The sequence below is a fragment of the Streptomyces sp. NPDC058086 genome (assembly GCF_042885015.1).
Taxonomy (GTDB): Bacteria; Actinomycetota; Actinomycetes; order Streptomycetales; family Streptomycetaceae; genus Streptomyces.
Genome location: NZ_JBHVST010000102.1, coordinates 1 through 40,659 on the forward strand (window position 1 = coordinate 1; position 40,659 = coordinate 40,659).

The window sequence follows — 40,659 nt, forward strand, 5'->3', positions numbered from 1 at the left end:
GTGCCCCGGCCTTCAGGCCGGGGCACTCTCGCAAGATCAGAGGTAGAGGCCTTCCCGCTCCCTTCGGCTGCTTCAGGAGGACTGCGGTTCCCGCGAGCGTCACTGAAGCACGCATTCGAGCGTTCCGGATTTCTGGCCATACGCACTGACCCGGACGGGGCGTTGACGAGACAGATGCACAGCTCAGGCACGCCGACTCCTGGCTGTCCTCCTCCCCTGGCTTGCCGCTGCCGTCTCGCAAACGATGGCAGCGGTTGCTGCGAGATCACCTCCGTCACCGTCCACCGACGGCTTGACCTGAGAGTCACTCAGCGCAGGCGGGCGATTTCTATTGAACAACGGCCCCGGTTCTTTCGTCGTAGCAAGCACAAGAGCGTGTGGCCGCAGCAGGACGAGTTAGAGAATCGGAGTCTCCTCGCATGTTCCCCAAGCGACGGTTTCGTCTGACCGCGGTGTTCATGGCCGCCCTCGTGGCGCTGCCCGCGTGCGGGCTGACCGATTCCGCACCTGGATCGGGGGAACATGCTGATCAGGCACCGGGGAATCGGTCGGCCGACGGGCGGAAGGACTGGGCTCCCTCCCAATGGTTGCGGGATGCCGGGGACTTCATCAATCCGGTGGTCAAAGGCCTTTGGAATGCAGACCGGATGTCGCACTCCCGGAACCCCGACACTCCGGTGGCGAACGGCCTCGGCGATGCCGGCGTGTCGGATCCCGAGCCCGCCCCCATCAAGGCGCAGCCGGAACCCATGCCCTACCACGCGAGTGCCGCCGTGGTCGGCAAGGTGTTCTTCGACACCCCTGAAGGTAGCAACGTGTGCTCCGGCACGGCCGTCCGGGACCCAGCCCGCCCGGGACAATCCAACTTGGTCTGGACGGCCGGGCATTGTGTGCACGCAGGCGCTCGGGGCGGCTGGTACCGCAACATCGTCTTCGTCCCGTCGTACAACAACGATGGGCTGTCCGGCCGCGCCCGGCAATACGCCTCCTTGGACCGCATCGCACCGTTCGGCACCTGGTGGGCGGACTGGGCCCAGACCTCCTCCGAGTGGATATCCGAGGGAGCTGCGACTGGTGGTGCGGGCGCGCCGTTCGACTTCGCCGTCCTGCATGTTCGGCCGCCGACCGGTCTTGCGTCCTTGGAGGAGGCGATCGGACAGGCCGCGCCCGTCCGCTTCGGCGTGCCCACGCGGACCGCTGTCTCGGCAACGTCCGCGTGGGGTTACCCCGCGGCCCCGCCCTTCGACGGGGAGCACATGTTCTCCTGCCTGAACCGGCCCGGACGGCTCTCCATCCGGGCGGACCAGCCGACGATGTACCGGATCGGTTGCACGATGACAGGCGGCTCTTCGGGCGGAGGCTGGTTCGCCCGCGACGCCGACGGGTCGCTCGCTCTCATCAGCAACACGTCCATCGGTTCCGTCTCCGCCACGTGGCTGGCCGGGCCTCAGCTCGGCTCAGTGGCGAAGGACGTCTACGGTGCGGTGAGCGCGAAATTCGCCCATGCACCTGGCACGACGTGAAGTCCGCCCACCTGTGCGTTGCGGCCAGGCCACGATGTCGTCGTCGCACGGACCACGTAGCCACATCGGAGCCCCGATCCCCGGCAGCCTTCGGAGCACCACGCGGTCACCCGCGGACCTGGCACGAGCGCAGTCCGCTCTCGCTGCCCGCAGCCGATCCTGTGCGAACCCAGCTTGTGCGGGGTACAAGGTCAATGAGTCACTGGCTCCGCAGCACCTCATGCAAGCGCTGGGCGTTTACACGACCGAATGAGTCGAAGAGCAGCCCCAACAGGGGGCTTTCCGCCCTACCCAGCCGGAAGCCAGCCATAAAACAGGCATAACATCCGGTGTGCTCACGTCAATCATTCATCAATCAGATGTAGCACAGGGCCCCTCAGCATTTGTGCCGGGGCCGTAGGCGCCGATCCGGCCTCGCTACCCGTTAGCACGAACGGGCATCACGAGGAGTCAGCGATGAGCTGGAACGTCATTGGATCCATGGGCACCGAAGAGCGGGAGCAGGCTCTGTTCGCCAAATGCAGCGAGCACGTGCCGGCACTGTTGGCTTATGTATCCCGGATGTTGGGCGGCGACCGCCACAAAGCCGAGGACATCGTGCAGGAAACCCTGCTGCGCTGTTGGCGCAAATACCGCTCGGGCGATGAGATGCTGCGCCCTTGGCTGTTCACCGTCGCACGCAACCTGGTCATCGACGGACACCGCAAGAAGCTGGTCCGCCCCCAGGAGGTGGACGGCGCCGTCTGGCTCGGACAGGAGGCCTGCCAACTCGACCACATCGAAAGAATGTTGTCCGCAGTGGTAGTCAGTGAGGCTCTCAAGGCCCTGTCTCCGATCCACCAAGGCGTGCTGTACCAGACGTACTACCTCGGCAAGACCGTCGAGGAGGCGGCCGAGACACTTGGCATCCCTGTGGGCACGGTGAAATCACGGATTTTCTACGCTCTTCGTATCCTTCGTCTCGCGCTCCAGGAGCGCCGTGCCATTCCGGTCGGGAGCGACACCGATACCCCAAACATCCTGCGCCACCGGTCAAGTTCCGCCGCCTGATCGGCACAGCGAAGAATCCGCATGGTTCGCCGACAGCACGCTGGTCGAGCGGACCACCCGGTTCACCATGCTGGTCCACCTGCCCCGCGAGGAGGGATACGGCACGATCCCACGGACAAAGAACGGACCCGCTCTCGCCGGCTATGGCGCACTGTCGATGAACAAAGCACTCACACCAGTGATCACGACGCTACCCGAGCAGCTCCGGCGATCGCTGACCTGGGACCGGGGCAAGGAGCTCTCCCAGCACGCCCAGTTCAGACTCGAGACCGGCGTCGCGGTCTACTTCGCCGACCCGCACAGCCCCTGGCAGCGCGGGACGAACGAGAACACAAACGGGCTTCTCCGCCAGTACTTTCCCAAGGGCACCGACCTGTCCAGGTGGTCGCCCGACGAACTCCAGGCAGTGGCTCACTCCCTCAACAGCCTGGCCCCGCAAAACACTCGGATGGAAGACCCCGGCCGAGGCACTCAACGAACACCTAGACTCGGCCCAGAAGAACGGTGTTGCGACGACCGGTTGAATCCGCCTTGACAGCCGTGATCCGCGTGATGAATGAGCTGTCCGGGCTCAACCTCGCGGGAAGCGAGGGCGTACTCGAGCGTGGACAGCACCAGGTCGGCGTCCGCACGGGCGGAGGTCTCCCAGGCCACCACCCGGCGGGAGAACGCGTCCCGGATCGCGGAGAGCCACAACGGGCCCTCGCCGGTCGCGATCATCGTCAGATCGGTGACCCACAGCCGGTTCGGCGCACTCGCGGTGAGTCGCGCTGGACCAGGTCCGGGGCCAGGGTGGCCTTGGGGTCCCGGCGTGTGAAGCCACCCCGGCGCGGGCTGATCCCCGCGATGTCGGCCTCGCGCATCAGGCGCTCGACCCGCTTGCGGCCCACGTGGACGCCCTCACGCTTGAGCACAGCATGCACGCGCGGCGAGCCGTAGATCCCGCCCGAGTCGGCGTGGATCTCCTTGATCTGCTCGGTGAGTTCCGCGTCCCGGCGCACGCGTTCACATGGCTCGCGCTCAGCACGGCGCCAGCGGTAGTACGTCGAGGAAGGGACGGACAGTTCCCGCAGGACGGGCTCGACCCCCAGGTGCGGGTGCTCGTCGATGAGCGCTGTCACCTGGGCCGGGTCGGGTCGAGCTGGGCCGCGAAAAAAGCCGAGGCTGTCCGCAGGACCTCGTTCGCCCGCTTGAGCTGGGCGTTCTCCTTGCGCAGCGCCGCGAGCTCGGCCCGCTCGTCGGTGGTGAGCCGGTCGTCGCGCTCGCTGGCGTCCGCCTCGGCCTGGCGGATCCAGCCGCGCAGGGCCTCCGGGTGCACGCCCAGGTCAACGGCGAGCTTCTTGATCTGGGGCTTCGGATCGGAGGTGCGGTACATCCGCACCACACGCTCACGCAACTCCAGCGAGTACTTTCTGGGGGGAGCCATGGTCGATGTTCCTCTCATGAGAACCATCTGACCCTCTGTCACCATCCTCCGCATCTCGGGGGAACCTCAACCATCGACACGTCAAGGCCCAGGTCGTATGCTGCCCCAAGATTCCAAGTTGGCCCGAAAGGATCGAACAGCAGGCCCGGCACGGAAGTCCACGCGTGATACGCGCGGTGCACAGGTGCCGACTCGAAGGCCAGGCGGGGAAGGACTTTAGTTTGGTGCGGTTCGCGGTACTGGGACCGATCAGCGCGTGGCGTAGCACGGAAGAGATCGAGCTCGGCCCGCCGCAACAGCGGACGGTGCTTGCCGCGTTGCTGCTGGCAGAGGGCGCCCAGGTGTCCGTCGGCGCACTGGTCGACGCCGTATGGGGGACCGCCTCACCCGCCTCCGCGGTGTCCACGCTGCGCGTCTACGTCCACCGGCTGCGGCAGTTGCTGGAGCCGGGTGTCGACAAGGCGTCGTCGGTGATTCAGTCCGTCGGCGACGGCTACCGTGTGCGCACGACGCCGGACGAACTGGACCTGGGAGCCTTCCGGCGCTTTCTCGCGCAGGCTGAGCAAGCCCGCAGAGCCGGGAACATCGAGGGCATGGCGGGGCACCTCCGTGAAGCGCTCGCGCTCTGGCGGGGACCGGCGCTGGCCGGCCTCCGGGGCGAGTACGCCGAGATCCAGCGACAGCGGCTCAGCGAGTTGCAGCTGTCCGCGATGGCGGCGCGTCTGACGGCCGAACTGGAGCTGGGTGCCCACGCGGAGATCACCGGGGAGCTGACGGATCAGGTCACCGATCACCCCCTGGACGAGCGGTTCCGGAATATGCTGATGCTCGCCCTGTACCGGTCCGGCAGGCAGGCAGCGGCTCTCGACACCTACCGGGAGGCGCAGGCACTGCTCGCGGACGAACTCGGCGTCGATCCGGGCCCGGAGCTCCAGGCCATGTACGAGCGGGTGCTGCGAGCCGACCCGGGACTTTTGGGCCCTGCCGCCCTGGCCGAGCCCGCTGCCGTATCCCTCCTCCCTCCTGAGGATAAACTTGCCGTCCCGGCACAACTGCCCGCGGACCTGGCCGTGTTTGTCGGCCGGGAGACCCAACTGGCTGAGGCGACCCGCCTGGTCCCGGGCGGTACGGTAGTGATCAGCGCCATCGCGGGCATGGCCGGCGTCGGGAAGACGGCCTTCGCGGTCCACTGGGCGCGGCAGATCGCCCACCTCTTTCCCGACGGTCAGATCTGTCTCGATCTGCGCGGCTTCGATCCCGACGGAGCCCCGGTCCCGCCGGACCGTGCGCTGCGCACGGTCCTCGAGGCGCTCGGTGTCCCGCCGCAGAGCCTTCCGCAGGACCCGTCCGTGCTGGCGGCCCACTATCGCACTCTGATCGCTGACCGGCAGATCCTGCTGTTGCTGGACAACGCCCGCGACGCCGAACAGGTACGACCGCTGCTACCCGGGGCGCCCGGCTCAATGGTTATCGTCACCAGCCGGAACCGGCTGGCCGGGCTGATCGCCAAGGACGGTGCGTTGCCTCTCCACCTCGACGTGCTCTCCCCGGCCGAGGCCCGTGACCTGCTCGCCCGCCGCTTGGGGCACCGGCGCGTCGCGGCGGAGCCGGAGGCGGTAGACGAGATCATCGAGCTGTGCGCCCGGCTGCCGCTGGCACTGGCGGTCACAGCGGCCCGTGCCGCCATCCAGCCAGCGTTTCCCCTCGCGGCCGTGGTCGACGAACTGTGCGACAGCCGGGGCAGACTGGACGCCTTCGGCGACTTGGACGCCGCCGTCGACGTACGGGCCGTTTTCTCCTGGTCGTACCACGCGCTGACCCCGGCCGCCGCCCGGCTGTTCCGCCTGCTTGCCGTGCATCCCGGGCCCGACATCTCCCTCCGCGCCGCCGCAAGCCTGGTCGGGCTCTCCGTCCCGCAAGTCCGGCAGCTGCTCGCCGAGCTGACTCAGGCACACCTGGTGGACGAGCGCACCCCGGGCCGCTTCGCCTCCCACGACCTGCTGCGCGCGTACGCCGGCGAGCTGACCGAGACTGTCGACGATCCGGAGGAACTGCGGGCGACCCGTCACCGGATATACGACCATTATCTGTACAGTGCGGTCGCGGCGGGGGAGCCAGCGTTCTTCATCAGGCACCGGATCGCACTCACCCCACTGTCCCCGGAAGTGTGCCCCGAGGAGTTCACCGGCTCCAAACAGCGAGCCTCGGCCTGGTTCGCCGCCGAACAACCGGTACTGCTCGCGGTCGTACATCAGGCCGAAGCCACCAGGTTCGACCAACACACCTGGCAACTCGCTTGGGCCATCGAGCACTACCTCGGCAGGCACGGCCAATGGCGCGAACTTGACAGCGCCCTCCGCATGGCAATGGCAGCGGCCCGACGGCTCGCCGACCCAACCGCCGAGGCCCACGTCCTGCGCGGTCTCGCGCAGGCCGAAAAATATGCCGGGGAGACCACGTATGCGCGGACGCGCCTCGAGCGGGCCATTGAGCTGTTCGGCAGAACCGGGGAGAAGACCGCCCTCGCCGAGACCCACCGTCAGCTCAGCGTCGCACTGGAGCAACAAGGTGATCTCGAAGCAGCCCTGCACCACTCCAAGCTGTGCCTGCAACTACTCCCCAACACCCCAGACAATGACAAGCTGCGAGCCTGGGCGCTTACCGGGGTCGGCTGGCACAACGCTTTGCTGGGCCGCTACGAGGAGGCAATCCACCACTGCCAGACCGCACTGGCCTTCGCCCAAAAACAAGGTGACGACTACGGTGCGGTCTACATTTTCGACACCATCGGCTACGCCCAGCACCACCTAGGCCAGTACGCCGAGGCTGCCGACTCCTTCGAGCACGCCCTGGAACTCATCCGAAGGGTGGGCGGCATTCCCTGGACAGAAGCCACGACCCTCAAGCACCTGGGCGACACCTGGCTGAGTCTCGGCCACCCGGACGCGGCGCGCACCGCATGGACAAACGGCCTTCACATCCTGGAAAAGCTCAGGCATTCCGACGCCGAACTCCTCCACGCGAGGTTGCGTGAGCTCGACAAGCCGAGCGGTCCCGCCAGAAGCCATGCTCACGGCGTATAGCCAGGGGCTGTCAAACGATTGGCAGGGACTGGTCCGAAAATGAAGGATGAGCCCGGGTCGGTGGCGTGATTGGTGGAGTGCGTTCATGCGGCTTCGATGGGGTCGAAACGGACGGTGTATCCGAGTGCGTTGGCTTGCCGGGCCAGACGGCGCATGGCGCGTTCGGGATCGAGGTGGGTGAAGTAGTCGCCGCCGAGGTCGTGGTAGTTGACGTCATCGGTGATCATGTGCCAGACCGCGATGAGGATCGAATGCTCGAGGGCGACGAGAGCCTTCTTCTTGCCCAGACGGGGCATGAGGCGGTGGTAGCGGGCGCCGAGGTACGTGGTGTTCCTGGTGCGGGAGGCGGCCATCGCAGCGGTGCCCAGAGCGGCCCCCAGCCACCGGTTGCCGTGGCGTCGTCTGCCGGAGCGGTGCTTTCCGGCGGATTCGTGGTGGCCGGGACAGAGGCCGGCCCACGAGGCGAGGTGGCCAGCGGTGCGGAAGCGGGCCATGTCGCCGCCGGTCTCCGCCACGATCACCTCGGCCGTGGCCCGGCCGACGCCGGGGATCGTGGCCAGCAGTTCAAGCTGGCGGGAGAAAGGGAGGATCTCCTCCTCGATCCGCGCTGACAACTCAGCGACCGCCTCGGTGAGATGGTCGATACGCTCCAGATGGATCCTGCAGAGGAAGGCATGGTGCTCGCCGAAGTTCCCGGTCAGCGCCTCCACCAGGGCCGGAATATTCGGCCGCATGCGGGCCTTGGCCATGCCGGCCAGGACGTGGACGTCGCGTTCGCCGTCGATGAGCGCGGCCAGCATGGCCCGTCCGGAGACTCCCATGATGTCGGTGGCCACACTGGAGAGTTTGATGCCCGCATCCTCCAGTTCCTTCTCCAGGCGCTGGACTTCGCGGGACCGCTCCATGGTCAGGCTGGCGCGGTAGCGGGTCAGGTCGCGCAGGTGTCGGATTGGTTCCGGCGGTACGAAGGAGGCTTTGAACAGGCCGCACTCGCCCATCTGGCACAGCCACTGGCTGTCGGCGACATCCGTCTTGCGGCCGGGTAGCCCCTTGGCATGCGCGGCGTTGACCAGGATCACGTTCAGGCAGTCCTCCAGCAAGTAGAACGCCCCGCGCCAGTAGTCGCCGGTAGCTTCCATCACCCCGAGGGTGACCTTCTCGGCCACGAGCCAATCCCGCATCTCCAACAGGGCGTTGGTTGTGGTGACGAAGGTACGGATCTCCTGCTTGCGCGAGCGTCGGCGTCCCGGGTTCGGCGTGCGGACGCACGCCTTGAGGTCCCTCTTGCCGATGTCCAGTGCGGCACATCGCTGGTGCAGTACGTCCATCAGGCCTCCCGGAACGACGCCAACTGCGCGCGCCGTCCGGGAAGACCACGGACACAGGCCCGAAGGCAGCATGGACGAGATCTACCCCGACAAGCGCCCCAACAGCGCCCCCGCACTCCCCAACACGACCACCGATTGATCGGCTACACCATCACGCGGGACACGATCGGCGTTTCTGCCCCATCTTCGAACCAGACGGACTTCGAGCCCGAGAAGTGGAGTAAACAGGCAGCCAGGTTGATGTCTCGACGAGTGCGAAGATGAACCTATAGTGCAGAAGCCGCGAAAACTACCGGCCCCAAAGCTCACTTAACGACACAGTCCTTCTCTAAACGCCCATTGAGTGGGAATTTAGAAATGGTCTATGCCGGTAAGTGACTTTCATAGCTGTCAGGCTTGAGGTGTTTGCCCTATACGCGCACTCTCGCGTCCATCGAGCTGCGAACTTGGCCGCCCGTTTACTCCGGTTCTCAGTACGAAGTCCGTCTGGTTTGAAGATCAGGCAGAAACGCCCAGCGGCAGCGGAACAGCGCCGTCCGCCGCATCCATGATCACGCTACGGCGTGAGCCAGCGGAAGCCGTACCCCAGCGACCTGTCCGACGCCCGATGGGCCTTAATCGAGCCGACGTTGACGGCCTGGAGAAAGGCTCGGCTCGACCGCAGGCCCACCGGGCAGCCGGCCAAGGTCGACCTGCGCGACGTATTCAACGCACTCCTCTACATCAACCGCACGGGAATCCCCTGGAAATACCTCCCGCACGACTTCCCCAACCACGGCACTGTCTACGCCTATTACGCCGCCTGGCGCGACGAGGGAATCCTCGCCCAGCTCAACTACGACCTGACCGGCCTGGCCCGCGTGAAAGAGGGCCGCAAGCCCCAGCCGACCGCTTCCGTGATCGACACCCAGAGCGTGAAGACCTCCACCAACGTGCCCCTGACCAGCCAGGGAACCGACGCCGCCAAGAAGATCGTCGGCAGAAAACGAGGCATCCTCACCGACACGATCGGACTCATCCTCGCCGTGACCGTCACCGCCGCGAGCCTGTCCGAGAATGCCGTCGGAATCCAGCTCCTCGACCAGGCCAAGAAGACCTACCCGACCATATCCAAGAGCTGGGTCGACACCGGCTTCAAGAACGCCGTCATCGAGCACGGCGCCAGCCTCGGAATCGACGTCGAAGTCGTCAACAGAAACCCAGGAGTTCGCGGCTTCCACGTTGTCAAAAGGCGCTGGGTTGTCGAACGAAGTATTGGTTGGATCATGCTGCACCGGCGCCTCGCCCGAGACTACGAGACCCTGCCCGCCAGCTCCGAAGCCATGATCCACATCGCCTCGATCGACAACCTAACCAAGCGCATAAAGGACGAGACGACACCCACCTGGCGGGGAACTTACTAGGAGATAAAGGGCAATTCACCTAGATCAAACGCCCCCTGAGAGAGTGGTACGAGTATGATGTCCGTTTCGCCCTTTCGGGAGGGGTAAGCGGGCTGGCCGCGGCGTCGCCGGGCGGTTACGGCCGCGGCGGGGTGAACAAGCCCTGCTCGGTCTCGACCAGGATTCCGCGCTCGGTCAGCCGCTTGAGCTTCAGGCGGGTGTTGTTGATGTTGTTGGGCGCAATCTCTATGTCCATCGCCTCGCACGCCTGCCGCGCCCGCAGCGGCGTGTCGGCCGCGGCGAACACCGCCATGATCTGCTGGTAGGCCGGATGGTCCGGCAGCTTCGGGGCCGGCGGCTCGGGCGGCTGCGGATCGGGCAGCGCCAGCAGGTCTTGCGGGTGGTCCGGACCTCCTCGGCGGCCCGGCCGAGCTCGTCCAGCCGTGCGGTCAGGTGCGCGATCTGCTCCCTCGTCGCCTCGGCCTGCTCGGCGATCTCCCGTTCCCGCTCATCCAGTCGCGCCAGCACCGCCCCGAGGGTCAGCTCCCCGCCGGTCATGCGCTGCGCCAGGCCGTAGCTGTGGCCCCGGTCAGCCGGCGCAATATCACCGCGGTCATTGCCCAGTACACCCGCGATTCCGAACTGCGTGGCATGTGCTCGCAGTCGCGCACCAGCCTGCGGTGCAGCATCAAGATCTCGTAGGCGCGCTCCACGATCCACCGTTTGGGGATCGGCACGAACCCGGTCTGGGCCGGGTTGCGCTCGACGATCTCCACCGCGATGCCCACCTTCGACCGTGCGCGACGACGGCGTTCTTGAAGCCCTGGTCGACCAGGGCCTTCTCCGCGGTGTCGGTATGGGTGCAGCGGCGGACCCACAGGCGCAACCGGACCAGGTCCATCCCGACCGCAGCACACAACATCGCATTCCGCTATGGTGCCAAGTCCTTGTTCGAGCGCGGCCACGCCCCCTGCACGACCTGCCCTGAAGCCGGCCCTGCCGCCGACTTAACACCACACCGATCCGGTCGTTGGAGGCGGCGGTCTCGCATGGCGCCGCTCCTTGCCTCCTGGCGCAGATCGAGCTCGTCGAGTACCCACCCTCCCGCCACGTCCGCACCCTGGAGCCCCGCCCGCGACAAGCCGGACGACGAGCCGAAGCTGTCGGGGAACTGCGCGGACACTGACAACCGCACCCAACGACCGAAGGAAGTACATCGTGGACCGGGTCACCGTCCGCGAACAGATCATCGAGACGAATACCAGGAAAGGCAGTAACTTGCCCCACATGCAGTCTCTGGTTGATCCGCTGTCCGATGTTCTCGCTTCGTTGAACGTCAGGGCCGGGTCGTTGTCGGGCCTTGAGGCGTGGGGCAGCTGGGCGCTCCGCTTCGGTGTTCACGAGCACATCAAGATCGGCGCCGTACTCGACGGATTCTGCTGGCTCACGGTCGACGGTGCCGAGCCGGTGCGCCTCGAGGCCGGTGACTGCTTCCTGCTGGCCGCGCACGAGTGGTTCGCCGTCTGCGGGGACCTGGATGCGCCGTACCGCAGCGCCGAAGAGGTTTACCGAGCCTCCTCCAGCCGCATCGTGCAGATCGGGGAGGCGGACCACGCCGCCGACCAGGAGCGGACGCTCATCCTCGGCGGCAGTGTCGACTTTCTCGACGCCACGGTCGCCCTGCTGCTCAGCGGCCTGCCCCCTGTGGTCGCCATCCGCGCCACAACCGCTCAGGCCAAGGCGATCCAGCCGCTGCTGGCACTGTTCGTCGACGAGGTGAGCGCCGTACGCCTGGGCACCTCCGTGGTGTCGGAGCGGCTCATCGAAATCCTGTTCATCCAGGCGCTGCGGGCTGTCGTGGCGGGAGCGGACGCACCACACAAAACGGCCCTGCCGGGCTGGCTCGGTGCGCTCGGCGAGCCACGCATCGGCCGTGCACTGTTGATCATGCACCAGCAAGCGGCCCGCCCATGGACCGTCGCCACGCTCGGCGCCCACGTGGGCATGTCCCGGGCGAGCTTCGCCGCCCGCTTCAAGGAACTCGTCGGACTGCCACCACTCGTCTACCTCCAGCGCTGGCGGATCCTGGCCGCCAGCCGGGAACTGCGCTGCACCAAACGGACCGTAGCCTCAATGGCCGCCGAATGGGGCTATTCGTCGGAGGCCGCATTCAGCACCGCGTTCAAACGGGTCACCGGCATCTCGCCGACGCAGTACCGCAGCGCCCCGCTCGCAGCGGTGCCCGCGAGGCTGAACGGCTGGCCCGCGCTCCCCTTCCGCGTCCCGGCCCCCGTGGACGGACACGCAGATTCCTCAGACGCCTGATCATCTGCCTGTTCGGAGGATCAGCCGTGCCGACGGTCGTGGTAGCACGTCCACGGCGCCAACACGGATCAGTGGAAGGCTGAACAGGCGCTACGAGAAGCTGGGCGTCACGGGAGTCTTCGTATCCCGGATCGCTTTGCGTGCGATGACGTTCGGCGGGGCGGGGACGCCGCCGTGGAGCCGCATCGATGGTGTGGACGAGAAGGCTGCGGACGAGCTTGTGGGCGTGGCTCTCGACGCCGATGTCAACCTGGGAGCCCGATCGCCGGCGGGTTCCTGTCCGGCATGTTCGACCGCAACGGCACCACGCGCCGCGCCCTCGCCCCGCTCCCGCTTCACCCCGACCTCTTCGACGGAGCAGGGCCCACCCCCGTGCCGTCGCGCACGCCAGTGACACTGATCTGCGTCCGTCAGATCGTGCACTCGCGGTGGCGCACCCGGATGAGCGGGCTCTCCCCCGGCTCCGAACCTTCGCGTGGAGCCGAACGCTGTGGGCCGACGCGGGCGTCTGGTGGCGGCCGCCGAATCGGTTCTCGCTGATCTCGCCGAGCAGCTCGGCGACACAGGGTTCCTCGTGCTGCTCGCCGAGCGTGAGGCGCGGATCACGGACGTGCAGGGCCCCGTCTCCTGGTCGGTGTCGAGGCGATGAAGGTGGATCGGCAGCTGACCTCGGCCTGCTTGACCTGGGGCAACACCGGTTTCAACGCGCACGCCCTTCATTGGACATGGCGTTGGACATCGCGTCCAAATCAAAGTAATCTCCGTGTTGCCCGACGCTGCTGCGGACCGTGGGCAGTTATCGGTAGGTGCTGCATCCGGCAGCCGGTACTCCCCCCGTCCCGGCTGCCGGATGTACATCCGCCACCACCGAACGGGGAGATCTCGCGGGGCCGAGACACCGGAGGAATACGACACTGCTGCGTAATGTCTCGGCCTCTCGTCAGCAGCTGATGTCCTGCGCGTGCTTGCGAGGCGGCGGACAGCGTGCCGCTTGTCACGCGCGCCACCACGTCGACTGCGCCGTTCGGCGCGCCCCTGCACTGCTTCATCTGAGCAGTATCGCCAGCCGTTCTTGGCGATCCGCTGCCCTCTGGAGCGACTGGATTTCAGGAACACCTAGGAGATTCGGCTTGGCTACGACCGAAGTATCCCGTCCCACTCTGCTCCTTGTGCATGGCGCATGGCACGGACTCTGGTGCTGGGAAAAGCTGGAGCTCCAGCTCATTGCCGACGGTTGGGCGACTCGAACGGTCGGGCTGCCCAGCGCTGCGAGGTCAGGCCTCCCGACCGCCGAACCGCTCGCCGGCATTCACACGGACGCGCAGACCGTCCTCAAAGCCCTTGAAGACATCAAGGGTCCAGTGGTGGTCGTGGGGCACTCCTACGGCGGCATTCCGGTCACACAAGCCATCGCCGACGCCAGCAACGTCTGCCATGTGATCTACCTGGCGGCATATCAACTCGACGTGGACGAAAGCCTGTACGGGTTCCACGGCGCGCCAGAACCGGAGTTCGCGACAGGAGTCATCCAGCCTGCGGAAGAGAGTGTTGCGGTGGCGGCGTTCTACGCTGATGTACCCGAGGAGGAGGCCGCGCGAGCGGTCCAGAAGCTCGTGCCGCAAAGCGTGAGGTCGTTCAGCGAGCGGGTGACGCAAGCGGGGTGGCGAACCATTCCGTCCACCTACATCATCTGCGAGCAGGACAAGGCTCTGCCGTCCCAGGAACAGGAGAAGCTCGCCGCCCGGGCAAATGCCGTTCACCGTCTGCAAAGCAGCCACTCGCCATTCCTGTCGATGCCCTCGAAACTTGCCGCCCTTCTCGCATGCATAGCCCATGGAAGCCGACCCGCGTACTGAGCGCGACCGCCTCGGTCACGTACCGGCCGGCGGTCGCGGCGGAGACGCCGAACCCCGCGGCGACCTCGGCCAGGGTCTCGTCCTTGCGTAGGTGAACCGGAACGAGCAGGGCCTGCCGGAAGCAACCCAGCTTGCGCCAGAGGGAACTCAGCGCACACCTTCTGGCGCAGACAAGCCAAGGAACCGTACTCGGCGACCTCATGCCGGACTTCGAGCATGGCTCGATACGGGACCAACAGGGCTCCTGTATCCAGACGTTGACGAGTGAGATCACCAGCGCAACGAGCGGAAGCCCTGCCGCGTCACGGCCCCGACCGCCAACCGCCTTCACTCAAGAACCCACACGACGAGAAGCGTTCAATGAGACGCGCCTCGAGCCGGCTCCCGCCGCCCCGAGTCCTGCCCGCTCGTAGGATGGACACATGGCATCGACCACTCGCCGCGCCTCCACCGCCTCCGGCCGGCGAGCGGCAGTGGAGGCGCGGATCTTATCCGCGATCGGAGAATTACTGCGCGACGGCAAGACCTACACCGAACTGAGAGTGGAGCAGATCGCGGTTGCCGGCGGCATCTCCCGATCGGGGTTCTACCTCTACTTCCGCGACAAGGTGGATGTTCTCCTGAGGCTGAGCTCTTTGCTCAAGTCGGACAGCTTCGAGATCGTACGGCACTGGCAGCCTTGCGGTCCGGCCGGCGGACTTGACGGGCTCGCCCGGACATACGAGCAGCTGTTCAGGCACTACTGCAAGCACGGGTCCCTCCTTGCAGCGATCAACGAAGTGGCTGGTTACGACGCGTCTGTTCTCGAGTCGAGGACATCCACTCAAGACCAATTCATCGACCGCACGATGAAGCTGCTGATCGAGGAACAGCTGGCCGGTCGCACACCTGCTGATGTCGATCCGCTGTGCGCCGCCAAAGTGATGGTGCAAGGCGGTCTCCAGGTCATCGCCCAGCACATAGCCACAAGCGATGGGCATGACGATGCCGGGGTCGCCCTCGAGATGGCTTGCGCGGCTATTGGTATGGCATCTTCCGGCGCCCTGTGAGGTCGTAGCACGATAGGTGGCCACGGCCCGCGCGGCGGCCGAGCGTGAGACGTATGCCCGGGTGGCGCACCTGTTGACCGACGAGACGACGCCTGGCCTGGACGGCTGTTGGTGATCGAGCCGGAGCTGCGCTCGACGCGGCTTGACTGACTGGTCACGGGGCCGGTGGAGGCGTCGCCGCAGAGTGTGAAGGGCGAGGTCGAGAAGCTGCTGTTCCTGCGTGGCCTGGGAGCCGACGCCTTGGACCTATCGCCGCTGCCCGCCAAGCGGCGCCGCCATCTGGCCCAGATCGGCCGCCGGCTCACGGCGCAGGCCCTCGTGCGGCGCGAGCCCAACCGCCGCCACCCCATCCTGCTGACCGTTCTGGCCCAGTCCGCCGTCGACGTGCTCGACCCCGTGGTGCAGCTGTTCGAGAACTGAAACCGCGGCGACATGGGCGCCGGGCTGCAGGCGGACCCTCCAGCACCGCCGTCCACGACGTTCGCCGGTCTCCAGCGCGGCCAAGAGCCCCAGCCGGGAAACACCGTTCGACGGTCACGAAGATGTCCCGGAAGTACAAGAGCACCATCGAGACACCAGACAGACCACGCCGTTGCATCCAGGTCACCATTCCCCGCGACGAGGGGAAGAAGCCACTGGTCGCCCGCTTCGGCGGGATCCCGCAAGGGGCCCTCGGAAAAGGACCTCAGCCGGAGGCACCTCGTCGGCGGCCTACTTCACTCGGCGAGAGGTCCGGAGACACGGACCGGGAGTAATCCCGGCACTGCGCTCCGGGCCTACTCAGCGACGGGGCGGGTCAGGGGGTGAGGAGTATGCCTTTGAGGAGGAAGTCGAGGTTGGCTCATCCGAATCCTCGCCATTTGAGTAGTTTCGCCCGTGTCGCGTGTCGCTCGACCTGGCCTGAGCTCCAGAGGGTGGAGAGCCCGGCGGTGACGGTGTCGAAGTCGCGGCGTAGTCCGTTCACGAGGGAGTGCAGGGCAGGGAGGTCGTCGGCGAGGACGCGGTCCATCCCGGCCGGGGGCCCCGCACCGACGGTGGTACCCAGCTCCACCTGGTCGCCCCGGTGACCGGACCGACGCGGTCACCGTCCAGCGCGAGCTGGACGGCAAGACCCAACGAGATCGCCAACGCTTCTACGGTGTCACCGACTTGACGGCAGGCCCATTCACACCAGTGACACCAGCCGCCCGCTCAACACCCTCGACATCACACGATCACCCCGGACGCATCACCTGAACGCCGCCGTCCTGCCACGGCTGCACCGCCACCACGCGGCACCCCCTCGGTCCGCCACTCTGCGGGCCTTCCCGCGCCCTCGGCGGCCCACCCGAGCCTCCCCTGAACTTACGGCCGACTGTCTCCGTAGTGCTAGTGAGACGCTGCATGTATCCCTGCAACACCACCCCATATCCAGGAGAAACCGCATGCCCAGGCAGTCCGACACGGAGATCGCCAGCCCGCACTTCAGGCCGCGAAGCCGACGTTGACCTCGATTCGCGGCGGCCGTGATTGCTTGACCGAGCGGTCGGCTCGCACCGACTGCTCCACGTGATCGCGGGAACGGGGCCTTCGCGTATCGCTCCACTGCGGAGGTCTTCAAGGCTTCCACGTGCTCCACAGCCCGCGGCAGGCCCCGGCCCCGTCCCACCCGCACAAGGGATCTACGCAGCCGAAGAGCCGGGGACTGCGCGAGGGCGCCAGTGAGCACGCGGATCCGGTCGGCCACCGCATGTGCTCGGGCGCGACCCGGCCGCAGCAGCATGATCAAAGACTCGGTGGTATTCGCGCACCACACGGCCAGCGGATGAAACCCGAACGTCTCCATGAGGGTGACCGCCGCCCGGCACGCTTCGACACCGAAGTCGTGATGACGGTATCAAGGTCGATGAGGTTCCAGCCGCACACCCGCCTGCCCGCCATCGCACCGCCCACGGCCACTCAACACTACGACAACAAGTGGAGTGAAATGCCCATCAAAGAAGTTCAGCGGAAATTGCTCAAAGCTCTCGCAGATCTCGAAGCTCAGCAGCATCGTGAACAAGGTTTCACAGTACTCGAGATATCCGGTCAGGCAGCTGTCAAAAGAACGACTGCCCGTTACAACTTGAATAACCTAAAACGGGATGGAGCGGTAAAGGGTGCGGGCGCTATTCGTGCTACCCAAAGGCCCAGCCCTACACTCCGCCTTACCGCGGTTGGCCGCCGATTGCTCGGATCAGGCGATTCGGAGCCAGTAGCATCCACTTCGCAGGCGGATGTACAGCAGCAGGCTCCCGTCCGCGCAGACAGTTCCACATCCTCAGACGCCCGAGAAGCCACAGCCGATCTCGCGGCTACTGAACAGCGACGCCGTTTTCTATTCAACCCAAATACCCCGCCGCTCTTGGAGGGATTTGAGCATCGTAGCGCGGCGCGGGAAGGGGTTGCTCCGCAGGCCGTGAATGCCTACCTGTACGACAACGCGCAGGCAGCTGTTGCAGATGCGGCGAAGTCTTCACCCCAGACACCGCCTCAAGTGTCTGGTTCTACTGCCGACAGCGTGATTCGTCCTCAAACCTCTGCTGCTCCGCGACGGCCTCGGCGCCGCTGAGGAGCGTTGCCGGAGAAGATCGCACGGCTCGTCAGGTCACAGTGGGCGATCGAGAACCGGCTGCACTTCCTCCGTGACACCACCTTCGACGAGGACCGATCCCAAGTCCGCACCGGTCGCGGACGCGAAAACGGCCACACCAACATCGCCGCCGGCATCAGGGAGATGTCCTACCAACCCTTCACCCGCCCACTCGACCTCCTGGGCCTGACCCCCTGGCCCAGCAACTACACCAAGATCGAAAGACTTTGCAACAACCCTGGGCACCGGCATGCCTGGGACACGGAGCGAAACAACGATGCGGAGTGGAACTTAAAATGACTGCGATTTCTGTGGGAATGCCGTCCGTTCCGGCCAAGCTGGCCGAACGCAGGGCCAGCCGCAAGGTCATGGTCGGCTCGGTCGCGGTCGGTGGTGACGCACCGGTATCGGTGCAGTCGATGACGACGACCCGTACGTCCGACGTCGGGGCAACCCTGCAGCAGATCGCCGAACTCACCGCGGCCGGCTGCCAGATCGTCCGCGTGGCCGTGCCCACACAGGACGACGCCGACGCACTCTCGCAGATCGCGAAGCAGTCTCAGATCCCGGTAATTGCGGACATCCACTTCCAGCCGAAGTACGTCTTCGCCGCCATCGACGCGGGCTGCGCCGCGGTCCGAGTGAACCCGGGCAACATCAAGCAGTTCGACGACAAGGTCAAGGAGATCGCCCAGGCGGCCAAGAACGCCGGAACCACTCTGCGCATCGGCGTCAACGCGGGCTCCCTGGACAAGCGGCTGCTGCAGAAGTACGGCAAGGCGACAGCCGAAGCGCTGGTGGAGTCCGCACTGTGGGAAGCATCCCTGTTCGAGGAGCACGACTTCCGCGACTTCAAGATCGCAGTCAAGCACCATGACCCCGTAGTGATGGTCAACGCCTACCGGCAACTGGCCGCGCAGTGCGACTACCCGCTGCACCTCGGCGTGACCGAGGCCGGCCCGGCGTTCCAGGGCACCGTCAAGTCCGCCGTCGCCTTCGGCGCTCTGCTCAGCGAGGGCATCGGCGACACGCTCCGGGTGTCACTGTCGGCTCCGCCGGTGGAGGAGGTCAAGGTCGGCATCCAGATCCTGGAGTCGCTGAACCTGCGCCAGCGCCGTCTGGAGATCGTCTCCTGCCCGTCCTGCGGCCGGGCCCAGGTCGACGTGTACAAGCTGGCCGAACAGGTGACCGCGGGCCTGGAGGGCATGGACGTGCCGCTGCGGGTCGCGGTCATGGGCTGCGTCGTCAACGGCCCGGGCGAGGCCCGCGAGGCGGACCTCGGTGTGGCCTCCGGCAACGGCAAGGGCCAGATCTTCGTGAAGGGTGAGGTCATCAAGACCGTGCCGGAGTCGAAGATCGTGGAGACGCTCATCGAGGAGGCGATGAAGATCGCCGAGGAGATGGAGAAGAACGGCACCTCCTCGGGCGAGCCCGAGGTCTCCGTCAGCTGACATATCTTCTCCACCCGCGACCAGCATCCCGAAGCCCAAGAAGACGCCCTCCGTGCGGCCGGCTGCGAGAAGGTCTTCATGGACAAGGCGTGCGGCAAGCTCGCCCGGCGCCCCGAACTCGACAAGGCCCTCCTCGTCGCCCGCGACGGCGATAGCTCGTGATCACCAAGCTCGGTCGCTCCCGGGATGCGTCATCGAACTATCCAACGACCTCCAAGCCCGAGGCGGCCTCGTCGTTCTCGATCAGGGCATCGACACCTCCACCTCCATCGGCCGCTAGTTCTTCCAGATCCTTGGCGCCGTCGCGGAGTTCGAACACGTGCTGATGTCCGAGCGAACACGGACGGCCTGGAAGCCACCCGCGCCCGCGGCCGCACCGGCGGCCAGAAACCCAAACTCGGCCTCCTCCAGGCCAAACTCGCCCGCGAGATGTACGACTCCGGCGACTACACCGTCCAACAGATCGCCGGCGAGTTCGGCTCCCACCCCACCATCTACCGCCACCTCAGCAACGTCCCCATCCAGACCAAAGGACCCGCATAGTCCACATCACCGCAGCTCAGGGGCTACTCCGTTGGTCTCTCGGCGGAAGCCACCGGGACCCCTACTACGACCGATGCCGAGCCGCGGAAGACCCACAGGCAGGCCCTCCTCGGCCTTTGCCCGCCACCGCATCAGCGTGCTGTTCGCGATGCTCAGCGACGGCACCCTCTGCGAACCCAGGGCCCCACGCCTCGCTCGACGAAAGACATAGAGGCACCCCCCGGCAGCCACCTGTCGCAGAAGCCGTCCATGAGGTCGGACAGTTGGACGGGCTCGACCAGCGCACGGGCCGACCGCAAATCGGCCGTCGTCGACCAGGGCGCCGGATCGAGCACGGAACAGATGGACGTCGGCCGGCTCCCAGCGCGTTGCGCACCACGACGACGTACTGAAAACGCCTTGCGGTGCGTCCCTGCGGGAGCCGAGCGGTGATGGGCGAGATGCGAATGCGGGAAGGTGCTGACGCGACGCGGACTCGAGACCCCGGTCCCTTGGCATGGGCTGACCGACGCCGCACCGGATGCAGTGAGCCGTCAGGTCGCACTTGCCCGGCCCCGCATCGACTCCGTCCACCCGGGCTCTTCCATTCAGAACCATGGCATAGAACCGATCCGTGCGGCTGTCCGTTGTGGGGGGGAGAGGCCCCCGCCGCTTTCGCACGGCGAGCCGAACAGGGGCGGGGAAGACATGTGCACAAGCGGACAATTGGCACGCCTGGCGGGCACGCCTGTGGCCGTGCCTGATCCGCTCTGAGACCTTGAGTCGCTTCGGTCGCTGAGAGGAGAAGAGATGCCCTCTGAACTGGGGAGTTCTCGCAGCGACCCAGCGCCGTGTGCAGCGACCGACGGTACATCGGCCGCTCAAGTTGGGCTGCGGACGGCTCTGTGGTGCGCGGCTCAGGGCTGGCCGGTGCACCAACTGGCACCGGGCCGGAAGACTCCGGCAGCGAGGTGCCGCCGCTGTCAGCAGCGGCGCCACCGGCTCAGCGACTGTCCCTGCATTGCTGCGGGGCGCTGGTGCCACGGTCTCCACGCCGCGACCACCGATGTGATCCGGATCCGTAACTGGTGGACCGCCCAGCCCCGTTTCGGGGTCGGTGTGGTGTGCGGCCCGGCCGGGCTGATAGTGATCGACGTGGACGCACACGCGGCTGCGCTGCCTGCGCGGGATCGGCTACTGCCGGGCGTCAGCGTCCCCGAGTCGGTGTCGCTGGCGGGACTGAGGCAAGGGTTCCACTCGCTGGCGCTGCTGGCGGCGCTACACGGCGCGAAGGGCCCGGCTGCGGACAGCACGACGCTGCGGGTGCGTACACCGTCAGGTGGCTTGCACATCTGGTACGCGACCACTCCCGAGCTGGGGAGGCGGTCTTCGTCCGGCTCCGGCTTGAGGCAGACGCTGGCATGGCAGGTCGATGTCCGCGCACACGGCAGTTACCTCTTCGCTCCCGGCACGAAGACCGCAGCACGCGCTGACCGTGCCGCACGGCGTCCGGCAGCGCTGCCGATGTGGCTTGCGGCGCAGCTGACCCGGACAGGGCACCGGCTCTCGACCGCACCTCCCCGGCAGGCCAGTGTGCCGTGGCGAGGCCGCCAGGTTGTGGGAGACCCACCGTGAGGCGCTCTGCCGGCCCCGATGACGAGGCGCTGTTCGATCCGGCGGAAGTCACACAACAGATCCTGCGCACGCATTCGACCGCCCTGCCCCGCCAGGCCACCGGCGAGCCGTCGAAGCATGCGGCGGGGGCCGCGCCCGAGCACGGCCTGATCCCGGACACCCTCACCGACCGCGGCAACGCCAAACTGTTCGTCTCCCTCTACGGCCGTGACTTCCGGCACGTGCCAGGCCTGGGCTGGTACCGGTGGCGCAGCTACCGGTGGGAGATCGACGACGACGACACCGTGCTGTGGGCGGCCGGGGAACTGGCCGAGTCGCTCGCCGAGGTCGCCGCCGCCGGCCGCCATACCACCACCGCGCTGCGCCGGCACCGCCACAGGGCCCTGTCCACGATCGGGATAAAGGCCATGCTGACGCAGGCCAAAGCAGCCCCCGGCATGATCCTCAACGCCGCCCTGCTGGATGCCGACCCCTATGCGCTGTGCACCCCGGCCGGAGTGGTCGACTTGCACACCGGCACACTGGCATCGCCGGACCCTGAAAGGCACTACCACGCCCGTTCCACCACGGTCGCGCCCCAGCCCATGCCCATCCCGCGCTGGCGGCGGTTTCTGACCGATAGCTTCGGCGAGGACGCTGAGGGTGCGGAAATGATCTCATTCCTGCACGAACTGCTCGGTTACTCCATCACCGGTGACGTCGGCGCGCAGATCATGCCGTTCCTGTACGGGGTGGGAAAGAACGGCAAGAGCGTGCTGCTGGACGTCATGGTCAAGCTCCTCGGTGACTACGCCGACGCGGCTCCGCCCGGATTCCTCATGGCTCGGCCCTTCGAAGGCCACCCCACCGATCTCGCGGAACTTCATGGCCGGCGCATCATCGTCTGTTCCGAACTCAAGCCGGGCGACCGCTTCGACGAGGCGCGGGTCAAGCTGCTCACCGGCGGCGACCGTATCAAGGCGCGTCGCATGCGGCAGGACTTCTTCAGCTTCCACCCCACCCACAAGCTTTGGCTGCTGGGCAACCACTGTCCCGAAGTGGGCTTGGGCGGCTACGCGTTCTGGCGGCGGATGAAGCTCATCCCGTTCGACCGCATCGTCGCGGACGACCGCCAGGTGGACAACCTCGCTGATGTCCTCGTCACCGAGGAAGGGCCCGGCATCCTGAACTGGCTGATCGACGGGGCCCGGCGCTACCTCAGCGGGTCGCGCGACCTCACCGGCCCCAGGCGCGTGCAGACCGCGACGAATGCCTACGTCGAAACCGAGGACCATACCGGCCGCTTCATCAGCGAGTGCTGCACCCTTGGCCCCGCCAAGCGAGCCGAACAAGCCCAACTGTATGCCGCGTACGAGGAGTGGTGCCGCTTGGAGGACGCTACGCCGCTCTCATCCCGTGCCTTCGCCACGCTGGTCCGCGAGTCAGTCGGCATAGCGAGCCCGAAAGAGATGATCCGGTCGAACCAGCGCAGGTTCTATCCCGGTATTGGACTATTGGCTGAGGTCAGAGCAGACGAATGAGCGCCCTCATTGAACCTTCCCAGCTCGCCCACGAGACCGGCCTGGTGTGGCTCGAGGACATCACCGACCTGGAGTACGTCCGCCAGAGCTTGGACCGCCTGCCCACGCGCGGCTGCCTTCCGTCCTATCACCGCGACGGCCGGATGGTCGGCTACGCCGTCCTCGGCCCCACCGCCCGCGCCTCCCGTGCCTCCGGCACGTTCCTGCGCCGCGTCTTCTGGCTTCTGCCCCATGACCGGGACGGGCAGCCCCAGGGCCTGTACGCATCCGGCGCACCCTCCGAGGCCATCGACCCCCGCACCCTTGCTCCCGGCGTCAAGGGCTACAAGACCCAGCGCTCCAAGGGCGGCCCTCCCTCTGATGCCATGCGCGAACTCGGGAAGACCCTCCCCATGATCTGACCGAAGCGGTACAACCCCCAGAACTGACTGACTATCAGAAAGCAACATGACTTCCATCGCGGGCGAGCAGCATGCGAGACGTTCTCGGGGGCCTCCCGACGCGGTGTTCCGTTCTCGGGGACTTTCCAGTCGTCACCCGTGCGCCATCCCGCAGTTTGGGCCTCGGCGTGCACCGAAAGGCTCGGTGGATCCCTCATGCACACCACGTCGTCCTCGATCTCTGCGAAGAAAGACGAGAACCCGTCCGAGGGTGCCTCCTCATACAGCAGCACTTCGCAGCACGCTGCGGTCTCCGGGGTGACAGTCGCGCACAAAAGTCAAGCCTTCATGCAAGCGATCAGTGCGGCCGAGGAAGTTCACCTGCTGCGCTTCGCCACTAGGCTCACCTTGGGTGACGTCCACAGTGCTGAGGACCTTGTCCAGGAGGCATTACTGCGGGCATGGCGGCGTGCGGACATGCTCGTCTCCACTGAAGGATTGGCGCGTCCGTGGCTCTTCACCGTCGTTCGGCGGCTGGCCATCGACGCGCTCCGGGCCCGTCGTGCGCGTCCAGTCGAGGTCTCCCCGTCGGTCCTGGACACCGAGGTGGTGGCCGACCCCGGCGAGGGCACACTCACCACGCACGTACTGAAGCAGGCGATGTGGGAGCTGACCCCGCACCACCGGGAGGTACTGGTTCACCGGTACTACCTCGACCGGAGTGTCGAGGATACAGCGGCAGCATTGGCGCTGCCGATCGGCACGGTGAAGTCCCGCACAAGCCACGCGCTGAACGCCCTGCGCCAAGCCTTGACGTCCCAAGGAGTTCAGGCATACCGGTGAGGAACCCGCAGGTGCTCATTACGTCGACGACGTCCGGTCGTCATCCGGTGGCCCCATACATCTCCGGGCTTCGTCGGCGTCGGCTCGATAGGCCCCCGGCTCGCACCTTCGGGTTCATCTTCATCCAGGAGCTTCGATGGGTGCGGATCCTCTGAAGTGACGGTCGGGATCAAGCAGTGAGGCTGTAGTTCTGCTGGTCGGGGCTGGGGTAGAGGCGTTGATGTTCACGGGCCGCGTGGAAGACCCAGTAGTCCTCGAAGTCGCCGTTCGTGATCAGTGCGCGGAGTTGGAGGACGGCTTCGGCGCCGTCGAGGCCCCAGCGGGCGCCGGTGATGTCGAGGCGGTCGGCGATCAGGTGGCGGCCAGCCGGCTGCGAGGGCGGTGTCGTAGTGGAGCTGATGGGGGTGCCGGCGAGGTAGCGGTGGCAGGTGGTGACTGCCTCGCGGCGGGCGGCAGGGAGCCGTTCGGCTGCAGCCTGGGCAGTCATCTCGGTGGCGGCGCGGTCGGCGTGTCCGGCGAGGATCGCGGTGAGTTTGTCCGCGGCCCACGTCTCGGCCGCACGGCTGCCGGGTGGATGGAAGGCATGCGCTGCCGTCCAGCAATACTCGGCGACGTGGACGAAGTCGAGCAGGACGTTGACGGTGATGCAGCGGCGGGCGGCTTCGGCGTGGATCAGGTCGAGTTGGTGGCGGGCGCCGTCGAGGAGCACGATCCAGTCCCGCAGATGCTGCGGGTCGCGGGCCTCGGCCTGGTCGAAGGCGTCGGCGACGACCTGCTCCGGGGGACGGATCACTGAGGCGGTGCACCATTTGTGCTGCGCTGTCGGGCCCGGCCTCGGCGGCCGGGCCTGGCTGCGGCCGCCGGGCGGATGAACGATGTCGTGCGGCCGGCGTGGGGCGGGAGAGGTGTCGAAGATGCAGGCCACGGTCGCCATGCGTTTGCGGTTGGGTTTCTCCCCCGGAGCCAGGCGTCCGCGCCGTCCGGCCGCCGCGCTCTTGGCCGCGGCCCGGCGGGTGGCTTCGCGCAGGGCTTCGGGGCGCATCACCACGCCTTTGCCGTCGACCTGGATGACCAGCGGCATCTCGCGGGTGCACGGGGTGGGGATCTTCGCCGTGTAGTAGGCGGCGGTGTCGACGGCGGCGGCGACCACCAGCTCTTTGAGGCGGCGCTTGCCCAGCACTCTTCCGCACCGCCGCTCGATCGCGGCCTGGGCCTGGTCGAACGAGCCGCGGACCGCCTCCAGGACCGCGAGCCGGGCAAGGCCGCGGGAGTGGCGGCCGGCGGGCAGCGACAGGTCCGCATCCGCTGGGTGCACGTTGGACACGCCCCGGCCGCGATAGGCGATCCTGGTCACCCGCACCGACCCGAACACGCAGGTCAGCCAGCGGGGATGGTTGCTCTCCCGCCAGGTCCGCGCCCGTCCTTCCGGCCCGCGCACCACCACCTGCCCTCCGCTGATGCGGGCCGCCGCTTCTTCCGTCCTCGCCCGCAGGTCGAGGTGATCCTGCATCAACTGCCGCAGCAGCTCGCGCCCTTGCTGTTCGAGCAGCCCCTCCAGCTCGTCGTGGGCCATACCCCGCGCCGGGGCGCCGGCCAGCGTCGAGACAAGGCGTTCGAAGGCATCACGGGAGGCGACATACCAATCAGGCTCGGATAAGGCGTCGTAGGGTTCCATCTGGGGCTCTTCTTCAGCTCTTCTGCGTTCGTTTGGTTGGCACCTTCGAATCTACGGAGAAGAGCCCCTTGGTCACCGGGAGTTGACCCGGCCGGCGCCCCGCGCATGGCGGGCGAGGGTGGACCGTCCCAGCCCGTCCTCGTCCAGCCAGCCCCGCTCCACCAGACGCTTCAGCTTCCCCCGGGTCCCCTCGATCTTCGCCGTCGTTGCCTCCAGCCCGATCCGCGGCACGATCTGCTTGGCCTGCAGCGGACCCGGAGCATCAGCGACGATCTCCACGATGTCCCGGTACACGTCCGGCAACACCTGAACGACCAGGCCCTCCCGCCACGGCGGCACCGCCATCACCCCGATGCCGTGAGGCGCCGACGCCCCCTCGGGCTCCGGCGCTGTATGCACCTCTGCCTCCGGCGCCGCCTCCGCGGCCGACAACTCAGCCAGCACCTGCGCGACGGTCTCCCGCGTGATCTCCAACCGCGACAGATCCTCCCGGGCCTTCTCCAGCCGGACGGCCAACTCCGCTGCCTCAGCCTGGAGTTCCTCCACCCACTGTCGGGCCGCGGCCTCCCGCGCCTGAAGCTCTTCCGGCAACGAGACCATGGCGCCCCACCTCCACCCTGCCACGGTAGAAGTACGACAGCACCGACCACATGCCAATCAGCGTCTTCCCAGCTCAGCTATCCCTCGAAAGGAACTACACCCAGCTTCGATTGTCCGAGATCTCAAGGGGCCTACGGCGCATGCGTGGCGCCCAGCGCCGCGTAGTGGGTGGTGTCGGTCACCGGGGTGACGGACGGGACCGGCTGAGTGGCCGCAACCTCGAACGCGAACTCCGCCCCGCGCTTGGGCTTGCGCCCGCGTTTGCCCGCCGGCTGCGGCGGGGGCGGGAAGTACAGGACGCGGTCCGAACGCATCCGGCCCAGCAGCTCAACGGGCAGGTCCGCGAGCAGGAAAGCGAGGCGGGTCACGTCATAGCCGGCATCGACGACGACCAGGACGAGCGGGTCACCGATCTGCCACTGGCCTGCCACATACAGCCGCTGGAACACGTCCCGGACCTGGGCGGCGGTGACGGCAATCGCGTCGTCCCACGGACACAGCCGGACCACGTCCAGCATGGCAGTCCACGACGTCCGACCCGGCTCCAGAGCGGCAACGAAGGCGTAGGGCCATCCGGGGATCATCTGGGCCGAGCCCCTGCCCCGACCGTACGTGTGACAGAACAGCCGCTCCGGGCTGGTATTCGCATCCGCCCGCAGTCAGTTGCTGACATCGACCGCCAGGACCAGCCGCCCCTCCGCCGTCCGGGGAAGCGGCAGCCCCGCCAGCGCCCTGCGCAGCCGAGCCAGATCCAGATGCCCGCGGTTCAGCCCGCCGTACAACGCACCATGCCCACGCTGATGCTCAGGCGCCAGGGACAGCTCGACCAACGTCCTCACCGGGCCGTCCGCACACAGCAAGGCGTCACACAGCTCGAACAATGCATCGGGCCTCTGGGTCAGGCAGGCATAGAACTCCGTCCGGAAGCATGACAGTTCGGCAAACGCATCCCGCGGGACATCCCGCTGCGGCAGACTCATTGCTACGGCCTTCGTACTGGTCAAGTGCCTCTGTGACGGAGCACATGATCAGGCGAAGGCCGCCCTCACGTCAGGCACTCAGCCGAAAGCGTCAGCAAGTTCGAGGCCATGTGCGACCGCAGACGATAAACGCCAAGCTTAGAACAGGTCGAATACCCTGAAGAGTCGGAGCACGCCCCTGGCGTGCGCCCGCCGAGCCGCCTTGCGGGCGGAGTTTACGAGTCCGTCGATCACCTCCACCGATTCGCGGTCGGGAGGCTGTTCCGCCCAGCCCAGCCAGCAGTCGTCGGCGATTGGCCGCGTCCCCGGGTGCTCGGGGCGAGGTGCGGACCGCATCCGGAGGCCGGAATCCCCGACGTCATTCTCGGTGCCCACGGATTCGAGGCTCGCGGTCCGCTCTATCCGGTCACTGATTCTCTTGAGCAGCTCGTTCACCTCAGCGCGTTGTCGTCTGGGTCTACAAAGGCGCGGACGACGGAGGACAGGAACTGGCTGACGCCCTCCAGGCCCTGAATAGCGTCCCTGGTTCCCGTGTTGTACTCGTTCCAGTACGGCCCGAACCTGGTCTCCGAGCCGGGCGTGCTATACGCGGCGGCGATAACGCTTGCCATCTTGGTGTCGGCCTCCTGGAGCCCCTGCTGAAGCGTCTCTCTCTGGTTCCGCAGCCAGTTCGCCGCTTCCTCGATGTCCTCTTGGTCGATCTTGATCGGAGCGGCCATTGGGGGTTCCTTCCGCGTTGGGCTCGCGACGCCGTTCACCGTCGTCACACCCCTGACTACGCCGCGGAATAATGACGGGTTCTCTACACCTCTGGAAGAGGCGGTCCAGGGCGCGAAACTGGTCACGGCTGTGTCTCGGATTCATGTACTGAGAACCCGTCAGGAAGCGGATCCGTAGCAGGGGCTGACTGCTTCGGAACGTCCGGAGCGGAACGATCAGCAGCATTCGGGGGTTCTCTCGATGTTCCGTACACGAGCCACAGCGCTGGCCTCTTTCGCGGCGGTGGGTGTTTTTCTGCTTTCCGCTTGCAGCGGAAGTGACGCCACCGACGCGGGCGCATCCGCATCTGCGGCAGGCGAGCTGTCCTTCCAGAACGGCACGGCGCAGCAGAACAATGCGCCTGCGCAGACGGGCGACTTGGCGCCCGACGCGGCACCCGCAGTGGCGGCGAAGAAGCCGGTGGCCCGCAAGTGGGTACAGTTGTCGGCAGGCCGCGCTGGACAACTGGATCCGGTCGTGGTCAATGGGGCCGGCTTCACGCTGTACCGGTTCGACAAGGACACAGCAGACCCGTCGAAGTCCAACTGCAGCGGTGCGTGTGCAACCACTTGGCCGCCGTATCTGGTCGCACGTGGCGGGAAGGTCTTCCTTGACGGGATCGACAAATCGTCTATTGGCTTCATCGAGCGCGACGGTGCCTTCCAGGTTACCGTTGGCGGCTGGCCCGTGTACCTCTTCAACAAGGACACGAAGGCCGGGGACACTAACGGCCAGGGCGTGGGAGGCACCTGGTTCGGCGTCCAGCCGGACGGCGAGAAGGCCGGTGGCGGTCAGTCCGGTGCCGGTGTTGATCCTGATCCCAAGGCTTCGCCCGCGAGCAGCGCGACCTTCTTCCAAAACCCGAACTTCGGAGACCCTTCCCAGGGAGTGGCAGGGCCCGGCTGCAGGAACGTCAGCTTCTCCGGCTCGCTCCGGGCCAGCGGCGGCCTCAAGATCTGGGACGGACCCAACTGCACCGGCAACGCAAAGGTTGTCAATGGGAACGTCCAGGATCTGTCCGCCATCGGATTCGGCAAGGTGAGGTCCGTTCGCTTCTTCGGCTGAAACGCTCGGCGCCTGACACGCGGCTGCTGCTGACGCAGACAAAAGGCGGCCCGGCTCGCGGCGTCGAGCTCGCTCACACACCGCGCACCGGGCGACCCACCTCTTGCAGGCCTCCTCTGCTGGTCGAGGTACGACCTTCAGTGGTTGCCCGAGCCTGATCCGGAGCCCGTTGACCGTCTCCACCTACGCTCCGCTCCACCCAAATCCCGTCTTGGTATGCGGGTGGGGTGGGGCAGGCGGTGTCGGTCGCAGGAGAGAGCGGCGGATGGTCGTAGTACCGCTATCGAGGTCGAGGTAGTTCGCACAGCGTTCCCCGCGAGCCGACGACCGAGGCGACGACCAACGGCCTGCCCCGCCAGTCCTCCACCTGCCCGTCCAGCAGCTGGACCAGCGTGGAACATAAGCCATTCGTAGGTCTGCACTACCGACTTCCATGTCGATGCCGAGGCGGGCGGCGTGCTCGACGAGGTGCTGGCGGTGGCCGCCGTCAACCGAGACCTTGCGGACTGAAGGGTGGGTGGCGGCCAAGCACGCCTCTCACACGTGGGGCACGCCGGTCGCGGGTATCTGTTCACACCAGATCGTCTTGCCCATGGTGGTGTGCCGGGTACCCCACTTCTCAGTGAGCTGGGCGACCAGCAACAGGCCGCGTCCGCCCTCGTCGAATACGCGGGCGTGCCGCAGATGGGGTGCGGTGCTTGATCCGTCGGAGACTTCACAGGTGAGAGTACGGTCGCGGATGAGGCGCAGCTGGATCGGTGGGGCGCCGTACCGGATGGCATTGGTGACCAGTTCGCTCACCACGAGTTCGGTGACGAACTCCTCCTCCGTCAGGCCCCATTCCTTCAGCTGCTGACCTACCCACTTCCGGGCGCGTTGGACCATGCTGGGATCTGGTGGGATGTCGCAGGTGGCGACCTGCCCCGGGGACAGTACGTGAGTGCGAGCGATCAGCAGCGCGACGTCATCGGCGGGCCGTCCGCCCACATGCGCTCCGATAACGGCGTCGCAGAGGGCTTCCAGGTTCTCCATCGGTTGTGCGAGAACGTGGCACAGATCCTTCATCCCGTGATCAATGTCGTGGTGGCGGGACTCGATCAGACCGTCACTGAACAGGGCCAGGGTGCTCCCTTTGGGCAGTTCCAGCTCGGTGGCTTCGAAGGGCAGGTACCCGATGCCGAGGGGTGGTCCGATGGCCCCCGAGACGGGTGTCACGGTGCCACCAGGTGTGACGAGGATGGGCAGCGGATGGCCGGCAGTGGCGCCATCGCGCAGTGGCTGGTGACGGGGTCGTAGACGGCGTACAGGCAGGTCGCTCCCAGGTCTGCGACATTGCTCCGGTCGACGTCGGTGGTGCCCTCCCCCGCACTGTGGGTGATCTGGATGACGAGATCGTCGAGGTGGGTGAGCAGTTCGTCGGGTGGCAGGTCAACGGCGGCCAGGGTACGCACCGCGATGCGCAGTCGGCCCATGGAGGCTGCCGCGTGGATACCGTGTCCGACCACGTCTCCGACCACCAGGGCGACCCGGCTACCGGAGAGGGGAATCACGTCGAACCAGTCGCCGCCAACGCCGGTTTGGCTCGCGGGCAGGTAGCGGGTGGCCACCTCGACGGCGGCCTGCTCGGGCAGGGCCTGCGGCAGCAGGCTGCGTTGCAGGGTGAGTGCGGTGGCCCTTTCCCGTGTGTAGCGGCGCGAGTTGTCGATGGCGATGGCGGCATTGGCAGCCACGTCCGTCGCCAGGACGAGATCGTCGGCAGTGAACGGCTCGGGAATGGCCGCGCGGGAGAACTGCGCGACGCCCAACAGCGCGCCGCGGGCCTGCAGCGGAACAACGATCTGGGAGTGAATCCCTTCCTCTTCCCGGATCTGGGCGCTGATGACGGGCAGGCCGGGCGGCCAGCATGCCCGCTCCGTAGCCAGTTGTGGTCCTGCAGCGTATCTGTGTCGAGGGCCCGTGTCGCTGGCCAGGTGCACCTGGGGCTCCCCGCTGGCAAGGCAGGCCTCCACAGCAGATCCGGGAGCAATGGTCGTGACGTCGGCGGCCTCGAGGGCGGCGCCTGTCGGTCGGGTGCCCGTGACTGGGGCCTGCGCTGCGCGGCGCAGCCGGACCGTCCCCGAGGCGGGAACCGGCGGGGGCTCCTCACCGCTGAAGACGCCGGCGAATAGATCCACAGCGGCAGAGTCGGCGAATCCCGGCACGAGCGCTTCGGCCAGTTCCCGCGCTGTGTCCTCCACGTCCAGGGTGCGGCCGATGGCGCTGGTGCCCTCGCTGAGCAGCAGCAGCCGCTGACGGGCCTCGTACTCGGCTGTTACGTCGACACCCCAGTACGCAATCGCGCACAGGTCTCCGTCGTCGTCCCTGACCGGCCAGAATCTGACGGCCCACGGGTGGGCCTGTTCCTCGGCCTGAAGACGTTCGGTAATGAAGAGGTACGACGGCTCGCCGGTGCGCCGCACCTCGCGCATCCGGGCGTTCAGACTTTCGATCATCGCCCGGGACAGCGGGGCGTCGTCGAGCGGATGGCCGCGCAGCTCGTCCACCTGCTTCAAGTTGCCTGACTCGGCAGTGACGGTGTTGGTCCACAAGCCCAGCAGATCAAGATCGAAGATCACGCAGAGGAAAGGGGCCTGCTCCATCGCACGTCTTACGATCTCCGAGTCCGCCTGGTCCTGACGGGATCCGACCCCCTCAGCCGCGGTCAGGAAGGCGCCCAGCGGACGCCCGCCGCGGTCCTCGCACGGGTGAGCGGTCAACTCGGCATTCACCACCGTGCCGTTCTTGGCATGCACGGTCAGTCGGACGGGGTTGAGCTCCTTGCCGAGAACCCAGCCGAGTGCCCGTGAGAAACCCACGCCGAACAGCTCGTCCGCCGAACGACTGACAGCCTCGTCAGCGGTCCATCCCAGCAGGCTCTGGGCGCCCTGGCTCCAGCCCGCAACAGTGCCACTCGGGGTGATGAGAACTGTGGCGGTGGCCCCGCTCGCATTCACGGAGTCAGTCTAGTGCTGGGTTCCTCTTTCTCTGGGTATATGTCCTGGTGGCGGGGTAGTTGACGGTGCTCGGGGGCGGGTGCTGGACGATGGTTTTACGGGCGCGACCGGGGCGTGACGAGGACGAACGGGCCGTCGTTCGCCCATTGTCGCGGGCGCGGAAGGCTCCGCGGGATGCAGTGATGCGATCCCGGATGATCGAGCTGAGCTGGTCGGGGCTCCGGGTGCCGGCGATCGCCGTGGAACTGGACTGCAGCCAGAAAACGGTCCGGTGCTGGCTGCACCGCTTCAACCGCTCAGGCCTGCAAGGGCTGGATGACCTGGGCGGGCAGGGCCGCAAGCGACGGATCACCGAGGAGGAACGCTCGAGGATCATCGCCCTGGTCAAGACCGTGCCGCCGGGGCGGCTGAGGTGGGAGCCCGTCGGGGAGCTGTGGGCCTTCGACGAGTCCGGGCCACCCGAGTGGACTCTGGATTCTCTGGCCGCGGCAGCGCGGGCCGAGGGGATCGAGGTGGGTCGCTCGCAGGTCCGCCGCATCCTGCTCGCCGACGGCGTGCGCTGGCGCCGCACCCGGTCCTGGACGCGATCGAAGGACCCGGACTTCGTCCCAAAAGGACACGGACCATCGGCCTCTACACCCACCCGCCCGACGACGCGACGGTGATCTGCGCCGACGAGCTGGGGCCAGTGATCCCGCGCACCTTGGGGTGCTGGTAAGAACCGTGTCACCAGCCGCAAACGGCGGTGATCTTGGGAGGGTGTCACCCGTGTGGGTGAGTCCTGGGCTGTACGGCTGCGGTGGGTGAGGCTCTGCGGGGACGATCGTCGGTCGTGGCTCGTACTCCGTTGGACCTGGATGAACTCGTCGAGCACTGGACGCTGTTGAAGGACGAGCAGGCGCTTGTGTCCGGCAAGCGTGGTGCGACGAGACTGGGCTTCGCCGTGCTGCTGAAGTTCTATACGCAGTACGGCAGGTTTCCCCGGAACCGGGCAGAGTTGCCCGGTGAGGCGGTGGAGTTCGTCGCCCGGCAGGTGCAGGTTCCTTCCTCGGAGCTGGGTTTCTACGACTGGACGGGCCGTACGGTCGAGTACCACCGTGCGCAGGTCCGGGAGCACCTTGGCTTCCGTGAGTGCAGCGTTGCGGACGCGGAGAAGCTGACGGCGTATCTGGCTGAGCACGTCGCGCGCAAGGAGCGCAGGCCCGAGCAGGTGCGGGTGGAACTGCTGGTGCGCTGTCGCGCGGAGAGTATTGAGCCGCCCACGTCAGGCCGGTGCGACCGGATCGTGGCGGCTGCCCTGCGGGCGGCCGAGGAGTCGCTGACGGCCTTGATCTCCTCCCGGATGACGGTGGAGAGCATCGAGCGGATCGTGGCTCTGGTGGCTGGCGCCGATCAGGATGACGCCGGACCCGCGGGCGGCGGTACGGAGGGCGAGGACGCGCCGCCGGTACTGGCGAAGGTCAAGGAAGCGCCGGGCAACGTGAGCCTGGAGACGATGCTCACCGAGATCGACAAGCTCCTGGCGGTGCGGGCGATCGGCCTGCCACCGGATCTGTTCGTCGACGTCGCGCCGAAGGTCGTGGCTGGCTGGAGGGCGCGGGCCGCGGTGGAATCGCCTTCCCACCTGCGGACGCACCCGGTACCGCTGCGGGTGACCTTGCTGGCCGCCTTGCTGCACGAGCGGGAGCGGGAGATCACCGACACGCTGGTGGAGCTGCTGATCTCCACGGTGCACCGGATCGGTGCGCGGGCGGAGAAGAAGGTCACCGAGCAGCTGATCAACGCGTTCAAGAAGGTGTCGGGCAAGGAGAACATCCTGTTCAAGCTCGCGGAGGCGTCGCTCGGCGCCCCGGAGGGGACGGTCCGCCAGGTCGTGTTCCCGGCGGTGTCCGGGGGCGAAGCGACGCTGCGGGAGCTGGTACACGAGTTCAAGACCCGCGGTCCGGTCTACCGGCGGACGGTGCAGACCACATTGAAGGCGTCGTACACCAACCACTACCGGCGCGGGCTGATCAAGCTGCTGGACGTGCTGGAGTTCCGTTCCTCCAACCACGCGCACCGGCCGGTGATCGAGGCCCTGGCGCTGGTGGCCCGGTATGCGAACGCAGGGAACACGACGTACTACCCGCTGGGCGAGACGGTGCCGGTCCACAAGGCGATGGGCGGGGACTGGGCGGAGGTCGTGCACCGCACCGACAAGCGGGGCCGGCGCCGGGTGGTGCGCATGGTCTACGAGGTCGTCGCCTTCCAGGCCCTGCGCGATCAGCTCAAGTGCAAGGAAATCTGGGTGGTCGGCGCCGACAAGTGGCGCAACCCGGACGAGGACCTGCCGCAGGACTTCGAGGCGCGGCGGGTAGAGAACTACCAGGAGCTGCGCAAGCCGCTGGATGCCGCGGTGTTCGTCGACGAGCTGCGCGAGCAGATGACGGCCGAGCTGACCCTGCTCAACGACAAGATGCCCAAGCTGTCCTGGCTGGACATCGCCGAGCGCAAGTCCGGGGCGATCCGGCTCACGGCGGCCGAGGCCCAGCCCGAGCCGCGCAACCTGCGCAGGATCAAGGCCGAGGTACAGAGGCGATGGGGCATCGTGCCGCTCGTCGACATGCTCAAGGAAGCCGTGCTGCGCACCGGATGCCTGGACGCGGTCACCTCCGTCTCCGGCGGCGGCAGCCTCTCGCCGGAGGTACTGGCCGAACGGCTGCTGCTGGTCATCTACGCGTACGGCACGAACACCGGGATCAAGGCCGTGGCGTCCGGCGGCCACGGCCACACCGAGGACGAGCTGCGCTACGTACGCCGCCGCTACCTGTCCGTGGAGGCCGCTCGCGCCATCGCCATCCAGATCGCGAACGCCACCTTCGCCGCCCGCAGCACCGAGTTGTGGGGCCAGGGCTCGACCGCGGTCGCCTCCGACTCCACCCACGTCCGTGCCTACGACCAGAACCTCTTCACGGAGTGGCACTCGCGCTACGGAGGCCGCGGGGTGCTCATCTACTGGCACGTGGAGAAGAAGTCGCTGGCCATCCACTCCCAGCTGATCAACTGCACCGCGTCAGAGGTCGCCGCGATGATCGAGGGCGCGATGCGGCACGGCACCACCATGGACGTCGAGGCCAACTACACGGACTCGCATGGCCAGTCGGAAATCGGGTTTGGCATCACTAGGCTGCTGAACTTCGACCTGCTGCCGCGTATCAAGCGGATCAACAAAGTGAAGCTGTACCGGCCGGTGGCCGGCGAGCCGGACGCCTACCCGCAGCTGGCCCCGGCGCTGACCCGCCCGATCCGCTGGGAGCTCATCGCCCAGCAGTACGACCAGATGATCAAGTACGCGACCGCGATCCGGACCCGTACCGCGTCCACCGAGGCGATCCTGCGCCGCTTCACCCGCAACGCCTCCCACCCCACCTACGCAGCGATGCTGGAGGTTGGCCGGGCGCAGAAGACCATCTTCGTCGCCCGCTACCTGCGGCTTCGGGACCTTCAGCGGGAGGTCGAGGAGGGCCTGAACGTGATGGAGTCCTCCAACGGCGCGAACTCCGTGATTGCCTACGGCAAGGGCGGGGAGATCGCCTCGAACCGGCGCGACGAGCAGGAGATGTTCGTCCTCTGTCTCAGAATCTTGCAGTCGGCCCTGGTCTTCGTGAACACCCTGATGCTCCAGGACATCCTCGGCGAACCAGAGTGGGCCGACCTCCTCACGCCCGCCGACCGGCGCGGCCTGACCCCGCTCTTCTGGTCCCACGTCCGCCCGTACGGCGAGGTGAACCTCGACATGGGCGCACGCCTGAACCTGCCCGTACCCGCCGTGCCGGGCCCTCGCCTGCCGACGGACCGTGCCGCGCGATCCGCGACGGACAACGAATAAAACCTTTCCGCACGGCGCGAGTTCACGCTGGGCGCCTCAGCCGCCTCTTAACTATGAAGAGTCCGCGTCCAGGGGGCTCCTTAGTGGAGGGTGCGCGGATGGATCCGCTTGTCACTTCGGCGCTCATGGCCGCTTCAGGCCTGGGAGTGCAGATGACCGCTGCTGTGAACCAGTACCTGCGGCTACGGTGGCGGGAACGTCAGGAGCATGCGCGCCGGCAGACCCTGGAAGCTCTCGCCCGGTCCCTGCCGAGGGGGAGCCGGCTGGAAGAGGTCTCCAGTGACGGCAGCACGCTGCGTCTGACGATCCCGCAGCAACCCGACCGGCCAGGGGAACACAGGTGAGCGACCAGGAGCCGCTGGAGGCAGACGCCTCCACGCGTTTACCTCCAGCGGTACCGCCCCGCTCAGACGGATCGCAGGAGCCCGCTTGCGCCACGGGAGCGGCACAGGCCGAGTTCCCCGCGTTCTACCGGCGGTTCCTGCCCACGCTGGTCGCCTTCCTGATGTGGCAGGGCGCCCCCGGCGACCGCGCGACCGACCTGGCTCAGGAAACAATGATCAAGGCTTATAACAAGTGGCACGACATCCGGTCCCCGCAAGCATGGACACGCAGGGTCGCTTCCCGGGAACTGGTGCGCTATTTCAGCCGGGTCGAGGAGGAGCCGGTCGACCAGGTACCCGACACGGCGGCCTCGCTGCTGCCGCGCCCGGATGAGCTGGCCGAATGGGAATGCAAGCACGAACTCCTGAACCTGCTGAAGCTTCTACCTCCGCGTCAGCGTCAGGTCCTGGCCTGGAGCATGACGGGTTACACCCCGTCCCAGATCGCCGAGGAGCTGGGGCTGACTCCCGAAACCGTGCGCGGGAATCTGAGAAAGGTCCGCCTCAGTGTCGCCTCGCACATGAAGGCCTGGGAGGAGGACCAGTGACCAACACGCCCGCATCCGTGCCCGAGGACGAAGCGGTCGACCAGTGGCTCGCCGCACAGCAAAAGGACCTCGTTGACGGCCTCGCTCCCTTCCTGGACGTGGAGGCGGGCCTGCGCGAGGTGGAGATCTACGCACGCCACAACGACCTGGTCCACGGCCTTGGACAGGTACTGAACGTGGAGGCAGGTCTGGCTGCGATCCTGCCGCCCGCTTTCCACGCTGACAGCGCGACCAGCAACGACCGGGACACCGCTCGGCAACGGCTCGACCAAGCGATCAAAGCTCTTCCCCCCAAGACACGGCTGACCCTGCGTAAGCATCCCTCCGTCATGATCAGCATCTTCGGAGGTCTCCTGGCACGCGCCGTAGAGCTCACCGCCGACCTCGCCTGCGACCGCGATGTCGCCCGCGACCTCGCCCGTGACCTCGACCTCGCCCGTGACCTCGCCCGCGACCTCGACCGCGCCCGCGACCTCGCCCGCAACCTCGACAACGACCGCGAGCTCCACCTCTACCTTGACCGTGCCCGTGACTACGCCCGCAACCTCGACAACGACCGCGAGCTCCACCTCTACCTTGACCGCGACAGCTACCTCGCCCGCGGCCTCGACCGCGACAGCGCCCTTGACCTCGCCCGCGACCGCGCCCGTGTCCTCGCCCTCGCAGTCCCCCTCAACCTCGACCATGCCCTCGACCTCGCCCTCGCCCGCGACCGCGACCTCGCCCTCTACCTCGGCCGCGAGGGCGCCCTCGCCCGCTTCCGCGACCTCGCCCTTGGCCGCGCCCGCGACCTCGCCCGCTTCTGCGACCGCGCCCTCGACGTCGACCTCGCTCGCGCCCTCGACCTCGCCCGCGGCCTCGCCCTCGACCTCGCTAACTGCCTGGATCAGGCAGTGGGCCGCGGCCTGGGGTTGGAGGGAGCGGAGGGACTCTCTGGAGCGCTGCTGGACGGTGTTCTGGATGATTTCACCCAGACTGACCTGCGCGGTCTCGACCTAGCCGGCATCGACCTGGTAGGCGTGCGCTGGTCATTGGCCACTCGGTGGCCGCAAGAGATCGACCGCGAATGGCTCAGGAACAGGTCGGAGGAGGTTCCTCCGGGCTCAGGCATCTTCGCGGTGCGACCAGGTCCCGGCACAGCAGTACAGGGCAAGTCCATCGTTCCGTCGCGGTAAATGCCGGATTTACTGCGGCGGCCCCTCTACCGTGATCACCGCGACCTGCGGCCGATTCGTCCGACCGCCGGGGCGAGGTGTACGCATTTACTGCGGCAGTACCGGAAGGGTGGGGCGGCGTGACGATCGAACCGGTGACCGAACTCGGGAGCGGGGGCGCACTTCGGTTGCCGCGCGCTCGGGTCGTACCTCTGTCCGCCCCGCCCGCGTCGTACACCACGGCGGTTGAGCGCTACCTCACCGGCGCGGGCATCGCGAAGTCCTCCGCCCGGATCTACCGGATCTCCCTCACAACATGGGGATGGATGCTCACCGGCGAACCGGCGCCGACCGGACCCGCCCGCCGAGGCGCGAAGCCACCCGTCTTCCCCGTCGCCGCGATCGACGACCCGGCACTGCCGGAGGTCTTGGCCGAGCTGGCGGCGGCGCGGGCGGACGAGATGGACGCCGACACCGTCAACCGGGAGCTGTCCATCGCGCGCAAGGCGATCGGCTGGTGGCAGCGCCAGGGCTGGATCGAAGGCGATCCCACGATCGGCATCGAGCGGCGGCCGGCACCGCCCGACCGCACCAAGGCCCTCGCCGAGAACCAGATCGCCGCCCTGTGGCGCCTCGACGTCGCCCTGCGGGAGAAGACGCAGTGGAAGATGCTCTACGAGTCCGCCGCACGGGCCGACGAGGTGCTGTGCCTCAACGTGGAAGACCTGTACCCGCAGGACAAGCGCGGCAGGATCACCGCCAAGGGCGGGGCGACCGAGTGGATTCACTGGCAGTCCGGCACCGCCCAGCTACTGCCCCGCCTCATCGCCCGCCGTACCCGCGGCCCGCTGTTCCTCACCGACCGCAAGGCCCCGGCCGGAACACCGACGCTCGACGTGTGCCCGGAGACCGGCCGGGCCCGGCTCTCCTACCGCCGCGCTGAGGAGATCTTCGAGGAGAACACCCGCTGCTGGCCAACCCCCCTCGCCTCACCCGAGGACATCGAGGACCTGGACGGCTGGACGCTCCACCGGCTCCGCCACAGTGCCCTGACACACGACGCTGAGGACGGCACCTCCACCCCGATGCTGCTGGCCCGCTCCCGCCACGCCTCCGTCCGCTCCCTGGAGCGATACGCCCGCCCCGGCGTCGACTCGGTCGCCCGGCACGTCGCCGAACGCGACCCCGCCGCACGTCGCAGGACGTGACCTCCGCCGTTTGCGGCTGGTGACAGCATTCTTACCGGCACCCCACCTTCCCGCCCGCACCCACCTGGTCACCCGATGGGCACCGGATCAAAGCGGAACTCGACTACAGCCGCGGACCGGAGAAAACCTGGGTATACGGGGCCTTACGCGTCCGGGACGGCCAGCAGATCACCATGGCCGCTTCCTCCCGCAACAGCGTCTTCTACCAGCAGTTCCTGCAACAGATCGAAGACGCCAACCCGACCGGCGAGCTCTGGATCGTCACCGCCAACCTGTCCAGTCACAACAGCCTGTCCACCCGGACCTGGCTCGAAGACCATCCCCGCATCCACCACGCGTTCATCCCCGTCGGCGCGTGCTGGCTCAACCTGCAGGAAGGCTGGTGGCGCATCTTCCGCAAAGCCGCCCTCGCCGGCCGGTCATTCGCCAACCGCGACGACATCGAGCACGCCACCACCCTTGCAACCAGCCAGCTCAACTCCCGTGCAAACCCCTGGGTCTGGGGCAGACCCGCGCCGCCAACCCGCCGACTACGGCGCCGATATGTGTACACCGTTTGAGGAACCCAGCACTAAGGACTCCGTTAAGTTGCCCTGGCTCTTGGGTTCTGGCTGGTGGTGGACGTTCTGGGCAGGGGACGGTGGCAGGTGGTGCAGGTGCCGGTCCAGCAGTTCAGCAGGTCTTGGATGGCGTCGAGGATCTGGTAGAGGGTGAGTCCGCTGTATCGGCTTTTGGGGCCAGGCGCTGTTCGGTGAGGAACGCGTGAGCGGCGGTGACCAGGGTGACGTGGTGATGCCACCCGGCCCAGGAACGTCCCTCGAAGTGGTCCAGGCCGAGGCCGTGCTTGAGTTCCCGGTAGTCGTGCTCGATGCGCCAGCGGATCTTGGCCAGGCGGACCAGTTCGGCCAGCGGGGTGTCCGCGGGCAGACTTGTGAGCCAGTAGTCGGTGGGTTGTTGGGCGTCTTCGGGCCATTCGACCAGCAGCGTCACTTCGGGCAGGACACCGTCCCAGTGGCCGTGTTCGGCGGTGGCGGCGGCCTGGGCCAGACGGCGGGCCCTGACCCCGGCCGGCCGCACCCGCAGTGCCACAAAGCGCGAGCGCATCGGCCCGCGGGAGCCTTCCCGCCAGGTGACCTCGGCGAACGCCTGCCGTCCGTGGCCGGCGGCCAAAACGGCCACCGAGGACGGCCTGTGCCGGTAGCGGGGCCCGGCGAGCCTGCAGCCGGGGGCCTGCCAACGCGAGTACCCCGGCCGCATGCGCGTGCGCGTCAGGACTTCAGGGGCAGGTGGTCGTCGGGCCGGCCCTGACCCCAGTCGGGATAGGGGTCCGGTACTGCGCTGACCGCATCCAGGTCCGCCAGGTCCTCCTGGGTGAGGACCAGGTCGACGGCGGCGAGGTTCTCGGTGAGCTGGTCGGGACGCTTCGCGCCGACGATCACGCT

34 protein-coding genes and 9 pseudogenes are annotated in these 40,659 nt (G+C 67.2%); 25 read left to right on the forward strand and 18 right to left on the reverse strand.

Going from position 1 to position 40,659, the window contains the following annotated elements:
* The first annotated feature begins 647 nt into the window (after positions 1-647).
* From ACFVWD_RS45870 to ACFVWD_RS45880, 3 genes and pseudogenes are all read left to right on the forward strand, one after another.
* Positions 648-1,523, forward strand: coding sequence for a trypsin-like serine peptidase (locus ACFVWD_RS45870; RefSeq protein WP_389604164.1), 876 nt, complete (start codon positions 648-650; stop codon positions 1,521-1,523).
* A 456-nt stretch (positions 1,524-1,979) separates the two neighbouring features.
* A complete protein-coding gene (locus ACFVWD_RS45875; protein WP_389604165.1) occupies positions 1,980-2,573 on the forward strand; it encodes a sigma-70 family RNA polymerase sigma factor in 594 nt (197 codons plus the stop codon).
* 28 nt (positions 2,574-2,601) lie between these two features.
* Positions 2,602-3,097, forward strand: a pseudogene (locus ACFVWD_RS45880) (IS30 family transposase); the annotation flags it as partial.
* Here the strand turns inward: ACFVWD_RS45880 and ACFVWD_RS45885 are convergent.
* The 3 genes from ACFVWD_RS45885 to ACFVWD_RS45895 are packed head-to-tail and all read right to left on the reverse strand — an operon-like array spanning position 3,045 to position 3,999.
* On the reverse strand, positions 3,045-3,293 hold the full coding sequence (locus tag ACFVWD_RS45885) for a DDE-type integrase/transposase/recombinase (RefSeq protein WP_389604167.1): 249 nt from the start codon (positions 3,291-3,293) through the stop codon (positions 3,045-3,047). The pseudogene ACFVWD_RS45880 and the gene ACFVWD_RS45885 overlap by 53 nt on opposite strands.
* 2 nt (positions 3,294-3,295) lie before the next feature.
* Positions 3,296-3,694: an IS3 family transposase gene (locus ACFVWD_RS45890; protein WP_389604168.1), complete on the reverse strand. Its 399-nt coding sequence runs from the start codon at positions 3,692-3,694 to the stop codon at positions 3,296-3,298.
* On the reverse strand, positions 3,691-3,999 hold the full coding sequence (locus ACFVWD_RS45895; RefSeq protein ID WP_389604169.1) for a transposase: 309 nt from the start codon (positions 3,997-3,999) through the stop codon (positions 3,691-3,693). Before ACFVWD_RS45895 ends, ACFVWD_RS45890 begins: the two co-directional genes overlap by 4 nt.
* 224 nt (positions 4,000-4,223) lie before the next feature.
* Here ACFVWD_RS45895 and ACFVWD_RS45900 point away from each other — a divergent pair, with 224 nt between their 5' ends.
* Positions 4,224-7,082, forward strand: coding sequence for a BTAD domain-containing putative transcriptional regulator (locus ACFVWD_RS45900; RefSeq protein ID WP_389604170.1), 2,859 nt, complete (start codon positions 4,224-4,226; stop codon positions 7,080-7,082).
* Between the two features lie 83 nt (positions 7,083-7,165).
* Here ACFVWD_RS45900 and ACFVWD_RS45905 read toward each other — a convergent pair whose 3' ends face one another.
* Positions 7,166-8,410: an IS110 family transposase gene (locus ACFVWD_RS45905; RefSeq protein ID WP_389604172.1), complete on the reverse strand. Its 1,245-nt coding sequence runs from the start codon at positions 8,408-8,410 to the stop codon at positions 7,166-7,168.
* A gap of 563 nt (positions 8,411-8,973) precedes the next feature.
* Here ACFVWD_RS45905 and ACFVWD_RS45910 point away from each other — a divergent pair.
* Entirely contained in the window at positions 8,974-9,813 is an 840-nt protein-coding gene (locus ACFVWD_RS45910) for an IS5 family transposase (protein WP_389604174.1), read from the forward strand.
* A 115-nt stretch (positions 9,814-9,928) separates the two neighbouring features.
* Here ACFVWD_RS45910 and ACFVWD_RS45915 read toward each other — a convergent pair whose 3' ends face one another.
* The gene (locus ACFVWD_RS45915; RefSeq protein WP_389604175.1) at positions 9,929-10,105 is read right to left on the reverse strand and encodes a hypothetical protein; all 177 of its coding nucleotides are present in this window, start codon (positions 10,103-10,105) and stop codon (positions 9,929-9,931) included.
* Between the two features lie 241 nt (positions 10,106-10,346).
* Positions 10,347-10,642: pseudogene (locus tag ACFVWD_RS45920) on the reverse strand (IS5/IS1182 family transposase); the annotation flags it as partial.
* A 437-nt stretch (positions 10,643-11,079) separates the two neighbouring features.
* Here ACFVWD_RS45920 and ACFVWD_RS45925 point away from each other — a divergent pair.
* The 3 genes from ACFVWD_RS45925 to ACFVWD_RS45935 all read left to right on the forward strand — a co-directional run bounded on the left by ACFVWD_RS45925 (position 11,080) and on the right by ACFVWD_RS45935 (position 13,973).
* Positions 11,080-12,117 carry an AraC family transcriptional regulator gene (locus ACFVWD_RS45925; protein ID WP_389604176.1) on the forward strand — a complete coding sequence of 346 codons (1,038 nt, stop codon included), beginning with the start codon at positions 11,080-11,082 and terminating at the stop codon, positions 12,115-12,117.
* 475 nt (positions 12,118-12,592) lie between these two features.
* A complete protein-coding gene (locus tag ACFVWD_RS45930; RefSeq protein ID WP_389604178.1) occupies positions 12,593-12,766 on the forward strand; it encodes a hypothetical protein in 174 nt (57 codons plus the stop codon).
* A 481-nt stretch (positions 12,767-13,247) separates the two neighbouring features.
* The gene (locus ACFVWD_RS45935; protein ID WP_389604180.1) at positions 13,248-13,973 is read left to right on the forward strand and encodes an alpha/beta fold hydrolase; all 726 of its coding nucleotides are present in this window, start codon (positions 13,248-13,250) and stop codon (positions 13,971-13,973) included.
* A 64-nt stretch (positions 13,974-14,037) separates the two neighbouring features.
* On the opposite strand, the pseudogene ACFVWD_RS45940 reads toward ACFVWD_RS45935, so the two are convergent.
* Positions 14,038-14,175, reverse strand: a pseudogene (locus tag ACFVWD_RS45940) (hypothetical protein); the annotation flags it as partial.
* 220 nt (positions 14,176-14,395) lie between these two features.
* Between ACFVWD_RS45940 and ACFVWD_RS45945 the strand changes: the two are divergent.
* Both ACFVWD_RS45945 and ACFVWD_RS45950 read left to right on the forward strand, forming a co-directional pair.
* The gene (locus ACFVWD_RS45945) at positions 14,396-15,022 is read left to right on the forward strand and encodes a TetR/AcrR family transcriptional regulator (protein ID WP_389604181.1); all 627 of its coding nucleotides are present in this window, start codon (positions 14,396-14,398) and stop codon (positions 15,020-15,022) included.
* Positions 15,023-15,208: 186 nt separating this feature from the next.
* On the forward strand, positions 15,209-15,442 hold the full coding sequence (locus tag ACFVWD_RS45950) for a hypothetical protein (RefSeq protein WP_389604183.1): 234 nt from the start codon (positions 15,209-15,211) through the stop codon (positions 15,440-15,442).
* A gap of 421 nt (positions 15,443-15,863) precedes the next feature.
* Here ACFVWD_RS45950 and ACFVWD_RS45955 read toward each other — a convergent pair whose 3' ends face one another.
* The gene (locus tag ACFVWD_RS45955; protein ID WP_389604185.1) at positions 15,864-16,073 is read right to left on the reverse strand and encodes a hypothetical protein; all 210 of its coding nucleotides are present in this window, start codon (positions 16,071-16,073) and stop codon (positions 15,864-15,866) included.
* A gap of 1,545 nt (positions 16,074-17,618) precedes the next feature.
* On the opposite strand from ACFVWD_RS45955, the gene ACFVWD_RS45960 reads away from it, so the two are divergent.
* The 8 genes and pseudogenes from ACFVWD_RS45960 (at position 17,619) to ACFVWD_RS45995 (ending at position 23,984) form a co-directional block, all read left to right on the forward strand.
* Complete coding sequence (locus tag ACFVWD_RS45960) at positions 17,619-17,933, forward strand: hypothetical protein (protein WP_389604187.1); 315 nt, start codon at positions 17,619-17,621, stop codon at positions 17,931-17,933.
* Positions 17,930-19,084 carry a flavodoxin-dependent (E)-4-hydroxy-3-methylbut-2-enyl-diphosphate synthase gene (gene ispG, locus ACFVWD_RS45965; RefSeq protein WP_389604189.1) on the forward strand — a complete coding sequence of 385 codons (1,155 nt, stop codon included), beginning with the start codon at positions 17,930-17,932 and terminating at the stop codon, positions 19,082-19,084. Before ACFVWD_RS45960 ends, ispG begins: the two co-directional genes overlap by 4 nt.
* 3 nt (positions 19,085-19,087) lie before the next feature.
* A complete protein-coding gene (locus ACFVWD_RS45970; RefSeq protein WP_389604215.1) occupies positions 19,088-19,246 on the forward strand; it encodes a recombinase family protein in 159 nt (52 codons plus the stop codon).
* A 443-nt stretch (positions 19,247-19,689) separates the two neighbouring features.
* Positions 19,690-19,838, forward strand: a pseudogene (locus tag ACFVWD_RS45975) (IS110 family transposase); the annotation flags it as partial.
* Positions 19,839-20,416: 578 nt separating this feature from the next.
* Complete coding sequence (locus ACFVWD_RS45980; protein ID WP_389604191.1) at positions 20,417-21,241, forward strand: bifunctional DNA primase/polymerase; 825 nt, start codon at positions 20,417-20,419, stop codon at positions 21,239-21,241.
* Positions 21,238-22,761: a phage/plasmid primase, P4 family gene (locus tag ACFVWD_RS45985; RefSeq protein WP_389604193.1), complete on the forward strand. Its 1,524-nt coding sequence runs from the start codon at positions 21,238-21,240 to the stop codon at positions 22,759-22,761. Before ACFVWD_RS45980 ends, ACFVWD_RS45985 begins: the two co-directional genes overlap by 4 nt.
* Complete coding sequence (locus tag ACFVWD_RS45990) at positions 22,758-23,162, forward strand: DUF6009 family protein (RefSeq protein ID WP_389604195.1); 405 nt, start codon at positions 22,758-22,760, stop codon at positions 23,160-23,162. Before ACFVWD_RS45985 ends, ACFVWD_RS45990 begins: the two co-directional genes overlap by 4 nt.
* A gap of 195 nt (positions 23,163-23,357) precedes the next feature.
* Entirely contained in the window at positions 23,358-23,984 is a 627-nt protein-coding gene (locus tag ACFVWD_RS45995; RefSeq protein WP_389604196.1) for a sigma-70 family RNA polymerase sigma factor, read from the forward strand.
* Between the two features lie 169 nt (positions 23,985-24,153).
* On the opposite strand, the pseudogene ACFVWD_RS46000 reads toward ACFVWD_RS45995, so the two are convergent.
* The 5 genes and pseudogenes from ACFVWD_RS46000 to ACFVWD_RS46020 form a co-directional block, all read right to left on the reverse strand.
* Positions 24,154-25,659 (reverse strand): annotated as a pseudogene (locus tag ACFVWD_RS46000) (ISKra4 family transposase).
* 72 nt (positions 25,660-25,731) lie between these two features.
* The gene (locus ACFVWD_RS46005) at positions 25,732-26,259 is read right to left on the reverse strand and encodes a hypothetical protein (RefSeq protein WP_389604198.1); all 528 of its coding nucleotides are present in this window, start codon (positions 26,257-26,259) and stop codon (positions 25,732-25,734) included.
* A 161-nt stretch (positions 26,260-26,420) separates the two neighbouring features.
* Positions 26,421-27,239 (reverse strand): annotated as a pseudogene (locus tag ACFVWD_RS46010) (transposase); the annotation flags it as partial.
* Positions 27,240-27,377: 138 nt separating this feature from the next.
* Positions 27,378-27,674 carry a hypothetical protein gene (locus tag ACFVWD_RS46015; protein ID WP_389604199.1) on the reverse strand — a complete coding sequence of 99 codons (297 nt, stop codon included), beginning with the start codon at positions 27,672-27,674 and terminating at the stop codon, positions 27,378-27,380.
* Positions 27,671-27,958, reverse strand: a complete 288-nt coding sequence (locus ACFVWD_RS46020) for a WXG100 family type VII secretion target (RefSeq protein WP_389604201.1) — start codon at positions 27,956-27,958, stop codon at positions 27,671-27,673. Before ACFVWD_RS46020 ends, ACFVWD_RS46015 begins: the two co-directional genes overlap by 4 nt.
* Positions 27,959-28,199: 241 nt before the next feature.
* On the opposite strand from ACFVWD_RS46020, the gene ACFVWD_RS46025 reads away from it, so the two are divergent.
* A complete protein-coding gene (locus ACFVWD_RS46025; protein ID WP_389604202.1) occupies positions 28,200-29,063 on the forward strand; it encodes a hypothetical protein in 864 nt (287 codons plus the stop codon).
* 426 nt (positions 29,064-29,489) lie between these two features.
* Here ACFVWD_RS46025 and ACFVWD_RS46030 read toward each other — a convergent pair.
* The 3 genes and pseudogenes from ACFVWD_RS46030 to ACFVWD_RS46040 all read right to left on the reverse strand — a co-directional run.
* Positions 29,490-29,591 (reverse strand): annotated as a pseudogene (locus ACFVWD_RS46030) (IS5/IS1182 family transposase); the annotation flags it as partial.
* A gap of 9 nt (positions 29,592-29,600) precedes the next feature.
* Positions 29,601-30,278, reverse strand: coding sequence for a SpoIIE family protein phosphatase (locus tag ACFVWD_RS46035; protein WP_389604204.1), 678 nt, complete (start codon positions 30,276-30,278; stop codon positions 29,601-29,603).
* Positions 30,275-32,056 carry a SpoIIE family protein phosphatase gene (locus ACFVWD_RS46040; RefSeq protein WP_389604206.1) on the reverse strand — a complete coding sequence of 594 codons (1,782 nt, stop codon included), beginning with the start codon at positions 32,054-32,056 and terminating at the stop codon, positions 30,275-30,277. Before ACFVWD_RS46040 ends, ACFVWD_RS46035 begins: the two co-directional genes overlap by 4 nt.
* Positions 32,057-32,238: 182 nt before the next feature.
* Here ACFVWD_RS46040 and ACFVWD_RS46045 point away from each other — a divergent pair, with 182 nt between their 5' ends.
* The 6 genes and pseudogenes from ACFVWD_RS46045 to ACFVWD_RS46070 all read left to right on the forward strand — a co-directional run.
* Positions 32,239-32,721, forward strand: a complete 483-nt coding sequence (locus ACFVWD_RS46045; protein WP_389604208.1) for a transposase — start codon at positions 32,239-32,241, stop codon at positions 32,719-32,721.
* A gap of 167 nt (positions 32,722-32,888) precedes the next feature.
* Complete coding sequence (locus ACFVWD_RS46050) at positions 32,889-35,924, forward strand: Tn3 family transposase (RefSeq protein ID WP_389604209.1); 3,036 nt, start codon at positions 32,889-32,891, stop codon at positions 35,922-35,924.
* A gap of 340 nt (positions 35,925-36,264) precedes the next feature.
* Positions 36,265-36,855 (forward strand): RNA polymerase sigma factor, encoded by a 591-nt coding sequence (locus ACFVWD_RS46055; RefSeq protein ID WP_389604211.1) that lies wholly within the window; start codon positions 36,265-36,267, stop codon positions 36,853-36,855.
* Positions 36,852-38,030 carry a hypothetical protein gene (locus ACFVWD_RS46060; RefSeq protein ID WP_389604212.1) on the forward strand — a complete coding sequence of 393 codons (1,179 nt, stop codon included), beginning with the start codon at positions 36,852-36,854 and terminating at the stop codon, positions 38,028-38,030. Before ACFVWD_RS46055 ends, ACFVWD_RS46060 begins: the two co-directional genes overlap by 4 nt.
* 119 nt (positions 38,031-38,149) lie before the next feature.
* Positions 38,150-39,217 carry a tyrosine-type recombinase/integrase gene (locus ACFVWD_RS46065; RefSeq protein WP_389604214.1) on the forward strand — a complete coding sequence of 356 codons (1,068 nt, stop codon included), beginning with the start codon at positions 38,150-38,152 and terminating at the stop codon, positions 39,215-39,217.
* A gap of 65 nt (positions 39,218-39,282) precedes the next feature.
* Positions 39,283-39,777, forward strand: a pseudogene (locus ACFVWD_RS46070) (transposase); the annotation flags it as partial.
* Between the two features lie 112 nt (positions 39,778-39,889).
* On the opposite strand, the pseudogene ACFVWD_RS46075 reads toward ACFVWD_RS46070, so the two are convergent.
* Positions 39,890-40,435: pseudogene (locus ACFVWD_RS46075) on the reverse strand (transposase); the annotation flags it as partial.
* 50 nt (positions 40,436-40,485) lie between these two features.
* The gene (locus tag ACFVWD_RS46080) at positions 40,486-40,656 is read right to left on the reverse strand and encodes a hypothetical protein (RefSeq protein WP_389604217.1); all 171 of its coding nucleotides are present in this window, start codon (positions 40,654-40,656) and stop codon (positions 40,486-40,488) included.
* Positions 40,657-40,659 lie beyond the last annotated feature (3 nt).

Excerpts from the sequence above, each read along its gene's own strand:
- ACFVWD_RS45870 (WP_389604164.1), top strand. The coding sequence starts at position 648 with ATGTCGCACTCCCGGAACCCCGACACTCCGGTGGCGAACGGCCTCGGC.
- ACFVWD_RS45875 (WP_389604165.1), top strand. The coding sequence starts at position 1,980 with ATGAGCTGGAACGTCATTGGATCCATGGGCACCGAAGAGCGGGAGCAG.
- ACFVWD_RS45885 (WP_389604167.1), bottom strand. The coding sequence starts at position 3,293 with ATGATCGCGACCGGCGAGGGCCCGTTGTGGCTCTCCGCGATCCGGGAC.
- ACFVWD_RS45895 (WP_389604169.1), bottom strand. The coding sequence starts at position 3,999 with ATGGCTCCCCCCAGAAAGTACTCGCTGGAGTTGCGTGAGCGTGTGGTG.
- ACFVWD_RS45905 (WP_389604172.1), bottom strand. The coding sequence starts at position 8,410 with ATGGACGTACTGCACCAGCGATGTGCCGCACTGGACATCGGCAAGAGG.
- ACFVWD_RS45915 (WP_389604175.1), bottom strand. The coding sequence starts at position 10,105 with ATGGCGGTGTTCGCCGCGGCCGACACGCCGCTGCGGGCGCGGCAGGCG.
- ACFVWD_RS45925 (WP_389604176.1), top strand. The coding sequence starts at position 11,080 with ATGCAGTCTCTGGTTGATCCGCTGTCCGATGTTCTCGCTTCGTTGAAC.
- ACFVWD_RS45945 (WP_389604181.1), top strand. The coding sequence starts at position 14,396 with ATGGCATCGACCACTCGCCGCGCCTCCACCGCCTCCGGCCGGCGAGCG.
- ispG (WP_389604189.1), top strand. The coding sequence starts at position 17,930 with ATGACTGCGATTTCTGTGGGAATGCCGTCCGTTCCGGCCAAGCTGGCC.
- ACFVWD_RS45980 (WP_389604191.1), top strand. The coding sequence starts at position 20,417 with ATGCCCTCTGAACTGGGGAGTTCTCGCAGCGACCCAGCGCCGTGTGCA.
- ACFVWD_RS45990 (WP_389604195.1), top strand. The coding sequence starts at position 22,758 with ATGAGCGCCCTCATTGAACCTTCCCAGCTCGCCCACGAGACCGGCCTG.
- ACFVWD_RS45995 (WP_389604196.1), top strand. The coding sequence starts at position 23,358 with ATGCACACCACGTCGTCCTCGATCTCTGCGAAGAAAGACGAGAACCCG.
- ACFVWD_RS46005 (WP_389604198.1), bottom strand. The coding sequence starts at position 26,259 with ATGGTCTCGTTGCCGGAAGAGCTTCAGGCGCGGGAGGCCGCGGCCCGA.
- ACFVWD_RS46020 (WP_389604201.1), bottom strand. The coding sequence starts at position 27,958 with ATGGCCGCTCCGATCAAGATCGACCAAGAGGACATCGAGGAAGCGGCG.
- ACFVWD_RS46025 (WP_389604202.1), top strand. The coding sequence starts at position 28,200 with ATGTTCCGTACACGAGCCACAGCGCTGGCCTCTTTCGCGGCGGTGGGT.
- ACFVWD_RS46045 (WP_389604208.1), top strand. The coding sequence starts at position 32,239 with ATGCGATCCCGGATGATCGAGCTGAGCTGGTCGGGGCTCCGGGTGCCG.